The organism is Streptomyces pseudovenezuelae, assembly GCF_029892565.1.
Classification (GTDB): domain Bacteria; phylum Actinomycetota; class Actinomycetes; order Streptomycetales; family Streptomycetaceae; genus Streptomyces; species Streptomyces pseudovenezuelae_A.
The window spans coordinates 1-41,074 of record NZ_JARXVH010000037.1; the positions used below are offsets into that span (position 1 = coordinate 1).

General features: G+C 68.4%; 26 protein-coding genes and 2 pseudogenes. 8 read left to right on the forward strand and 20 right to left on the reverse strand.

What is annotated here, in order from left to right:
• The coding region (locus M2283_RS49315) for a non-ribosomal peptide synthetase (protein WP_280883180.1) at positions 1 to 6,760 on the reverse strand (6,760 nt) is incomplete at its 3' end.
• Between M2283_RS49315 and M2283_RS49320 the strand changes: the two genes are divergently transcribed.
• On the forward strand, positions 6,642 to 6,887 hold the full coding sequence (locus M2283_RS49320) for a hypothetical protein (protein WP_280883205.1): 246 nt from the start codon (positions 6,642 to 6,644) through the stop codon (positions 6,885 to 6,887). The genes M2283_RS49315 and M2283_RS49320 overlap by 119 nt on opposite strands.
• 241 nt (positions 6,888 to 7,128) lie before the next feature.
• On the opposite strand, the gene M2283_RS49325 is transcribed toward M2283_RS49320, so the two are convergent.
• From M2283_RS49325 to M2283_RS49380, 12 genes are all read right to left on the reverse strand, one after another.
• Positions 7,129 to 9,282, reverse strand: coding sequence for an ABC transporter ATP-binding protein (locus M2283_RS49325; RefSeq protein ID WP_280883203.1), 2,154 nt, complete (start codon positions 9,280 to 9,282; stop codon positions 7,129 to 7,131).
• A gap of 48 nt (positions 9,283 to 9,330) precedes the next feature.
• Positions 9,331 to 9,552 carry an MbtH family protein gene (locus M2283_RS49330; protein WP_280883181.1) on the reverse strand — a complete coding sequence of 74 codons (222 nt, stop codon included), beginning with the start codon at positions 9,550 to 9,552 and terminating at the stop codon, positions 9,331 to 9,333.
• Positions 9,553 to 9,716: 164 nt separating this feature from the next.
• On the reverse strand, positions 9,717 to 11,015 hold the full coding sequence (locus M2283_RS49335) for a sensor histidine kinase (RefSeq protein ID WP_280883182.1): 1,299 nt from the start codon (positions 11,013 to 11,015) through the stop codon (positions 9,717 to 9,719).
• 1 nt (position 11,016) lies between these two features.
• The gene (locus tag M2283_RS49340) at positions 11,017 to 11,670 is read right to left on the reverse strand and encodes a response regulator transcription factor (RefSeq protein ID WP_280883183.1); all 654 of its coding nucleotides are present in this window, start codon (positions 11,668 to 11,670) and stop codon (positions 11,017 to 11,019) included.
• Positions 11,671 to 11,775: 105 nt separating this feature from the next.
• Positions 11,776 to 12,579 carry an alpha/beta fold hydrolase gene (locus tag M2283_RS49345; RefSeq protein ID WP_280883184.1) on the reverse strand — a complete coding sequence of 268 codons (804 nt, stop codon included), beginning with the start codon at positions 12,577 to 12,579 and terminating at the stop codon, positions 11,776 to 11,778.
• 13 nt (positions 12,580 to 12,592) lie between these two features.
• Entirely contained in the window at positions 12,593 to 12,775 is a 183-nt protein-coding gene (locus tag M2283_RS49350; RefSeq protein ID WP_280883185.1) for a hypothetical protein, read from the reverse strand.
• A complete protein-coding gene (dpgC, locus tag M2283_RS49355; RefSeq protein ID WP_280883186.1) occupies positions 12,772 to 14,058 on the reverse strand; it encodes a (3,5-dihydroxyphenyl)acetyl-CoA 1,2-dioxygenase DpgC in 1,287 nt (428 codons plus the stop codon). Before dpgC ends, M2283_RS49350 begins: the two co-directional genes overlap by 4 nt.
• Positions 14,055 to 14,717 carry an enoyl-CoA-hydratase DpgB gene (gene dpgB / locus M2283_RS49360; RefSeq protein WP_280883204.1) on the reverse strand — a complete coding sequence of 221 codons (663 nt, stop codon included), beginning with the start codon at positions 14,715 to 14,717 and terminating at the stop codon, positions 14,055 to 14,057. The genes dpgC and dpgB overlap by 4 nt, the downstream gene beginning before the upstream one ends.
• A gap of 14 nt (positions 14,718 to 14,731) precedes the next feature.
• Positions 14,732 to 15,850, reverse strand: a complete 1,119-nt coding sequence (dpgA, locus tag M2283_RS49365; protein ID WP_280883187.1) for a 3,5-dihydroxyphenylacetyl-CoA synthase DpgA — start codon at positions 15,848 to 15,850, stop codon at positions 14,732 to 14,734.
• Between the two features lie 55 nt (positions 15,851 to 15,905).
• Positions 15,906 to 18,092: an aminotransferase class I/II-fold pyridoxal phosphate-dependent enzyme gene (locus M2283_RS49370; protein ID WP_280883188.1), complete on the reverse strand. Its 2,187-nt coding sequence runs from the start codon at positions 18,090 to 18,092 to the stop codon at positions 15,906 to 15,908.
• A 320-nt stretch (positions 18,093 to 18,412) separates the two neighbouring features.
• Positions 18,413 to 19,405 (reverse strand): ParB/RepB/Spo0J family partition protein, encoded by a 993-nt coding sequence (locus tag M2283_RS49375; RefSeq protein ID WP_280883189.1) that lies wholly within the window; start codon positions 19,403 to 19,405, stop codon positions 18,413 to 18,415.
• A 627-nt stretch (positions 19,406 to 20,032) separates the two neighbouring features.
• Positions 20,033 to 20,683, reverse strand: a complete 651-nt coding sequence (locus M2283_RS49380) for an LmbU family transcriptional regulator (protein WP_280883190.1) — start codon at positions 20,681 to 20,683, stop codon at positions 20,033 to 20,035.
• Between the two features lie 188 nt (positions 20,684 to 20,871).
• Here M2283_RS49380 and M2283_RS49385 point away from each other — a divergent pair, with 188 nt between their 5' ends.
• Complete coding sequence (locus M2283_RS49385; RefSeq protein WP_280883191.1) at positions 20,872 to 21,153, forward strand: hypothetical protein; 282 nt, start codon at positions 20,872 to 20,874, stop codon at positions 21,151 to 21,153.
• Positions 21,154 to 21,226: 73 nt separating this feature from the next.
• On the opposite strand, the gene M2283_RS49390 is transcribed toward M2283_RS49385, so the two are convergent.
• Positions 21,227 to 23,455: a peroxidase family protein gene (locus M2283_RS49390; RefSeq protein ID WP_280883192.1), complete on the reverse strand. Its 2,229-nt coding sequence runs from the start codon at positions 23,453 to 23,455 to the stop codon at positions 21,227 to 21,229.
• 1,749 nt (positions 23,456 to 25,204) lie between these two features.
• Positions 25,205 to 25,657, reverse strand: a complete 453-nt coding sequence (locus M2283_RS49395; protein WP_280883193.1) for a MarR family winged helix-turn-helix transcriptional regulator — start codon at positions 25,655 to 25,657, stop codon at positions 25,205 to 25,207.
• Positions 25,658 to 25,720: 63 nt separating this feature from the next.
• On the opposite strand from M2283_RS49395, the gene M2283_RS49400 reads away from it, so the two are divergent.
• Together M2283_RS49400 and M2283_RS49405 are read left to right on the forward strand one after the other, a co-directional pair.
• On the forward strand, positions 25,721 to 26,089 hold the full coding sequence (locus tag M2283_RS49400; protein ID WP_280883194.1) for a VOC family protein: 369 nt from the start codon (positions 25,721 to 25,723) through the stop codon (positions 26,087 to 26,089).
• 60 nt (positions 26,090 to 26,149) lie between these two features.
• Positions 26,150 to 26,832, forward strand: a pseudogene (locus tag M2283_RS49405) (transposase); the annotation flags it as partial.
• A gap of 35 nt (positions 26,833 to 26,867) precedes the next feature.
• On the opposite strand, the gene M2283_RS49410 reads toward M2283_RS49405, so the two are convergent.
• Positions 26,868 to 27,701 (reverse strand): PIG-L family deacetylase, encoded by an 834-nt coding sequence (locus M2283_RS49410; protein ID WP_280883195.1) that lies wholly within the window; start codon positions 27,699 to 27,701, stop codon positions 26,868 to 26,870.
• 1,281 nt (positions 27,702 to 28,982) lie between these two features.
• On the opposite strand from M2283_RS49410, the gene M2283_RS49420 reads away from it, so the two are divergent.
• Positions 28,983 to 30,926, forward strand: a complete 1,944-nt coding sequence (locus M2283_RS49420; protein WP_280883196.1) for an RICIN domain-containing protein — start codon at positions 28,983 to 28,985, stop codon at positions 30,924 to 30,926.
• Between the two features lie 122 nt (positions 30,927 to 31,048).
• Here the strand turns inward: M2283_RS49420 and M2283_RS49425 are convergent, their stop codons facing one another.
• From M2283_RS49425 to M2283_RS49435, 3 genes are all read right to left on the reverse strand, one after another.
• Positions 31,049 to 31,771 carry a FadR/GntR family transcriptional regulator gene (locus M2283_RS49425; RefSeq protein ID WP_280883197.1) on the reverse strand — a complete coding sequence of 241 codons (723 nt, stop codon included), beginning with the start codon at positions 31,769 to 31,771 and terminating at the stop codon, positions 31,049 to 31,051.
• A 579-nt stretch (positions 31,772 to 32,350) separates the two neighbouring features.
• On the reverse strand, positions 32,351 to 34,102 hold the full coding sequence (locus tag M2283_RS49430) for a glycoside hydrolase family 6 protein (protein WP_280883198.1): 1,752 nt from the start codon (positions 34,100 to 34,102) through the stop codon (positions 32,351 to 32,353).
• A 252-nt stretch (positions 34,103 to 34,354) separates the two neighbouring features.
• Positions 34,355 to 34,546, reverse strand: coding sequence for a hypothetical protein (locus tag M2283_RS49435; protein ID WP_280883199.1), 192 nt, complete (start codon positions 34,544 to 34,546; stop codon positions 34,355 to 34,357).
• A gap of 361 nt (positions 34,547 to 34,907) precedes the next feature.
• Here M2283_RS49435 and M2283_RS49440 point away from each other — a divergent pair, with 361 nt between their 5' ends.
• The 3 genes from M2283_RS49440 to M2283_RS49450 all read left to right on the forward strand — a co-directional run bounded on the left by M2283_RS49440 (position 34,908) and on the right by M2283_RS49450 (position 40,563).
• On the forward strand, positions 34,908 to 37,826 hold the full coding sequence (locus tag M2283_RS49440) for a glycoside hydrolase family 48 protein (RefSeq protein WP_280883200.1): 2,919 nt from the start codon (positions 34,908 to 34,910) through the stop codon (positions 37,824 to 37,826).
• 344 nt (positions 37,827 to 38,170) lie between these two features.
• Positions 38,171 to 39,193 carry a LacI family DNA-binding transcriptional regulator gene (locus M2283_RS49445; protein WP_280883201.1) on the forward strand — a complete coding sequence of 341 codons (1,023 nt, stop codon included), beginning with the start codon at positions 38,171 to 38,173 and terminating at the stop codon, positions 39,191 to 39,193.
• A 227-nt stretch (positions 39,194 to 39,420) separates the two neighbouring features.
• A complete protein-coding gene (locus M2283_RS49450; RefSeq protein WP_280883202.1) occupies positions 39,421 to 40,563 on the forward strand; it encodes a GH12 family glycosyl hydrolase domain-containing protein in 1,143 nt (380 codons plus the stop codon).
• 374 nt (positions 40,564 to 40,937) lie between these two features.
• Here M2283_RS49450 and M2283_RS49455 read toward each other — a convergent pair.
• Positions 40,938 to 41,018: pseudogene (locus M2283_RS49455) on the reverse strand (IS5/IS1182 family transposase); the annotation flags it as partial.
• Positions 41,019 to 41,074 lie beyond the last annotated feature (56 nt).

Sequence of the window (41,074 nt, forward strand, 5' to 3'; positions counted from 1 at the left end):
CCCGCACCGGATCCAACACCCCACCCAGAACCCGATCAGCCCCCTCCAACAACCCCCTCCACACCTCAAGCTCACCCAACCGCTCACCACTGCCGCCCTGCGCCGCCAACTCCCGCGCCCAATGCCGGAACGACGTCACCACCGGCCCCAACCCAGCAACCCGACCCGCAGACAACTCCCCATACGCAGAGGCCAAATCACCCAACAACACCCGCCACGACACCCCATCAACCACCAAGTGGTTGGCCACCAACAGCAACTGCCCCTCAGCATCCGGCCCACCATCGAACCAGACCGCGTCGAGCATCACACCGGCCCACGGGTCCAACCGCCGCACCGCCTCCCCCGCATACACGCCCACCAACGCATCCAGTTCACCCTCGTCAAGACCAGACGCATCCACCCGCCGCACCCAAACCCGCTCCGGCACCTCCCCGGGCACCACCAACCGCATCCCCTCCGCGCCCACCTCCAGCCGCGCCCGCAACACCTCATGCCGCTCCACCAACGCCCGCACCGCAGACCCCAACACCACACCATCCACACCAACCGGCGTCCTTACACGGTTGAACTGGACGACCTCGCCCAACCGGTCGAGCCCCACCCTCTCCATCAGTTCTCGCATCACCGGTGTCAGAGGCACGTCACCCACACCGGGCTCCCCGCCCGCAATCACGCCCTCGCCCAGCACGTCTGCCACGCCCGCCAGCCCAGCCGGCGTCCGCTTCTCGAACACCAGCCGGGACGAGATGGCCAAGCCTGCGCTCCGGGCCCCCGACACCAGAAGCATCGACAGGATCGAGTCGCCACCCAGGACGAAGAAGTCGTCGTCGGCGCCGATCCCTTCGTGGCCCAGGACGTCCGCGAAGAGGCCGCAGAGCACTGTCTCGATCGGGTTCGACGGCACGCGACCCGACCCACCTCCTGCCTCAGGAACCGGCAAGGCGGACTGATCGACCTTCCCGTTCGGAGTCAGCGGCAACTCGTCCAGCACCACAACCGCGGACGGCACCGTGTATTGGGGCAGCCGCTGGGCAGTGAACTCCCGGATCACCGACGGTTCGCTGCGGGACACCACGTATGCGATGAGCCGGTCCTCACGGACCACGACGGTGGCCTGAGTGACATCCGGGTGGGCAGCGATGACGGACTCCACCTCACCCAGTTCGATCCGGAAACCGCGGACCTTCACCTGCTCGTCGGCACGGCCGACGAAGTGCAACACCCCATCACCCGTCCACCGCACCAGGTCACCGGTCCGGTACATCCGCTGCCCCGGCAAAAGCGGGCAGGCCACAAACCGCTCCGCCGTCAGATCAGCGCGGCCCAGGTAGCCGCGGGCCAGGCCAGGTCCCGCTAGATAGACCTCACCCACCATGTCCGGGGCCACCGGGCGCAGGAAGCCGTCCAGCACGAACACCCGGCAGTTGGGCAGCGGCCGGCCGATCGCCGGCGGTGCACTCTCTGGTGTGATGCTCTGCGCGATCTCCACCGCCGTGGCCATCACCGTCGCCTCGGTCGGACCGTAGGTGTTCCACACGCCTGTACTGGCCCGCCAGCGGGCCGCCAGGTCGGCGCTCAGCCGCTCCGCACCCAGCACCCAATTCCGCACACCAGGCACCGACTCCGGATCCAACACACCCAACAGCGACGGCACCACACTCGCCACACTCACCCCGCTGCTACGGATCATCTCCGCCAACGCCAGCGGATCCGTACGCTCCTCACTGGTCGCGATCGCCAACGTGCCACCACCGGCCAGGGTCACCGCCACATCCAGCACCGACGCGTCGAAGCTGAACGACGCGAACTGCAACGTCACTTCGCCCGGCCCAGCACCAAGAATCGGACCCATCGCAGCCACCAGATTGGACAGACCGCGATGCGCGACCGCCACGCCCTTCGGCCGACCCGTCGACCCCGACGTATAGATCACATACGCCAGACGATCCGGATCCAACACCACAGCCAGCGGCTCCACCGATTCCGCGGCGATCAACTCATCCGCATCGGACAGCCAGTCCTCGTCGATCACCGGTGCGGCTTCACTGGAAGTGACCATGAAGGCGAGCCGGTCAGCGGGGTACTCCGGGTCCAACGGCACATACGCCGCCCCGGCCTTCCACACCCCCAGCATCGCCACGACCATGTCGACACCCCGCGCGAGCTTCAACCCCACCCGCGACTCCACACCCACACCGCGCTTCCGCAAGAACCGCGCCAGCCGATTCGACCGCTCGTCCAGTCCCGCGTACGACAACTCCACAGCACCGCACCGCACCGCCGCACTCTCCGGCGCCCGCACCACCCACTCCGCAACCAGCTCCGCCACCGTCGCCGAGCCGACCGGACGCCCCGTGTCATTCCACTCCTCGACCACCAACGCCCGCTCATCGACGTCGAGGAGGGTCAGCGCGCCAACACGTTTCTCCGGGTCGGCCGCCATCTGCTCCAGTACGCGGACCAGCCGCCCTGCGAGCGCCTCGGCCCCGGCCGTGTCGTAGAGGTCCAGTCGGTGGTCGATCCGAAGTTCCAGACCATCGATCGGGTTGACCCCCAGCGTCAGGGCGTAGTGGGTCGACTCACGTACGCCGGAACCGACGAGGCGCAGAGGGGCGGGCGGGCCGCTCTCGCCCGCACGGTAGTTCTCGAACGCCAGCAGGGTGTCAAAGCCCGCCCCGGGTCCCACCAACCGCTGGATCTCGCTCAGCCCAAGATGCTGATGATCCAACAACCCCGACTGCTCCGCCTGCACCGCAGCCAACAACCCAGCCACCGACCAGGCACCGTTCAACCGCACCCGCACCGGAACCGTATTGATGAACAGCCCCAGCATCCCCTCCATACCCGCCAACTCCGCCGGCCGCCCCGCCACCGTCGCCCCGAACACCACATCACCCCGACCCGACAACCCACCCACCACCACAGCCCACGCCACCTGCACCACCGTGTTCACCGTCACACCCAACCCACGAGCGAGCTCACGCAGCGCCGCGTCCAGCTCGGCGCCCGGGCGGAAGACGAACTGGGCTGTCGCTGCCGGCTCGAGATCACCGGACGCGGGAGCAACCAGGGTCGGCTCCTCGACACCGGCCAGGGCCCGCGTCCATGCCTCCCGGGCCGCGGGACGGTCCTGACGGTCGAGCCAGGAGTAGTACTCATGGAATGGGAGCGTCGGAGCAAGGTTGTCGGCAGCTCCACCAGCCGCGTAGGCAGTCCAGACCTCACGCAGGAGGATGGGCAGAGACCAGCCGTCCAGCACCAGGTGATGCAGAGTCACCACCAAACGCCATTGGTCCTCACCCACCCTCACCAACAACACCCGCAGCAGCGGAGGACGCACCAGATCAAACCTCCGCGCCCGCTCCTCAACCGCGATCCGCTCGGACCCCGCCCACGCCACCTCCTCCGACGTCCCCGACAAGTCCACCTCACGCCACGGCAGTTCCGCCCCTTCGGCGATCACCTGCACCGGCTGCTCGACACCCGACGGCTGCCAAAACCCAGCCCGCAGACCCGCATGCCGATCCACCACCACCTGCCACGAAGCCCGCAACACTCCGGCATCCACCGGCCCCCGCAGGTCCAGGACCAACTGCTCCACATACACATCGGTGCCGTGCTGATCAAACAGCGAGTGGAAGAGCAGGCCCTCCTGCAACGGCGAGACCGGCAACACCTCCACCAGCCCCGCAACACCCGCTTCTACCTCGTCGACCTGAGCCTGATCCAACGCCACCAACGGAAAGTCCGACGGCGTGAAACCCCCACCAGACCCCTCCACATGCGCAACCAGACCCGCCAGCATCCCCGCCCAGCCCTCAACCAGCGATCGCGCCGACTCCTCCCTCAACAACGCCTCCGGCCACGACACCGACAACACCAACTCCGGACCCTCAGCCAGATCCCTGACCAGGCCCTCCACCTCAAGGGCGTGCATCACCGGTGCGCGGTCTGCGATGCCTTCGCCCAGACCGTCGCCGATGAGCTGCCATGCGTCGTCACGACTACTGAAACGCCCCAGGTAGTTGAAGCCGATCTCCGGCACCGGCAACCCCGCCAGCACCCCCGCCGACTCCCCGTTCAGATACCGCAACACCCCAAAACCAAGACCATCCCCCGGCACACCCCGCACCTGCTCCTTAACCCGCTTCACCAACTCCCCCGCAGCACCACCACCCGACCGCACCACCCCACCCTCAACACCACCAGCATCCACCCGCACCGGACGCACACCCGTAAACCAACCCACCGTCCGCGACAAATCACCACCCACACCCAACTCCACCCGCCCATGACCCTCCACATCCACCACAAACCCCAACCCACCACCACCCACCCACTCCGACACCGCACCCACCAACCCCGCCAACAACACATCCTCAACACCCGCATGAAACGCCGCCGGCACACCACCCAACAACCCAACCGACACACCCACCGACAACCGCACCGACACCCGACGCACACTCTCGCCGAGCCACTGAGCGCGGTCCGACGCCCCCTCAGGAAGCACCGGCTGCACGTCCCGGAGAAGCTCCCTCCACTCCGCAAGTTCACTCAGCCGCTCAGCACTGCCGCCCTGCGCCGCCAACTCCCGTGCCCAATGCCGGAACGACGTCACCACCGGCCCCAACCCAGCAACCCGACCCGCCGACAACTCCCCATACGCAGAGGCCAGATCCGCCAGCAGAACCCGCCACGACACCCCATCAACCACCAGGTGGTTGGCCACCATGAGGAGGCGCCCGGTGTTCCCGGGGCCCCCGTCGAACCAGACCGCGTCGAGCATCACACCGGCCCGCGGATCCAGCCGCCCCACCGCCTCCCCCGCATGCACACCCACCAACGCATCCAGTTCACCCTCGTCAAGACCAGACGCATCCACCCGCCGCACCCAAACCCGCTGCGGCACCTCCTCGGGCACCACCAACCGCATCCCCTCCGCGCCCACCTCCAGCCGCGCCCGCAACACCTCATGCCGCTCCACCAACGCCCGCACCGCAGACCCCAACACCACACCATCCACACCAACCGGCGTCCTGACGAGTGCCGACTGGAATACCTCGGCGACGTCCTGCGGTTCGACCCGGTCGAGCAGTTCTCGCATGACGGGGGTCAGCGGTATCCCGCCGGTGGCGTCGGCCGCACCGTCCGCGGCCGGGGCGGCGGCGAGCGGGCGGGCCAGGGCGGCCAGGCGGGCCGGGGTCCGGTGCTCGAAGACCTCGCGGGTGGTGATGACATGGCCGGCCCGGCGGGCTCCGGAGACGACCGTCATCGACAGGATCGAGTCGCCGCCCAGGACGAAGAAGTCGTCGTCGGCGCCGATCCCTTCGTGGCCCAGGACGTCCGCGAAGAGGCCGCAGAGCAGTTCCTCGACTGGCGTGGACGGTGCGCGGCCCGCCTGGCGCATCGGCTCCGGGGCAGGTAGGGCGGCCTTGTCCACCTTGCCGTTCACCGTCAGCGGCAGGGCGCCCAGAACGGTGACCGTCGCCGGGACCATGTAGGCGGGGAGCCGGTCGGCGACGAACGAGCGCAGGTCCGCCGGAGCGGGCGCGCCGTCGGCGGCCGCGTACGCCGCGAGCCGACCCTCTCTTACCAGGACGGCCGTCTGAGCGACCGCCGGGTGGGCGGCGAGGACGGACTCGACCTCACCGAGCTCGATCCGGAAACCGCGGATCTTGACCTGTTCGTCGGCACGGCCTGCGAAGTGCAACAGCCCGCCGTCCGTCCAACGGGCCAGGTCACCCGTCCGGTACATCCGCTGCCCCGGCAGGAACGGGCAGGCCACGAACCGCTCCGCCGTCAGATCCGCACGGCCCAAATAACCGCGGGCCAGACCGGGACCGGCCAGATACACCTCGCCCACCGCACCGACCGGCGCCGGACGCAGCGATTCGTCCAGGACGAAGACGTGCGTGCCGTCGAGGGGCCGGCCGATCGGTGGGGGTGCGTCCTGCGCGGTGGCTCCGTCGGGGATCTCCACCGCTGTGGCCATCACCGTCGCCTCGGTGGGGCCGTAGGTGTTCCACAAGCTTGTGCGGGCTCGCCAGCGGGCCGCGAGGTCGGCGTTGAGGCGTTCCGCGCCCAGCAGCCAGTTCCGCACCCCGGGCACTGTCTGCGGATCGAGTGTCGACAGCAGGGAGGGGACGACGCTGGCGACGGTGACGCCGGTGTCGCGGATCATCCGGGCCAGGGTCGCGGGGTCCGAGCGTTCTCCGCTTGCCGCGATGGCGAGGGTGCCGCCCGCGGCCAGTGTGACGGCCAGGTCGAGCACCGACGCGTCGAAGCTGAACGACGCGAACTGCAGGGTCGTTTCGCCCGGCCCGGCGCCAAGGATCGGCGTCATCGCGTCCACCAGGTCCACCACGCCGCGATGCGCGACCGCCACGCCCTTCGGCCGGCCGGTCGAGCCCGATGTGTGGATCACGTATGCCAGTTGGTCCGGGTCCAGCGGAACGTCTAGGGGGGTGTCCGGCTCGGCCGCGATCGCCGCGTCGGCCGCCGTCAGCCAGTCGTCGTCGATGACCGGTGCGGCGCCGCTGGTGGTGATCATGTGGCGCAGGCGGTCCGCCGGGTATTCGGGGTCCAGGGGCACGTACGCGGCCCCGGACCGCCATACGCCCAGCACGGCCACCACCATGTCGACGCCGCGTGCGAGCCCGAGTCCGACCCTCGACTCCGTGCCCGTCCCCGACCGGCGCAGATACCGCGCCAGTCGGTTCGCCCGTGCGTCCAGCTCCGCGTACGACAGCTCCACGGCTCCGCACCGCACCGCCACGGCCTGCGGTGACCGGGCCGCCCAGGTCGCGACGCGTGTGGGCACGGACTGCCAGGCCGCCGGGGTGGACGGTCGGCCGGATCGGGGCGCGGAGGCGCTCGGGTGATCCGCGTGGTCCGGGCGAAGCGAGTGAGAGTCAGACATAGCAGGCGTCTCCACTGGCTGAATCGGGAAGCTTCCACGGCAGCGGCGGGCAGCACGCCGCGGTGCCTCGCGCCGGGGCGTGCTCAGGGCGCAGTGCTCGGCCCCGGCGGTCGGTCGCGCGGGGCGGAGCACTGCGTCGTGAGAGCGTGCGGGTCGAAGTCTCGTGGGCCGGGTTCCGTCCGGCTCACGAGGGTCCTGCAAGGCTAGGGCTCGCGGCGGTCACGCCGGGACGGGCCTCCGTTCGGGCCGCCGCGGAAGCGGGGGCCTCCGCCGGGGCCCTGCCCCGGTACCGGTCCCGGGCCTCCGGGCATCGGTCCAGGTCCGGGGCCCATGCCCGGCATCGGTCCCGGCCCCATGCCGGGTACGGGGTGTGGTCCCGGTCCCATGCCTGGCATCGGGCCGCCGACGTGCACCGGACCGCCCGGGCCGGCGATCTCGGCCGGCGCTGCGTGCCGGGCGGGCTCGTCCCGCTCGGGGCCGGAGCCGTTCTTGGACTGTCCGGCGAACTGCGTACGGTACAGCTCCGCGTAGAGGCCGCTCGCGGCGAGCAGTTCCTCGTGCGTGCCCTTCTCCTTGATCTTTCCCTCGTCGATGACGAGGATCTGGTCGGCGTCGCGGATGGTGGACAGCCGGTGGGCGATGACCAGGGACGTCCGGCCCTTCAGCGCGGTGCGCAGGGCGAGTTGGACGGCCGCCTCCGACTCGGAGTCGAGGTGGGCGGTGGCCTCGTCGAGCACCACGACGGGCGGGGCCTTGAGCAGTAGCCGGGCCATGGCGATCCGCTGCTTCTCACCGCCGGAGAGCCGGTATCCGCGGTCTCCGACCACCGTGTCGAAGCCGTCCGGCAGCGACTCGATGAGGTCCCAGATCTGTGCGGCCCGGCAGGCGTCGATCAGGTCCTGCTCGACGGCGTCCGGGCGTGCGTACATGAGGTTCTGGCGGATCGTCGTGTGGAAGAGGTGGGCGTCCTGGGTGACCATGCCGACGGTGTCGAGCAGGGATTCCAGGGTGACATCCCGCAAGTCCTGGCCGCCGATGCGGACGGTTCCGTCATTGGGGTCGTACAGCCGCGGGACCAGGTGGGTGATGGTCGTCTTGCCCGCTCCGGAGCGGCCGACCAGTGCGGTGAGTTTCCCGGCCGGCGCGGTGAAGCTCAGGTTGCGCAGCGTCCAGGCGTCACCCTCGCGTTCCGGCATCGGCAGGGCGATCGATTCGAGGGAGGCCAGTGACACGTCGGCCGCCTTCGGGTAGCGGAACGAGACATTGTCGAACTGGATGTCCGTGGCCGTGCCGATGGGTGCCGCGTCCGGCTTCTCCGCGATGAGCGGTTCGAGGTCCAGGACCTCGAAGAGCCGGTCGAAGCTGACCAGGGTGTTCATCACGTCCGCCTGGGCGTTGGACAGTTGGCCGATCGGTTGCATCAGGCGGGTCAGGAGGGTGGCCAGGGCCACCAGGGTGCCCAGCTGGATCGTGCCCTCGACGACCAGGTGGCCGCCCACTCCGTACACCGCGGCGGTGGCGAGCGAGCTGACCAGCATGGTGGACAGGAAGAGCAGTTTCATGTGGACGGAGGTGCGGACGCCGACGTCACGGCTACGGTCCGCCAGTCCCGAGAACTCGGCGGACTCGCGGTCGGGCCGGCCGTAGAGCTTGGCGAGCAGCGCGCCGGTGACGTTGAACCGCTCATGCATCATCGAGCCCATTTCGGCGTTGATCTGCATGTGCCGGCGCATGAGGCGCTGCATCCGCCGTCCGATGATCCTGCCGGGCAGGACGAAGAACGGGGCGAGCAGCAGGGAGATGAGCGTGATGAGCCACGACAGGTAGATCATCGTGACGAGGATGAACGTCAGTGTGAGTGCGGCGGAGACGACGGTGGAGAGCAGTGAGGTCAGTGCCGCCTGCGCTCCCATCACGTCGGTGTTCAGCCGGCTGACGAGGGCTCCGGTCTGTGCGCGGGTGAAGAACGCCAGCGGCTGGCGCTGGACATGGTCGAACACCTCGGTGCGCAGGTCGTAGATGAGGCCTTCGCTGACGCGGGCGGAGAGCCACGCTTCCGCGAATCCGAGGAGGCTGGCCACCACCGACAGTGGGGCGACCGCCAAGGCTATCCATACGACGACGGAAGTGTCGCCCTTCATGATGCCATTGTCGATGAGGTATTTGAACATCAGAGGAATGGCCACCGCAGTACCCGCGTTGAGCGTTGTGGCGGCCAAGAGAATTCCGATGCTGCGGCGGTGCCGCTTGGCGTACGGGATGATTCGTTTTGCGGTGCCGGGCCTTACGTCCTGTTTGGAAAGGGAGGGGTCAGGTCCGTCCCCCCGTACGATCACCGGTCCTGGGCCACCCATCATGGCCACAGCTACCACCTCTGTCCCGTTGTCTCGCCCGACGGCCTTCGGTCAGTTGACGGCTTGGGCTGCGTCCATCCGGTCGGCGAGGCTCTTGGGGCGCATGTCCGTCCAGTTCTCCTCGATGTACGAAATGCACGCGGCCCGGGTGTCCTCGCCGAACACGGCTTTCCAGCCGTCCGGCACTTCGGCGAATGCGGGCCAGAGAGAATGCTGATTCTCGTCGTTCACGAGAACGAGAAAGGACGCGTTTTCATCGTCGAAAGGATTCACTGTGACCACTCCCGTCAGTGGGGTTCGCCTAGTGCGTTGCCCACGATAGTCAGCCCCTTCCGGGGCGACAAGCAACGGAATTGCGGTCCGGTGTCCAACCATTCATTGTCGGCACTTGGACACATGCGGCGGCTACTTATCACGGGAGGGCGGGCGTTGTTGTCCTACGGCGAGTTGCCGGCCATTTTGGCGGGCGTGCCGACGAGTTGGTAGCGCTCGGGGAAGACGATGTCCACGACGAGTCCGCCGTCGGCGCCGGCGTGGGCGGTGAGTTCGGCCCCGTGGGCGTCGACGATGGAGCGGACGATGGACAGGCCGAGGCCATGGTGGCCGTCGTCCGCGCTGCGGTTGAGTCGCTGGAAGGGGTGGAAGAGCCGGTCGACCTCGTCGTCGGGAACGCGCTGGCCGGTGTTGGCGGCGGTGATGAAGGCGCTTCCGTCGCGGGTGCCGACCGTGAGGTCCACGTGGCCGTCCTGGACGTTGTAGGAGAGGGCGTTGTCGAGCAGGTTGGCCACCAGGCGTCCGACGAGCACCGGGTCTCCTTCGAGGGGCGCGGGCGCGATGCGGGTGTCGAGTCGCAGTCCGCGTTTGTCCGCCGCCGGGCGCAGGGCGCACACGGCCTCTTCGGCGAGGTCCGCGAGGTCCACCGGTTCCGGCCGGTCCAGGCCGCGTTCGCTGGTGGACAGGAAGAACAGCGCCTCCAGCAGGCGTCCCTGCTGTTTGCTGATGGTCAGCAGGCGTTCGAAGTTCATGCGGAAGGTGTCGACGGTGGGGTCCCGGTCGATGAGGGACTCCTCCAGCAGTGCGTGCTCCATCGTCAAGGGGGTGCGAAGTTCGTGCGCGGCGTTGGCGACGAACCGTTTGTGGGAGTCGATCGCGGTCTCCAGGCGGCCGAGGAGGCCGTCCACCGTGTCGGCGAGGTCCTTCAGTTCGTCGCTGGGGCCTTCGACGGCCAGTCGTTCGTGAACGTTGCGGGCGGTGATCCGCTGGATGGTGGTGGTCATGGAGCGCAGGGGGCGCAGTACGCGTCCGGCGACCACCCAGCCGAGCCAGATGGAGATGAGTGTGGTGATCGCCAGGGCTATCACCGCGTTGAACATGAGGTTGTCGATCATCTCCTGGTGGGTGTGGAGTGCCTGTTCGCGCAGGGCCTGGGCCTGCTCGTCGACGGCGCCGGGCCTGCGGCCGAGGGTGTCGGGGCTGTCCTCGCCGATGTACCGGCTGATCTGTGGCGGCCGGTCCGAGTCCGTCGGCGCCCTAAAGCCGTCGATCAGGACGAGGCCGCTGGTGGTGGTGCCCGCCACCAGCAGGTAGGTGATGGTGAGAAGCACCACCCCGGACACGATGAACAGCGCCCCGTAGAGCAGCGTGAGGCGCATGCGTACCTTGCGCGGCTTCAGCAGCGCGGCGACCCTGGCGCGGTCGAGGAAGTCTGCGGAGAGCGGGAACGGCCGCACGGGCACCTCATATCCGGTACCCGCCGCGGGGCACCGTCTCGATCACGGGCGGGGAACCGAGTTTGGATCTCAGGCGGTTGATGGTGGTCTTCACCGTGTTGGTGAAGGGGTCCGTGGCTTCGTCCCACACGCGTTCGAGGAGTTCCTCGGTGGGGACCGCCCGCCCCTGGGCGGCCAACAGGTATTCCAGGACCGCCAGTTCCTTGGGGTTGAGCGGCAGTCGCTGGCCGTCGCGGGAGGCGAGCCGCTTCGCCGCGTCGAGCCGCAGGTCGCCGTGGACGAGTACGGGTGTCACCGCCTGTTGCGGCCGTCGGCCGAGGGCCCTGATCCGGGCGATCAGCTCCGGGTAGGCGAACGGTTTGGGGAGGTAGTCGTCGGCTCCGAGGTTGAGCCCCTCGACCCGCTCGGCCATGGTGCCAGACGCGGTGAGCATCAGCACGCGGGGCTGGACCGGCTGTTCGGCGAGGGTGCCGCACACCTCGTCGCCGTGGATGCCGGGCAGGTCCCGGTCGAGCACGACCACGTCGTAGTCGACGACCGAGGTGTTCTCCAGAGCGCGTTCCCCGTCGTGCACGACGTCGACGGCCATACCCTCGCGGCGCAGCACGCGTGCCACCGAGTCCGCCAGCACGGCATGGTCCTCGACTACCAGCACTCTCATCGTCCACCCCTTGCGCACAACTCTGCCGACCGCGACTCGCGCCCCGACAACTGGCCCTTGTGTCACGGCAGTTGTCTCCAAGGAGTCAGGTTATCGCCGCGGTGTTCAGTTCTGCGTGAAGAAGGCGGTGATGATCTCGTTGACTGCGTCGGGCCTTTCGAGGCAGCCGTAGTGGCCGCAGCCCGGTATTTCCTCGTACGTGGCGCCCGGGATGTGGTGGGCGAGTTCTCGTACCAGTGCGGGGCGGGCGACGAGGTCGTCCCGGAAGCCGATGACCTGGCAGGGCACGGTGATCCGCCGGTAGGCGGGCAGGCGGTCGCCGATCAGCTCCAGGCCGAGCTGGCCGCGGACCGTGGCGGGCGCGACGGGTGACAGTTCGAGGACCGACAGCCAGTCCTGGAGTCCTTCCTCGTCGTTGAGGGTGTCCGGGGAGAGGTTCTGCAGGGCTTGGACGTAGGCCGCGTAGCGCGGGGGAAGGGTGATCCCGCTGTCCGCGAGGGCGAGGTCGGCGGCGGACATGGCGGTGATCAGCGCGTCCGCCCGTCCGCAGGAGGCGATGAGCACCGCCTGGCGCACCAGCTCGGGCCGGGCCAGGAGCAGCTCCTGCACGATGATCCCGCCCAGGGAGAAGCCGACGACCCGGCACGGGCCGGCGTCCAGGTGGGCGATGAGCGCGGCGATGTCGGCGGCCATGTCGCCGAGGGTGAATCCCTCTTCGCACAGGTCGGTCGGCGGTATGCCACGGTTGTCGACGGTGATGACCCGGTAGCCGGCGGCCTTCAGGGCGGGCACCTGGTGGGCGCGCCAGATCCGGCCGGGGGCCGCGGTCCCGGTGACCATGACGACGGGCTCGCCGGAGCCGTGGTCGTCGTAGCCGAGGTTGATTCCGTTGACGTGTACCACCGGCATCGGGCGGTCCCCCTCAACTTCCGGTCCGGGCGGGCTCGCGGCGCTCCGCGAGCGGCATGTCGACCGGGGCGAGGGCCGCCTGTTCGATCGCCCGGACACAGAGCGGGGTACTGTCCATCACGTTGAGCGCCTCGGGCCGGTCTGCTGAGACGTGGCCCCGTGGCTCGTACCGCACCCGGGTGCCGGCCGGGCTCATGCCGTGTGCCCCGCGAACCGGCCGACCTTGGTGATGACGTCCTCGCCGTACAGGCGCAGGGCCTGTTGGAGGGCGAACTCCGCGATGTACCGGCGGAATTCCTCCGGTGGTTCCTCCGCCGCGTTCAGCATGTGCCGGTTGGCGACGACGGCGGGGCTCTTCAGCCGTTGCGCGCCGCGTTCGACGGCCGCGTCGAGTTCGCCGGGTTCTACGACCTCGTCGATCAGGTGCCGTGCGTCCGGTTCGGCCGCCCACAGGCGGCGGCCGCCGAGGATGACCTGACGGGAGATCCGCGGGCCGGTGTGCCGGCCGAGGCGGAAGTTGCCGGCGCCGGGCACGATGCCCTCGCGGGCGGCCGGCAGCGTCAGGTAGGCGTCCGAGGCGGCCACCACGAGGTCGCAGGCGAGCAGCAGTTGCATGCCGCCGCCGATGGCGAAGGTGTCGACCGCCGCGATCCACGGTTTCTCGACCGTGGGGGACTGCCAGGAGCGGTCGTGGTCGACGAGGAGTCCGGCGATCATCTTGCGGATGTAGCCCGTCTCGCGGCGGAGCAGGAACCCGGTGAGGGAGATGTCGCCGGCGTGCAGGCGCTTGAGGTTGATGCCGGCGCTGAACACCCGTTTCCCGCGGTAGCGGGGGTGGGTCATCTCGCCGCCGCGCAGCACGGCCACGTGGACTCCGGGGTCGAGGAGGGCGAGGTCGACGGCGGTCTCCATGTCGTCGACCTGCTGTTCGTCCTCGGCGTTCAGACAGTCGTCCCGGCACATGGTCAGGTACGCGGTGCCGTCCCGCCGTTCGAGGAGTACCGAGTGGGTGCGCAGGACACCGGTGCGGGTGAACTCCGGCAGGAGGTTCCTGGCCCGGTCGGTGGGCCGGAGCATCGCGTCGAGCAGGTGCGGCCCAGCGTGCGGTGACCTGAGCACCGCACGCAGGAAGACGCCCTGGTCGATCTCCCAGCCCTCCTTGTCGGCCTGGCGCCGGCCGCGGTCGGCGGCCATGTGTTCGGGGCTCGGCACCAGACCGGGGAACTGTGCCGCCACGGCGTCGAGCAGTTCCTCGATGCGCAGGCCCGCGGTGTCCTCGGTGAGCCGCCGGTACACGGAGTCGATGTACCGGTCGAGGTACGACGTCCTCAGAGCGCGGGAGGTGTTCTTCGCGGCGGCGATCTCGGCTCGCTGCTCGTCGGTGCGTGCGGCGGGCTCCGGTAGCGTCGCGACGAGTTTGTCGACGCGGGTGGCCGCCTCCTCCACCTGCGGCCAGAGGTCCGGAGCGTGGGCCGTCACGAGGCCGCCTCCTCCGCGGTGGTCCGCAGGGCCCGGTCACAGGCGGCCAGGTGCGGGCCGAGTGCGTCCTCGAAGGAGGTGGTGGCGGCGTCGAACAGCAGCTGCCGACGGATTGCCAGCTCCTTGCCGGCCAGGCCGCTGGTGAGCCCGGCCACGGCGGCGACAGTCACGGCGGGGTCGTCGACCATTTCGTCGGCGAGTCCGAGGCGCACCGCCTCGGGGCCTTCGACGGGCAGCCCGAACAGCACCGCCCTGCGGACGCCGGCAGGGCCGGCGAGCTGCGCCAGCCGGTAGCCGGCCATCCCGGGCCAGGTACCGGTCTTGTCCCGGGCCACGAGCAGCCGGGTGCCGGGGGTCACCGCGCGGACGTCGGCGGCGAGGAACACGTCGAGTGCCGTTCCGCCGCAGTCGCCGTCGGCCACCGCGACGGTGGCCAGGGGGAGCCGTTCCAGGCGGCGCAGCGCCCGCTCCCACTTGCTGACCAGCATCACGTCGAGTCCGCCGGTCCAGTCGCCCTGCGGGGTACCCGTCGCGTGGACGGTGAGGGGGCCGTGGGCGGCCCGGTCCTCGGCCCGGTCGCAGATCTCCTGGACGGCTCCGACGGTCGCCGCCGACAGCGGCTCGCTCCCGTCGACCGTCAGCGCCAGCGCCTCGCTCATCGTGCTCACCGGCCTCACCACTGGACCAGCGCCGTCTCGAGCGTGGAGCCGGGCCCCATGGTCATCAGCACGCCGTACTCCCCTGGTTCGGTGATGTCCTCGTCGAGCAGTCGCTCGTAGGAGAAGAGGAACGATCCGCTGGACACGTTTCCGTAGTCGCGCAGCACCCCGGTGGTGTGCCGGACGTCGTGCCGGGTCAGCCCGAGGTTGACGCCGACCGCGTCGATCACCTTCTTGCCGCCCGAGTGCACCAGCCAGTGCGCGATGTCGCTGCGGCGCAGGCCCGTGCCCTCAAGGAGCCGGTCCACGACGATCTCGGCGTGGGCGCCCACGACGTACGGGATCTGCGGGTCGAGGAAGAAGCTGAACCTGCCGAGGTCGCGGTCCCAGTCGTAGCGCATGGCGTCGACGGCCTCGGGGATGATGCAGCTGGCGAACTTGAGCAGCCGCGGTCCCTCGGAGGCGACCGTGCCGGGGTGCGCGCCCGCGAGCAGCGCGACGGCTCCGGCGCCGTCGCCGAACAGGCTGTTCACCACGGCGGTGCGCATCGAGGAGTCCATCGCGTACGCGGCTGAGCAGGCTTCCGTGCACAGGACGACGGCGAGTTCGCCGGGGTGTGCCGCGGCCCATCCCGTGACGACGTTCAGGGCGTTGAGCCCGGCGTTGCATCCCATGCCGACGATGTCGGAGCGGCTGCAGTGCCGGTCGATGCCGAGCTCCCGGATGAGCAGGGCGCTGAGGCCCGGGGTGAGGAAGCCGGTCGAGGTGACGCAGCAGAGGTGGCGCAGGTCGGAGAGGTCGGCGCCGGCCCGCTTCAGGCAGGCGCGCAGTGCCTCGGCGCCCATCTCGACGGCCAGCGACCGGTGCTTGTCGAGCAGGTCGCCCTGGGGTTCGGGGTTCCGCGCGCCGGCCTCGTCCGGCACGGGCAGGACCAAGTGGCGCCGCTCGATGGCGCTGTTGAGGAAGACCGAACGGACCCGGGGATCGCTGATCCCGAAGGCGTCGAGCACCTCTTGCTGGGAGTACGAGGTCGGCGTCACCGCCGTACCCACTCCCACGATCCGCGGGCTGGTGAGTCCTCCCGAGAGGAGGCCCGGCTCCGCGGCGACGGGCCGTTCGACAGTCGTGGTCATCGGTAAGTCCACCCCCACCTGCGCGGATTGCTGCGCAGCGTCCGTAAAACGCGATTCATTTTTCTGACCTTTCATGTGCGGCGCATTCCGCCTCTATGAAGCGGGTGAGCCGTGCGATTCCCTCCTGGATCTCCGCAGGCGTCAGATAACTGATGGAAAGTCGGATTCCGTTCCGGCCTCCGCCCAGGGGATGGAAGTGCTCCATCGGCGTCCAGATGACGCCGAATTCCTGGGCCGAGCGGCTCAGTGCGGCCTCGTCCGCCCGGAAGGGCACCTGCACGCTGAGGAAGAATCCGCCGGCGGGTTCGTTCCACCGCACTCCGAGCTCCGCCCGGCGGTCGGCGGGGAGGCAGCTGTCCAGGCGCTGGAGAACGGACCGCATCGCCTCGCCGTAGTACGCGGCGGCCTCGGAGTTCATCTCCGAGACGCGGCCACGCGCGGCCAGCAGCGCGCCCGCCACCGTGGCTTGGCTCAGGGACGGGGTGTTCACCGTGATCATGCTCTTGATCTTGGCGAGTTCGGCGGCGAGCAGGGTGCTGCCGCCCACGCCGTCGGCCACCGGCTGGTCGGCGACGACGTAGCCCACCCGGGCGCCGGGGAAGACGGTCTTGGAGAAGGAGCCCAGGTGCACGACCGTGCGGGCGCGGTCGAGGGCCTTCAGTGTCGGGAGCCGCGGGCCTGGGCTCACCATGCGGTAGGGGCTGTCCTCCAGGATCAGCAGTCCGTGGCGCGCGGCGGTCCGCAGCAGGTCCGTACGGGTGCGCAGGTCCAGGGTGTTGCCGGAGGGGTTGGCGTGGTCGGGCAGGACGTAGAGGACGCGGGGGCGTTTACCGCGGGCCCGCAGTTCCCGGATCGCCGCCTCCACGTCGGCGCACGCCAGCCCGTCCTCCCGCTCCTCCACCGGGTGCACCTCGATGTCCAGCAGCCGCGCCGCTCCGATGATCCCCACGTAGCAGGGGCTGGAGACCAGCAGCACGTCGTCGGGGCCGCCGATAAGCGCCCGCAGGGCCAGCAGCATGGCCTCCTGGGCGCCGAGGGTGACGACCAGCGATTCGGCGGGGACGTCGATGCCCTCGTCCGCCATCAGCGATTCGGCGATGATCTCGCGGATCATGCCGGCGGTTGGCCCGTACTGGTAGAGCGCCGTCCGGATTTCCTGGGGCGTGCGCCCCTGGTCGGCGAGATGGTCGAGGTAGCGGCGGGCGTGGGTGAAGATCTGCTCGGTGTCGAAGAACCCGTCGTACGGCCGGCCCGGAGCGAAGGAGATGGCGTCCGGATAGCGGAAGGTGATCTCGTTCAGGAAGTTCATCGTGTCCAGGACGGGGTCGGAAAGAGCGCTGTGCAAATCCGTCCGGCGCAGCTCCTCCGGCATGGTGGGCGCCGGTGCCGGCTCCGCGGGCGCGGCTCCCACGCGGATCACCTCGCGTCCGAGGTCCGTCACCGAGCCGGCGCCGGTGAACTCCATGGCCCGGGCGAACTCCCGGACCAGTCCCTGCAGGTCCGACAGGTCGGGCACGCTGTCTGTGCTCCTGTCCGCGGCCTCGTCGCCGCCGACCGCGTCCGTGGGCACACCGTCCCGCGCGGTCGGCCGGAGCACCACCGCGTCGGCGCCCGAGGCCAGCGCCACCAGGATGTCGGCACCACGGCGGATGCCGCCGCTGAGCAGGACGAGTCCCCCTCCGGCCACGGCGTCCGCGATCGCGGGCAGTTCCCGAAGGGCGGAGGTCACGACACCGTCGGCGCCCGCCTCGATCGCGCGCAGCGCGTCCTGTGCGGTGTCCGTCCCGGCGATCAGCAGCGGGAGCGAGGTCTCCGCGCGCAGCAGGGGGAGTGCCGACCAGTCGACGGGGGGCCGCGGGCCGGGGTCCGGCGCGAGCCGGAGGGTGAGTGCGCCGAAACCGGCGTCCTGCGCTCGTCCGGCAAGTTCGTGTGCCGCTCGCCGGTCCGGTACGGCGGTGATGTCCAGCCACAGCGGTACGTCGCCGCCGACGGGATCCGCGGACCACGGTGCGGTGGTCACTACGGCGGGGAGCCCTGCCGCGGCACTCGCGCGGACCGCTGCCCGTTCCCGTTCGGGGCGGACTCGGTCGGGGTGCGGGCCGACGACGACCGGCGCGCTCCACATACGTCCGAAGACCTTCACCCCGGTTTCGGGCGCCCCCGCGAGCCCGTACCGACCCTGGACGAGACCGGTGCGGTCGAACAATGCGCGGTTGACGGCGGCCGCGGCCCGTTCGGTCACGGCAGGGGAACTATCGGAGCGGGCATCTTCTCGGATGTGCTGCGCTGCCATGGATTCCCTCCGAAAGCCGTCGGCCCGATCTCTGCGGCTGAATTCGCGGCCTAAGCATCACATGACCCCGGGGATTCAACAAAGTCGTCCAACTGCGCGTATCACACGCTTGGACACGAGAAATAAGCGAGTGGAGTCGAGAGGGAATGGGGATGGCGAAAGAATACAAGAATGCATGGGCATTCGGCCGGGCCCTCCCGTGATATTCCACGAGAGGGCCCGGCCGGTGTCCAACCGTCGAATGCGGGCACTTGGACAGCTGCGCAGTCCTACCCGTATTCCACCGTCTGGTGCTCTATCCGCGCGGCGATCTCTCCCCACACTCCCGCGAATTCGTGGGCGAGATCGGCGACGATGGAGGTGCAGTGCGGCGGGACGCTGTCGATGATCGCCTGCCATTCGGCGCCGGTCAGGGTATGGATGTTCAACAGCCGCAGCAGCGTGCGGCCGGTTTCGCTGAACCGTAAAGCGGGATCGGATTTCAGGCGGTCCACGGCCGCGACGCGCGCCGCGATCCGCGCCGTGCTGATCGCCTGCTCGGCGGCGGCGATCCGGTCCCGGCTGGTCTCCTCGGCCGGCGTCCTCGGCCGCGGACGAGCCCGGACACGCGGCTTGGGCAGCGGGTCCTCACCCTGATGGATCCGGTTCCGCACGTCCCGGGCCGTCTCCGGCGATATCCGTGCGGCGCGGGCGATCTGCCGCAGGGACAGCCCGGGATTCTCCCTGATGAGTTTCCCGGCCAGTTCGCGCCCCACCGCGCTGTTGACGGGACGGACCCGTCCGTCCTGTCCGATCCGGCTGCCCTCTAACAGAGTGTCCCCCGCCGCCTGTCGGCGGATCTCGGAGACCGTGCCGGGCGAGAGGCCCGTGGCCGAGGCGATCATGCGGTCCGACCACTGTGGGTGCGTCGTGATGATCCGGCTCGCCGCCCTCTTCCGGTCCGCCATGGACAGCGGGAGCCCGTGCGTGATGTTCGACTCCACCGAGAGCACGAAGGCGTCGGACTCAGTGCCGTCGAAGTACGTCACGGCGATCTTGTCGTCGCCGCGGAGTTGCGCCGCTCGCAGCCGGTGCACACCGTCGATCACTCGCATGGTCTGCCGGTGCACCAACACCGGTGGAAGCGGAGCCCATACTTCCACCAGTGCCTGTATGTGGTCCTGATCCTCTCCGGTACTTCGCGGTGACCCTTCCACGACCAAGGAATCGATGTCGACGTCGACGATCACCCCTTGTTCGAATTGCGCCTGGCCCAGCTGCACCACAAACTCCCCCCGAGGCTCTACCTGCGCATAAGTTCGCATTCCGCGACGAACGACAGATTTCTCGGTCATGACCCGCCTGACGAGATCAGCCACCTGTCGAGAATTCCGCGGACAGGGGCCAGGCGGCTTGCCAAGGAAGGTCCGGTTACGGGCGACGACGCCTCACCCGCAACTTTGGCCCCTTGACACACTTCGGCCGACGGAACATCCGGTCGGCGCATGCTAGTAGATCTACGAATTGTGCCCATGCTTGAACTCATTCGACTTCCCCCGTAATGCCACCACACGAGCCGCACCACAGGAACTGCGGTGCTGTTGGCCGACGGCGGCCTGACACCGCACGCCGAGTTGGACACTAGAACAGCAGACGCCCTACGCCTCGTCCAGAGTCCGTCGTCCCAGTAGGTGGCCCGCACGGTGTCACGGGTACCGGACCCAGCCTGTCGTAGGCAGGGGAACCGCAGGTCCGACGGGCACTACGGCATTCCGTCAGGCCTGCTCAACGGCGGCGGGAATATGATGAAAAGCCGGAGACGCGCCACCGGAATGGCGCGGACCGGTGGCCGTAAACAGTGTCCCGCCGGCGGGACACGGCCAAACGCCTGCCATTAGGGAGGCGGAGATTCAGATTCCGATATCGGCGTCTGCCAAGGGGTCGGATTGCTCCAGCTCGCCAGCCGCTTCATCGAGGCGTGACACGATCCAGTCCAGCAGGTCGAGGCCCGCGGCCTCCGCCGCCTGCTGCCACCGGACCCGGCGGTCCGAGGGAACCTGCAGACGCACCAGTGGGTGCAGCAGCGTCCGGTCGGCCTGGCGGTGAGCCCGGACCTGCCGACGCAGCTCGTTGCGGGACCAGCCGCCCCGCTCGGCACGTGTCAACCACTCGTCCTGCTCGTCGGCGGGGCTGCCCGCCACCTCGGCATGGTGCTGGAAGCTGAGCCGCGCACGCCGCCGGGAAGGCTCGAACTTGCCCGCCACCCAGGCGTAGTTGCGCAGGGTCTGGTAGTCGAGCCCGCTCTCGGTCAGGGCCCTGCGGTAGCGGTCCCGGTACTCCCTGCGGCCATAGATGAGCCAGTCACCCAGCCACCATGCCGATGAATCCGTGACCACGAACATCTGCCGGCCGAGATGGGCCCACTGCGCGAGCGGCAGTCCGGGGGAGAGCATCAGGGCGGTGCGCCGGGTCGCCGCTCGCACGTCCAGCGTGACGTGTTCCTGGTCCCCCACCACCGGTTCCGTCGGCCGCCCGCTCCTTCGTGCCGCCTCGCCTGCCATCCTCCGCACCTCACCGCCCCCTTGTCCGCACGCCCTCATCCTTCACGGCGCGACGTCTCGGCGAGGTAACAGAACGGATCGGGCGGACAGCGGGAGGAAGTGGCTCTGTGTTACGGCGGAGTTACCTGTTCCGCGCTGTACTTGGGCGCGCGGAGCAAGCGGCCCCGCGAGCAGACCGAGGAGGCCCCATGGTCACCGCGACCCGGTGTTGCGCCGAGTGCGGCACGCAGTTCGCCTGGACGAGCCGGAATCCGACCCGCAGGTTCTGCGGTCCCAAGTGCCGCACCCGGTGGTGGCGGACGGATCGCGGACGCCCGACCGAGCAGGACGCTGCGCCGGGCGAGCCCACCGACCCGTCCGCGGTCCGCCTGGGAGCCCTTCACTCCTGCCCCAACTGCGGGCAGCACCTCACGGTGATCAACCTGCTCGTCGGCTGCGAACCGTTCCCCGGGGCCGACACCATCCACTAGCACGGCACGGCCCCGGGGGCCGGCCGATGCCGTGGCTCGGCCTACCCCCGGGGCCGGTGCGTGGTGTGCCGTACTACCCGGCCGAGCACCGGGTGGTGTTCAGGGTGAAGCCGACCGGGTCGTCGTTGCCGCCCGTCGCGGTGCCGCTGAACGACACGCGCCGGGTCTGGCCGGGCCGGATGGTCCCGCCGGAGTCGGGGCTGTGGACGGTCACGTCGGTGCCGTTCTGCGACACCACGGCTCCGTCCGCCTCTACGGCCCTCTGCCCGTCGGCGTAGCGGTAGCGCAACGCCCATGCGGTGAGCGGCGTCCGTCCCGTGTTCTTGATCTCGATGGTGCCGGCGAACTCGCCGGAGGCGGAGGTGTCGCCCGCCTCGTAGTCCACCCGGCAGCCCCCGGCGGGCACTTCACCGTGGGAGTAGAACACGTTGTCGGGCAGGGCGGAACGCTCGACGTCGGTGTTGGCGGCGATGACGTCGGCCAGTCCGTGGCGGAAGCCGATGCCGTATGTCTTGGAGATCGCCTTGAGCGTGGCAGCCTGGTTGCCGTAGAAGAACCGGTCCCCGTCGCGCAGCTGCTGGAACTCCCGGGCCCACATCGCCTGTTGGAGTTCACCGAACTCCGAACCCTTCAGATGCGGTTCGGCTTGCATGCCGACGTAGGCGTCCACCCGGTCGACCGATCCGTAGATCGCCTTGAGCCGGGCGGCGAGCGGGGTGCGCCGGGTGAAGGTGGTGGCGGAGGTGTCCCCCGGCAGCGCCTGGAAGCCGACCTTGCTGCCGAAGAGGTTCCTCATGTCGACGAAGTCGACACTGTCCGGGTCGTTAATCTCGGCGCCCGGCGTCAGCTCCGCGTCCTTCGGGAAGGATTCGCCGGTCTCACCGGTGATGCCCTTGAAGGACTTCACCGGGGCGAGTCCGTAGGCCTTGCGCAGGTCGTTGTAGGACGGCATGCCATGGTCGCGGCTGCGGGCCAGGTCGGTGGCCGCCAGGTCGAAGACGCACTTGGGGTCCGCGTTCGGTGCCGAGCACAGCACGCTGCGCAGCAGGTGGTCGGTCATCTCCTCGTTCCGGTACTGCGCCTTGTCCCCCAGGGACTGCAGGACGGGGCCCAGCCCCAGATCCTTGAGCAGCTCGGGGTTGTCCCGCATGAACTCCAGGCTGACCTCGACGCTCACCGGGCCGTCCGGAGCGCCCATGACCAGGAGGCCGGCGGCCCGGAACGCCTCCAGCTGCTCCTCGGTGTAGCGGCCGGCCGGCTGGTTGAGCGAAGTGGCGCCGTGGATCATGCTGTGCGCACGGTAGCCGGTGGTCGCAAACTCGTTGGTCAGCGTGGCATCGGTCCTCGGGCTGTAGCCCCGGTAACCGGGCAGTGTGATCCCCACCGAGGGCAGGAACTCGGTGTAGGTGATGTACTGGATCTCGCTGATCACGACCCGCCGGGCGATCTGGAACTTCTCCTCCTCGGTGAGGGAGGCGGGCAGCGCATCCACGATCCGGTTGTGCTCCCTGGCGAACAGCGTCTGAACCCCGGTCACCGCGATGTTGTTGTTGACCCGTACGTCTCCTGCGACCACCGCGCTGCCGGGGTCGGCCCTCAGGCGCCCGTCGATGTCGGTAGCCGGGGCGGTCGACACATCGCCCCGCGCGTCCCGCCGCGGCAGATAGTCGTCCGGCAGCAAGAGCTTCGCGCCGTTGTTGGACAGGTCGCTGTCCACCGCTCCCTGCCGGAGCCATTCCAGCCGCGCGCTGTCACTGCCGTAGACGGCCGAGGCGTCGAGGTAGGAGCTGTCCATGTTGACCTGCTGACGCGCCTTGGCCACACCAGTGCCACGGGCGGGCGTGGACCGGGTGAACGGCAGGTAGTGCTTCCCGGAGACCAGCTCCAAGGGGTCGCTGTCGTCGCCCGCCATGTCGGCGGACTCGCCCTGCGGGTCCGTGGCCTGCTCGCCCAACCGCAGGGCGAAGGTGTGGTCGAGGAACTGGGCCCAGGTCCAGGCCCATTGACTGACCTGACGCTCGGAGAAGATGTTCGCCGGCAGCACCTGCTCGCCCTGGACCTCCTCGTCGGCGAAGACCCGGTTGCTCACGTAGCGCGGGTCCGGCCCGGCGACCGGCTTGCTGCGCCCGTCGGCGTAGTTCGCGAGCGCAAGCCGGGCGTAGGCGGTACCGGCCCGCCCCCAGTCCGGGTGCGCCCTGTTGTTGCCGCTGCCGTCCAGCGACTGTATCTCCGGGTGTGCTCCGCTGTGCCCTCCCGCCGCGCCGGACGGCGCTGCCAGGGCGGTCACCAGCGTGGCTAACACCGCGGTGACGACACCCGCTCGGGTACGCGTGAGTGAGCGTCTGGAAGCCGAGCCGTGCCACATCTCGTACCTCATGCCATGTCCCTTCTCTGTCCTGACCGGACGGATCTGTCCTTGCGGACGCATGCGTGGACGCCGCCCCACGCGTCCCTCAGGGCCGTGCGGGCATCTCTTCGCGGTGGGGTGCGCCGGCCGAGGAGCCGGGCGGGCCCGGGTACCAGCGGCTGGGGGCGTGGTGTTCGTGATGCAGGGGAGCCTGAGGGAAGTCCCTTCCGTCTCCGGCGAGATGACGGGCGCGGGGCAGCCGGCCGCACCAACGGGTACGGGCTCCGGCAGAGGTTCGGTCCGCGGGTCGTGGCACAGGCGCGAAGTCGGACAGTGACAGGTGGGGACAGAGCGGTCGCCGCGTCGCCAAGAATGCACGAAGGCACGTCCAAGTGACAGATCCGGAAGCTTGGACAGAGACCTTTCCGGTCGGGACACAGCACCCGCTGGAGCACCACCGTGCCGCCCCGCCTACCGCCGTTTCGGACGGCGAGGTTGTCGGACGTCGACTCCCTCACGGACGCGGCTGCCTGACAGGCGAGGACTCGGCGCGGAGTCACATGACCGACGAGGAACGGTCGAGAAGTGTGTGTCCTGCACTCCCGTCCGCGGGTGAAGACGCCGGCTCATCGCTTCGTCGAGCTGCGGCCTTGAGCGTGTCCTTGCCGTAGGCGGGTGCAGCGGCCGGTGAGACGGGCAGCCAGGAGATAGGCGCGCAGCGCTCCCGTCCTCGACGCGTCTTCGAAGGTGGCGGAACGGGATGGCCGAGCCACACGAACCAGCAGACACCGCACAGCTGGCGCAACAGCCCTTGCGACACCGGTGACAGAACAGCGACACAACGGCCCACAACCCACGTGGGGGCTCCCAGGTCTCACAACACGTGCGCAGCAAACGCCGGTTGACCGCCGAAACGCCAACCGACGCGTAGCCGGCACCGGCTGATCCAACAAGTCGGCGCACCCGCCGCCGTCCACGCTTCGACGGTGTTCGAAACCTTGGCGGATGTCCTCCGGCGGCACCTACGGTGAGGCGCCACCAGCGACCACGAGCCGCTGCATGCACGGTGGGGCTCGCAGTCGTCCGCGGAAACACCGGCACACCCAAGCACGACCACTCCACCCGCCACAGACCACAGCCGGGCGCTCTCCGTGCTCACCCACGCTGTTCCGCGATCACTCGCCGCCGCCTCCGCGGTCATCGTCTGCGGCAACGGACCAAGCTGTAACCACCCCAGGGTCAGGGATTAGCCGCCCACCACGCAAAGCGCCCCCTACCTCGAAATCGAGCACAGTCTCCTGACCGCTCTCTCAGGCGAAACACCAGCACACCGCATCGTCGCCAAAGCCCTCCGAGAACAACTCGACACCGCAAAAGCAGCACGCCCATCAGGCACCCCGCAGAACTGAGCAGGTACCCCACCGCGGCCAGGCGCACGACCAGCAGCTCCCGACTGAGGCGAAGTCTTATCAGTCAGTGTCCCGTTCGCCTAGTTCGATGCGGCCCTTCCGCCTCCACTCCGCGCGCTGCTGCGCGGCTCAGCAACTCGCCGCGGACCTGCTGCTCGACGACAGCAACACTTACCCGGCCCATCGCAGAAGAGGGTGTAGTCGGGGGCTGTCGGTTTTCGAGGTCACCTGCACGGTTTTTCACGCTCGGCTGCACTCCTGTCCGGGCGCGGCGAGACGTGCGCCAGGGAACGAGCTATGCACCGTCGTTGCCATCACGCAGGGAATGAACCATGCTCTGCAGGATCCGGAACGCGCCTGACTGCTCGGTCTCGGTCATGCCGGCCAGCATTCTGACCTCGACGGACCGGACCGCTACGGTCGCCTTCTCCAGGCTCCGTCGGCCGCGGGGCGTGAGCCGCGCGGGAAGAACCTTCCCGACGGACGCCTCCGCAGGCCTGGTCACGTAGCCGTCTCGTTCCAGGGCCTGGAGCAGCACGTTCATCGACTGCCGTGTCACGAACGCGCCCCGCGCGAGCTCGGAGTTCGACAAGCCCGGCCGTTGAGCCAGCAGTTCGAGGCAGGAGTAGTGCGTCACGCTCATCCCGAGTGGCCGCAGCACCTCCTCCATGGCTGCGCGCAGGACACTCGATGCCTCTTTCAGCAGGTAGCCCAGTGACCTCTCCAGGTCGACACCGTCTTGATTCATGTCAGCATTCTGACATACATTGCTCTGTGTCAGGAATCTGACACGAAGAGAAGGAGCATCATCATGCCCGCCACCGGCCCCGACTTCATCTCGCTCCAGGCGCGCGACCTCGACGCTTCGCAGGCGTTCTACGAGCAGTACCTCGGCCTCGTCCGCTCGCAGGCCGGACCTCCGCACGCCGTCGTCTTCGAGACGAAGCCGATCGCGTTCGCACTCCGCGACGTCGTTCCCGGCACCGATCTCGCATCCGCTGCCCAGCCCGGCATCGGTGCCGCGATCTGGCTCCACGCCACAGACGTCCAGGCCATCCACGATGCTCTCGTCGCCGACGGTCACACCATCGTCTCCGCACCGATCGACGGCCCCTTCGGCCGGACATTCACCTTCGCCGACCCCGACGGCTACCAGGTCACTCTCCACGACCGCGCCTGATACGCCCAACGCCACCGGACGATCACCGGTCCCGGAAGACCGCGGTTGCGCCCTAGGCTCGTGCGCGACGCTACCTTCTGCCCTGCTGACCTGACGACGTTCTGCCGGCCGGACGACCTCGGCTTGAAAACGGTCGGCCAACAACTGCGCCCCGATCACGCCGTGTTGCTCTGTCGAGTGCTCGACCCTGATGGCTGGTGCCATGCCTGCGGCTGTCTGGGGGTGCCGCGCGACGGCGTGCTGCGCCGACTGGCACACGTCCCGCTCGGCCGACGGGCAACGATCCTGCACGTCCGCATCCGCCGCTACGGCTGTTCGGGCTGCGGGCAGGTCTGGCGCCAAGACACCGGCCGCCTGCGCCGAGGGCGGAACTCTCGACGCAGGCGGTGATGTGGGCGTTGAAGAGTGTCGTCATCGACCGGATGCCGATCGCCCGGATCGCCATCGGGCCCGGGGTGTCCTGACAGACCGTCAACGACGCCGTCTCCGCGACCGGCCAGCAGTTACCGATCGCCGACCCGACCCGCTTCGACGGTGTCCAAGTCCTGGGCGTGGATGAGCACGCGTGGCGCCACACCCGCCGCGCGGACAAGTTCGTCACCGTCATCATCGACCTCACCCCGGTCCGCGACGGCACCGGACCGTCGAGACTGCTGGACATGATCGAAGGCCGATCCAAGCAGGTGCTCAAGACTTGGCTAAAGGCCCAGACACCAGCGTTCCGCGACAGGATCGAGATCGTGGTCGATGAGCTTTCCCGGCTGGTCGGGCGGGCGGATCAGCGCAGCCCGGCGAAGAGGTCGTTTTCGGGTACGGCCGTGCCGGTGGCGTCCTGGACGCGTACGAAGGTCTCCACGCCCATCAGCTCGCCGAACCTCTCCTTGCCCAGCTTGAGGAAGAAGATGTTGTCGCCCTGACTGGCGTGCGCGGCGAGCGCGTCGAACTTCTGGCCGCTGAACGCGGTGGTGTCCACCCATGTGGTGATCTCATCGTCGGGGAGGCCGATCTCGGCCATCGCGGCGGCCTCGGCGGGATCAGGCTCCGGCATGTCCGGATGAAACTCGCGCATGATCTCGCCGAACCGCCGCATCATCGAGCGGGGCATCGTGGTCCAGTACACCTTCGGTGTCAGCTCGGTCATCTCCAGCGCTGCCATCGTGATGCGGTGGGCCTGGATGTGGTCGGGGTGGCCGTAGAAGCCGTTCTCGTCGTAGGTGACGACCACATCGGGTCGGTAGTGCCGCATGAGGTCCGCGAGTCGGGCCGCGCTTTCCCCCACGGGGGTCTGCCAGAAGGCTCCGGGGGCGTCGTTGCTGGGCCAGCCCATCATCCCGGAGTCGGCGTAGTCCAGCATTTCCAGATCGCTGATCTTCAGGACATCACAGCTCGCTTCGAGTTCTTGACGGCGCATCAGGGCTACGGCCGCCGGATCGTGGCCGGGATCGCCCGGCTTGACACCCCCTGGCCCGTCGCCGCAGGCGCCGTCGGTACATGTCACGAGAACCGTGCGGATGCCTTCCGCCGCATACTGCGCGAGGACCCCTCCGGTTCCGGTGGCCTCGTCGTCGGGGTGGGCGTGTACCGCCATGAGCGTCAAGGGCCGGTCAGCCATGAAACAGTCCTCCTGCAGAAATACGTCGTGGTCCGTGAGAGCGGCGGGCGTACCGCGACCCGGGACCCGGATCCTGGTGGGGTGGACGACCTTGTGGTCTCCCTGTTCCCCGCCCGTGCGGTGCCGGTCTCACGGTCGATGCAACCATCCCGGCGGGACCGTCTGTTCCCGGTGCGGCCGTTTGGCTTGCAGACATCGCCGTTCCAAGCGAACGAGGTACAGGCGCCATCTGCATGTCTCAGTGCCACATCGGATCAGATGTCCATCCGGCACCGGTCGCGAGACTTCGACACGAAACTTGAGCCCCGCAAGGCGCCCCATGGGGACACGACGCGAAGGTCCGTCACATGCCCCGAATCGTCTGGTCCGGGGCCGTCAGCGTCGGGTAACTTATCTGGACTGGCGTACTTGCAGGCAGGGCAGGGACCTGCACGAAGACGCCAACGCTCTCGCCGGCATGAAGCATGGACGGGCCTGTCGTGGTCAGCGGGCGCCCGTCCGTGTCACGCAGTACGCAGTAGCGCTTGTGCTGAGCGAAGTCGACGACGGTTGCCCTTCCCAGCGATGAGCGGGCCCGCACGATGTCCAGTTCGTTGACTCGCCTGCCCTGGCAACTCCGCCAGCGGAGCAACTGGCCACCCTTTGCTGTGCGGGCGTAGGGGTGCTTGGGGCCTCTGCGGCTGCGGTTAGTGGGCGCCGACGTAGCGGATGGCCATGCTTCCCTCCGAACGCGTCGTTCTTCGAACGATCTATCGCATGCCGACATGATCAGGAACGGCGACCGTGAATCGTCCCGCGTCGATGCAGCTGGCCTGACCGCAACATCCCGCACACGTCAGGAGATCCGAGGGGCGGTGCCCACCTGTTTTGATGACGAGTGTTGTTGGCACCGGCTGGGTTTGATCATTTGGATGTGCCGACGTCCAATCACGACGCCCTTCGTGTCAAGTCCCACCATCCGTTCGACACGAAGGCCAGGGTAAACATGCCATGTCTGCCTGAAAATAAGCAGCACTAATGGTTTCATAGCGGCCAAATCATCGCTTGGGAACGCCCTTTCATCCCTCCAAACGGTTGACAGTCCGGTGTTACATGCCCGAACTTCATGCGTAACACCTGGTGCCCGAGACCCATGAATGACGCAGCACCTGCGTGGCTTCTCCGGATCAAAGATGTCCTCACGCACTTCGGCGGGCATGCCCCGCCTTGGTGCCCGGAGAGGGTTCGGCTCCTTCTGCAAGGTCCGACGAGCGCTGAACCTACAGAAATGGGAGTGAGAGCATGCCCCCGGAAAACCTGTCTCGCCGTACGCTGCTCGGCGCCGCCGGCACCGCTGCCGCTGCGACCGTGCTGCCCGTCGTCCCCTCCTTCTCGGGTTTGGTGTCCGAGGCAGTGGCCGCCACCCCCCAAACCAACCTCAACAACATGGTGAACATGCGATTCGGCATGTTCAACCACTTCAACATGGGCACGTTCACCAACGAGGAGTGGGCTGCCCCGAACCAGAACCCCGCCCTGTTCGCCCCCGCGGCGGTGGACTGTGCCCAGTGGGCGACGGCCGCGGCCGCGGCGAAGATGAGCTACGGCGTGCTGACGACCAAACACCACGACGGCTTCTGTCTCTGGCCGACCGCGTACAACGGCTACAACGTCGCCAACAGCTCCTACAAGCAGGACATCGTCGCCCAGTACGTCGACGCGTTCCGGGCCCAGGGCCTGAAGGTGGGCCTGTACTACTCGATCTGGGACCGCACCTACAGTGTGCAGGCGTACGACACCCGGCACGGCGTCGCCGCCGACCAGACAATCCAGCCCAGTGATCTCACCTACATGCTGAACCAGATCACCGAACTGCTCACCGACTACGGCACTATCGACATGTTCATCACCGACGGATACGCCTGGCAGATGGGCCAACAGGCCGTCTCGTACCAGCGGATACGCGAGCATGTGAAATCGCTCCAGCCAGACATCATCATGATCGACCATGGTGGGTTGTCGGTACCGTTCCTCGGCGACGCGATCTACTTCGAGGAGCCATTGGGTATCACCTCGCCGGCCGGAAACACCTACGCCTCCATGCAAGGGCAGACGATCAGCAACGGATGGTTCTGGCATCCGTCCACACCGAACGAAGACCTGATGAGCAAGGCGTCAATCCTGTCCCACCTGGCGGAACTGGAACCGAACTACACCTCGTTCATCCTCAATTGCCCGCCCAACCGCGATGGCAAGCTGGATACCAACGTCGTCACGCGGCTCGCCGAGGTCGGTGCAGTATGGAGCCCCGACAGCTCCAGGGAGCCCTTGCCAACGCAGATGCCACGCGCCGAGCATCCTGTGACACCCGTCAGCGCCTACGCCACCGGGTTCCATGCCGGCGAGGGCCCGATGAACGCGATCGACGGGCTGAGCGACAAAGGCTTCGAGACCTGTTGGTCGACGTGGGGACTGTCCCCGTCCCTGCCTCACTCGATCACGATCGACCTAGGTGGGGTGTGGAGCAACATCTCGACCCTGGAGTATCTACCCAAACAGTGGAACCGCACCAACTCAACCGACGGCGACATCACGTCGTACACCATTTCCACCAGTGTCGACGGCACGACCTTCGCCCAGGTCGCCACCGGTTCCTGGACCAGCGACCGTGTCACCAAAGTGGCCGAGTGGAATGCCAGGCACGTTGGTTTCGTGCGGATTCAGGCCACCTCCGGCACCGGCGGATACGTCAACATGGGCGGCATCCGGATCGGCGGCAGAACTGCCAAGCCAGCTCTCTTGTCACGCGTCCTGCCGGGCAACGCAACCGCCTATCGCCTGGTCAACCGCAACAGCGGCCGGGTAGCCGACGTGAGCGGGAACGGAACTTCCAACGGCACCGGCATCCTCCAGTGGCCCTGGCTGAACCAGGCCAACCAGAATTGGACGTTCACCTGCACCGACGACGGCTACTACAAGATCAAGAGTCTCGGCAGCGGCAAAGTCATGGAAGTGGTTGGCCTCTCACGTGCAGACGGCGGCAAGGTAGGCATCTGGTCGGACGAGAACGCCTTCCAACAGCACTGGGCGGTGACGCCCACGGGTGACGGCTACTACTACCTCACCAACCGGCTCAGCGGGCTGTCTCTCAATGTCCACGGCGCCTCCACCGCGGACGGCGCCGACGTCGAGCAGGAGACGTACAACCGGGCATCCCAACAGGAGTGGCAGATCATCGCCGTGTGATGCCTCGATTCAGATCACGCCCTGGCAAGTGGACGTGCGGTGCATCCGCTGAAAACTGCGTCCTGGGTGGATCACAAGGCGACTTTGACCGCCTGTTGAAGGGCGCTGGCGGCGCCGCGCTCTCACCTCTGCAGTGTCGTCCCGGAGAGTAGGGCCTCGCCTGAACCCAGGTATTCCCTCAGCCAGCGTTCGGTGTTGCTCACGTGCAGGAGTGCTGCGGCCTGGCTGAGGGCGGCGTCGCGGGTGGACAGTGCGTCAAAAATCGCCTCGTGCTCTGCGAGGGTGCGGCCGGCGGCCTGAGTGTCGACCAGACCGTGCCAGATGCGGGCGCGCAGCGTGCGGCCGGAGATGGCCTCCAGGACAGTGAGCAGCGTTTCGTTGCCCGTGGCTGAGACGACGGCGTGGTGGAAGGCCGCGTCGTGCGCGTTGAGCCGTTCGACGTCGTCGCGGGCCTCGCGCATGGCCTCCAGATGCCTCTCGACTTCGGCGAGTTGCTCATCGGAGATCCGGGTGGCCGCGAGCGCGCACGCAACCGGTTCGAGAAGCCGGCGTACCTCCATGAGGTCCTGCAGCACGCCGGAGTCGTTCTGCATCAACTCCACCGCACCGCCGAGCCCTTCCAGGAGCAGGCTCGGCTGCAGGCTGGTCACATACGTGCCGTCACCCCGCCGGACCTCCAGGACTCGAGCCACGGCCAAAGCCTTGACCGCTTCACGAGCGAGGTTGCGGGACAGGCCCAGCTGTGCGGCCAGATCCGGCTCAGGAGGGAGCCGAGAGCCTGGCGGAAGGGCACCGCTCCGGATCAGCTCACGGATCTGTTCGATGGCCCTGTCGGTCAAAGACAACGCGAACTCCTTCCGTGACCGTCTCAGCCGGCACGTCCGACCTGATCAGGCTCTGGTTCCAAGTATGAAGATCACCCTGGAGACCTTCCGGGACGTGCTGACGACGAAGTTCGAGGTCCTTGCCACCTGCTCGGGATTCCGCATACCCAGGGTGACGTTGATGATAGTCGCGTGCGCGGAACGGCTAGGGCCGCGGTCGGAAGGGCGCTGGAGCTCCGCGAAGTCCAGATCCTCAACCGGCCTCGGCCCGTTCGATCATCCGCGACCCACATGCACGCCGGGACCTCCTCACCGATACCGGACGCAGCCGGCTCAAGCAGGTACGACGCCGCCTGTCCCCCGCCGACAGACACCTTCACGGTCCTGCCGGCCGCACTCTCCTCCCTCATCTTCGAGAAACAGCGGTGGAGGCCGGACCAGAACTACCCGCACTGCACCCACGCCGCCCACCTGATGGACTGGTAAAGCCGGCATTGTCCCGCCTCAAGAGACGGGACGCTGCCCCAACGAGCTGCCCCGGATCCATTCCTCGCCCTGCCGAGCGGTGACCGACCCGGGCGGACACACCGCGTCAGCAGGTCATGAAAGCGGCGGGTACGCGTTCTGGACCAACTGCTGGAACTGCGCGGAGAACCAGTGTCCGGCCAGCGGCGAGTTCGGCAACGCACCCGTGGCGTTGTTGCCGTTGCGCGCGTTGCCACCGTAGGTCGGGTCGCACATCCGGTCGAAGCCCTTGCCCTCGTCGTTGGGGACGGCCGCGCTGTTGCCGTCAGACTCCCCCGGCGGCTTGACCCACACGTAGGCGTCGATACCGGCGGCCGGAGCCGCGGTCGGCCGTTCCCCGATGCCCGCGCCGCTCTGGTTGCACCAGTTGCCGGCGTGGATGCGCCGGTCGATGCGGCTGCTGTTGACGTAGTCGTCCACGGTGGTCTGCGCTCCGGGTCCGGTGGGCCGGGCGGCGCCGCCCCAGCCGTTGCGGGAGGTGTCGATCAGCATGCCGAGTCCGGAGTCGAATCCGGCCGCGACGAGCTTGTCGCGCAGCGCCTGGGCGAAGGACTGCTCGTCCACGTACTGGTTCCAGTCCACCCACTTCGACTGGCGTACGGTCTGACCGTTCACCGTGTCGGTGACCTTGAGGTACGGCTCCTTGGTGGGGCTGTAGTTCGCGGTGTTGACGATGAAGCCGGCCACGTCGCTCACGCTCGCGCCGTTCGTCGTCGCGACCTTGCGGAACTCCTGCACCGCGGGATCGAGGTTGCTGTCCCAGCCGAGCCAGCCGTGGTGGGCGGCGTCGATGTAGTTGTAGACGTTCGGGATGGCGCCCAGCTTGTCCAGGGCGTAGCCCACGCCCTTCTCGTAGTTGCCGTTGGACTTCATGGTCACGCAGGCGTCGGTGGTGGTGGGAGTGCCGCCGGCGTTAGTGACCAGGTTGGGCAGCGAGTCGGGTTCGATGACGGTGGCGATCCGCAGGCCCGCGTACTTGGCCTCGGACAGGATCGACGCGATGGGGTCGATGTACTGGGACTTGTACTTGTCGAGGTCGTTCGGCCCCAGTTCGCCGTTGGAGGCGAGGGCGGCGCAGTCGCGGCCGGGCAGGTCGTAGATGACGAGCTGGACGACGAGATCGCCGGAGCCCTTCTGCCTCAGGGCCTCGTCGAGGTGGGCGCGCAGGCCCATGCCACCGCTCACACCGTTGATGGCGGCGATGCGGTCCAGCCAGACGGCGGTGGGCTGGTCGGCGATGCGGCTGCCGCCCGGTTCGGCGGCGGCCTTGGCGGACCATTCGGGGTTCACATACACCTTGGCGCCCGTGTAGGGGTTGTTGGCGCGGCTGCCGGTGTCGCCGCCTCCGTCGCCACCGCCCGTGCCGCCACCCGTATCTCCGCCGGTGCCACCACCGGTGCCGCCGCCGTTGTCGACGTTGCAGGCGACGCCGTCGAGCGTGAACGTGGCGGGCACGCTGTTGGTGCCGCTGTAGGAGCCGTTGAAGCCGAAGCTGACCGAACCCCCGCTCGCGAGAGCGCCGTTGTAGCTCTCATTGGCGGCGGTGACGTCGGCACCGTTCTGGCTGACCTTCGTGTTCCAGGCGTTCGTGACCTTCTGGTTGCCGGCGTACAGCCACTTCACCGACCAACTCGACTTGGCGGCGGCGTTGTTGGTGATGGTCACGGCGGCGGTGAAGCCGGTGTCCCATTGGCTCTGCACCTTGTAGTCGACGGTGCAGGGGGTGGCCGAGGTGGCAGCGCCGGCCTGGCCGACGAGGAGCGCCGTCCCTGTCGTCCCGGCGACCAGCGCCAGGGCGGCGAGCAGCGATGTCCTGGTGTGACTCATGAGTGCGGGTTTCCTTCTCTCGATGGGGAGTTGCGGACGGAGGCCGTCCGGACGGCCGCGCGAGCCGACGTCTGGGCCACACCTGGGGCACGCGTGGCGTTCCGGTGGTCGGTGCGCAGGTACGTCCGGCAGCTACTCGAAGGCGCGGCCGTCCTGCCGGCGCTTCAAGGCCTCGGTCGTGCTGGGGGGCGCCCGATCAGGCGCGGGGTCGCTCGGTGGTGTTCGTGAGCACCGACCGCCGGCACCGAACCCCTACGGTGCGAGCGCGGACTTCATGCCGCGGGTCTTGGTGCGGGTGACCGAGAGCTCGGCGATGTCGCTGCGGTTCGTGCTGCCGTTCCAGGGGTTGCTGACCGGCGGGGAGCGGGAGTCGCGCGGAGCAGGCGTGGCCTGACTCGGCGTTCGCGCACCGGTCGACGGTGCTACCAGGAAGTTCGTACCCACGGCGCAGGCAACCGTGGCTCCCGGGGCCGAGAGCACCGGGCAGCACAGGGCCTGAGAGAGCGTCGCTGACTAAAAGTACTGAATGCGGGGGGTGTCGCATGAGCGAGTCCTTACAGCTTGGCGCGCCGCTACGGACGCGTCGCCTGATGGAACCGCTCCCACTGGTGGGGAGGAAGTTAGCGTCAACTGGCGGGGTTTCATAGGGTCCTTACGAAACTTTTCGCCGGATCGGCTCAGTTCGAACTTTGAACGCCCCAGCATCTTGACCGCGCCCGCCTTCATCCCCACGATGGGAGCGCTCCCACTGGATTCAGGCCTTGGCACCTCTCCGTGAGTCGCGTGACGCAAGGAGGAACAGCACATGGATCCCGGACGCAAACGCAGAGCCGTACGGCGGTTTTGGACCGCCGTCGCCGCCGCGTTCGCCCTGCCTCTGTCCATGCTCGCCACCGGCACGACCACCGCGAACGCGGCGACCGTGCAGTGCAGCGTCGACTACAAGACCAACGACTGGGGTTCCGGCTTCACCGCCGACCTCACCCTCACCAACCGCGGCACCGCCGCCATCGACGGCTGGACACTGACCTACGGCTACACGGGCAACCAGCAGCTCGCGAACGGGTGGAACGGCACCTGGTCGCAGAGCGGTCAGACCGTCACCGTCAAGAACGCCTCGTACAACGGCACCATCGCCCCGGGCGCCGCCGTCTCGGCGGGAGCGCAGTTCAGCTACAGCGGCACCAACACCGCACCGACCGACTTCGCGGTCAACGGCACCAGTTGCGTCGGCGCCCATCAGCCGCCGATCACCGTGCTGACCAGCCCGGCCGCCGGCGCGGTCTACTCGCGCGGTGACGCCGTGCTGCTCGCGGCGACGGCGGCGGCCGCGGACGGCGCGACGATCGGCAGGGTGGAGTTCTACGACGACACCACACTGCTGGGCACCGACACGAGCGCGCCCTACACGTACTCCGCCTCCGGTTTGACCGTGGGCAGTCATTCTCTGCTGGCGAAGGCGTACGACAGTCTGGGCGCGTCCGCGGAATCCACGCCGGTCGGCATCACCGTCGCCGCGGGTCCCGCCGTGGTCGCCTCGACCACCCAACTCGCCGTCCAGCAGGGCAAGACGGGCACGTACGAGGTGAAGCTCTCGACCCAGCCCTCGGCCAACGTGATCGTGGCGACCGCCCGGACCGGCGGCAACTCGGGCCTGTCGGTCACCGGCGGGGCCTCGCTCACCTTCACCCCGTCGAACTGGAACACCTCGCAGAAGGCGACCGTCACGGCGGACTCCTCAGGCACGGGTGCGGCGACCTTCGAGTCGACGGCCGCAGGGCACGGCAAGGCGACGGTGACGGTCACCCAGATCGCGGCGACGGGCACGTACAACGCCCGCTTCCTGGATCTGTACGGCAAGATCACCAATCCGGCGAACGGCTACTTCTCCCCCGAGGGCATCCCCTACCACTCGGTCGAGACGCTGATCGTCGAGGCCCCGGACCAGGGCCATGAGACCACGTCGGAGGCCTACAGCTATCTGCTCTGGCTCCAGGCCATGTACGGGAAGATCACCGGCGACTGGACCAAGTTCAACGGCGCCTGGGACATCATGGAGAAGTACATGATCCCCACGCACGCCGACCAGCCGACCAACTCCTTCTACAGCGCGTCCAAACCGGCGACCTACGGGCCCGAGGAAGACACGCCGGACCAGTATCCGACCGCGCTCGACCCGTCCGTGCCCGTCGGCTCGGACCCGCTGGCCGGTGAACTGAAGTCGGCCTACAACACCGACGACATCTACGGCATGCACTGGATCCAGGACGTCGACAACACCTACGGGTTCGGCAACACCCCGGGCGGCAAGTGCGAGGCCGGCCCGGCGGAGACCGGACCGTCGTACCTCAACACCTTCCAGCGCGGCCCGCAGGAATCGGTGTGGGAGACGGTGCCGCATCCGACGTGCGACGCCTTCAAGTACGGCGGCAAGAACGGCTACCTGGACCTGTTCACCGGGGACAAGTCGTACGCCAAGCAGTGGAAGTACACCACCGCCCCGGACGCCGACGCACGCGCGGTGCAGGCCGCCTACTGGGCGGACCTGTGGGCGAAGCAGCAGGGCAAGGGCTCGGCCGTGTCGGGCACGGTCGCCAAGGCGGCCAAGATGGGCGACTACCTGCGCTACGCCATGTACGACAAGTACTTCAAGAAAATCGGCAACTGCGCCGGACCGGCCACCTGCCCGGCCGGCACCGGCAAGGACGCCTCGCACTACCTGCTCTCCTGGTACTACGCCTGGGGCGGCTCCACCGACACCAGTGGCGGTTGGGCCTGGCGCATCGGCTCCAGTTACGCCCACAGCGGCTACCAGAACCCGCTGGCCGCGTACGCGCTCAGCGCCGACGCCGACCTCAAGCCCAAGTCGTCGACCGGCGCGGCCGACTGGGGCAAGTCGCTCCAGCGGCAACTGGAGTTCTACCGCTGGCTCCAGTCGGACGAGGGCGCCATCGCCGGCGGCTCGACCAACAGCTGGGCGGGCCGCTACGCGACCCCGCCGGCCGGCAAGTCGACCTTCTACGGCATGTACTACGACCAGCAGCCCGTCTACCACGACCCGCCGTCCAACCAGTGGTTCGGCTTCCAGGCGTGGTCGATGGAGCGAGTCGCCGAGTACTACCAGCAGACCGGGGACCCGCAGGCCAAGACGGTCCTCGACAAGTGGGTCAAATGGGCGCTGTCGAAGACGACCGTCAACCCGGACGGCACCTACCAGATTCCCTCCACCCTCCAGTGGTCGGGCCAGCCCGACACCTGGAACACGTCAAGTCCCGGCGCCAACAGCGGACTTCACGTCACCGTCGCCGACTACACCAACGACGTCGGCGTGGCAGCCGCGTACGCCAAGACCCTGACGTACTACGGCGCCAAGTCCGGTGACGCGAAGGCGAAGTCGACGGCGAAGGCGCTGCTGGACGGGATGTGGGGCAACTACCAGGACAGCCTCGGTATCGCTGTTCCGGAGACCCGCACCGACTACAGCAGGTTCAACGACCCGGTCTACGTGCCGAGCGGCTGGAGCGGCACGATGCCGAACGGCGAAGCGATCAACTCGTCCTCGACGTTCGCCTCGATCCGGGCCTTCTACAAGAACGACCCGGCCTGGTCGAAGGTCGAGGCCTATCTCAAGGGCGGCGCCGCGCCCGTCTTCACCTACCACCGGTTCTGGGCCCAGGCGGACATCGCCCTGGCCATGGGCTCGTACGCGGAGTTGCTTGAGTAGCCCCCCGCCGGCGCTCCGCGTACCGGACCCCGTCGCCTGGTGACGGGGTCACCCGGCCGGGCGGCCTCCCACCCGCGTAGGGGGCCGCCCGGCCATCCCGGGACCAGTTCGGGCCGCCCGCTGAACGACCGACATTCCCCTGTGCAAACGCAGATCACCACGGCCGTGGAAGCTAGTTCCGTTCATGACCGCCAGCGGATAACGCCCATACCTCCCCACTCACGGACGGGAGCGCTCCCAATCCTTGGGGGCAGGGCAACCCGCCTGTAACTATGCCACTGGTGAATTCGTGTGCTCATCCCCCTCCGGCCGGTAAGATCGGTGATCTCTTGGGGGAGGTGGTCATGGGCAGGCGACGCCCGGGGACACCGACGCTGGAGGAGGTGGCTGCCCATGCGCGGGTGGGACGGGGCACGGTCTCCCGCGTCATCAACAACGCAGCGGGCGTGAAGGACTCCACGCGCCGGGCCGTACAGCAGGCCATCGAGGAACTGGGCTACGTGCCCAATCTCGCGGCCCGTTCCCTGGCCGGACGGCGGGCCGACGCCGTCGCCCTGGTCATGACGGAGCCGGACTGGCGGCAGTTCGCGGAGCCCTTCTTCTCCGAGATCGTCAGCTCGCTCGGGAACGCGCTGACAGACACCGGAATGCAACTGCTGCTGACCCTGGTCCGATCGGACACCGAACGGCAGCGCTTCCTCGAATACGCGCGGGGCGGCCGGGTCGACGGCGTCCTGCTGATGTCCGTGCACGCCGGCGACCCCCTGCCGGACATGCTCGCCGACGCCCGGCTGCCGACCGTGCTGCTGGGGCGCCGTTCCGGAGAGGAGTACGTCAGCTACGTCGACGCGGACAACATCGGCGGCGCCCGCAGCGCCGTCTCCCACCTTGCCCAACGGGGCCGCAGAGTCATCGCCACCATCACCGGGCCGCTCGACCTGTACGCCGCCCAGTGCCGGCTGCGCGGCTACGAAGAGGCCCTGAAACTCGCGGGCCTGAAGGGCGAGCCGACCCTTGTCGCCGAAAGCGACTTCACGACGGACAGCGGGCGCCGCGCCATGGCCGAGCTCCTCGAACGGCATCCGGACATCGACGGCGTCCTCGCCGCGTCGGACACCACGGCCGCGGGGGCTCTGGAGGCCCTGCGCGCGGCCGGACGCCGGGTACCCGAGGACGTCGCCGTGATCGGCTTCGACGACTTTCCGCTGGCCCAGCAGACCGAACCACGCCTGACGACGGTACGTCAGCCGATCGAGGAGATCGGGCGCGCCATGATCCGGCTGCTCCTGGAGGAGATGGAGGAGGGCGCCGTGGCCTGGCGTCACGTCATCCTCCGTACGGAGCTCGTGGTCCGCGACTCGACCTGACCTTCGTCCGCACATCCGCCGGAGTGCGCACCAAGGTTGACGCACCGCGTCTCGCCCCCGTGTCCGACCTGCGCCTCCGAAATCGGTTCAACGGGTTCACGCCCACAGTCTTGTCATGGACCTGGACCATCCCTACAGTCCTGCCGAGCAAGGTTTGGGAGCGCTCCCATTCACATGGTTGCGGGAACACTCCCCCACTACCCCCCATCCCTCTGAAGAGGATCCGCATGCGTCCTTCACCGCACCATGCCCGCAGCGCGCGTGGCCTGCTCGGCGCGCTGCTCACCTCGCTCGTCTCGCTCGCCGCGCTTCTGACCACGGCGTCGGTGGCACAGGCAGACACCACGATCTGCCAGCCCTTCGGCACGACGACCATCCAGGGCCGCTACGTGGTCCAGAACAACCGCTGGGGCACCAGTGCCGCCCAGTGCATCACCGCGACGGACTCGGGGTTCAGGATCACCCAGGCCGACGGCTCCGTCCCCACGAACGGCGCTCCGAAGTCGTACCCGTCCGTCTACAACGGCTGCCACTACACCAACTGCTCGCCCGGCACCAACTTTCCCGCCCAGCTCAGCACCGTCTCCACCGCGCCCTCGAGCATCTCCTACAGCTATGTGAACGACGCGGTGTACGACGCCGCGTACGACATCTGGCTCGACCCCACGCCACGCACCGACGGCGTCAACAGGACCGAGATCATGATCTGGTTCAACAAGGTGGGATCCATCCAGCCCATCGGTTCCCCGGTCGGCAACGCCACGGTGGGCGGGCGCGACTGGCAGGTGTGGTCGGGCAACAACGGCTCGAACGACGTGCTGTCGTTCGTCGCACCGTCGGCGGTCAGCAGCTGGTCCTTCGACGTCATGGACTTCGCCCGGCAGGCCGTCTCGCGCGGACTCGCGCAGAACAACTGGTATCTGACGAGTGTTCAGGCCGGCTTCGAGCCCTGGCAGAACGGCGCCGGTCTCGCAGTGACCTCGTTCTCCTCCGCCGTGAACACCGGGTCGTCCGGCGGCAACCCGGGCGACCCGGGCAACCCCGGTGGCTCCACGGCCTGCAAGGTGGCGTACGCGACGAACGTCTGGCAAGGCGGCTTCACCGCAGACGTCGCCATCACCAACACCGGCTCCTCCCCCGTCAGCGGCTGGCAGCTCGCGTTCGCCCTCCCCTCCGGGCAGCGGATCACCAATGCCTGGAACGCGAACCTGTCCTCGTCGTCAGGAGCCGTCACGGCGAGCAACGTGGGCCACAACGGCCAGATCGCGGCCGGCGGCCAGGTGACCTTCGGGTTCCAGGGCACCGCCGACGGAACCTTCGCCAAGCCCTCCGGCTTCAACCTGAACGGGACGGCCTGCACCGCCGTGTGACACACGTTCAACCTCCGGGGCCCGCCTGTCCGCCACACCGACCGGCGGGCCCCGGCGGCCCGATGGGAACGGCACGCCGGCCCAGCTCGGACACACGCGTGACATACCTCGATCTGTGGAGCTGGGAGAGCTGAGGCATGGTCATCGCCAGCATCGGATTCTCCACCGATGCGGTGCTCCGTCCCGCCGTACGGGGGCTCGTCTACGCCCGTGCCGACATGGGCGGCGGCGCCTACCGCTGGGACAACATCGCGGCCCGCTGGATCCCGCTGCCGGTCTGGATCTCTGCGAGGCCTAGAACGCGCTCAGCTGCGGCGCGGCGGCCGACGGTACCGCAACCCCCTCGATCCACCACGTCGCCACCTTGCGAGGCCGCCCTCCCGTGTGACGACAAGCAGGGTGACCCACTCGACCAGGGCGTGGGGCAGGTCGAGTGCGGCAGGATGGGGAACCAACGCAACTCCTGTGCCAATGCCGCGAAGTTAGAGAGGAAGCTGCCCACGTCAAGTGG

Coding starts and splice junctions, on each gene's coding strand:
- M2283_RS49340 (WP_280883183.1), bottom strand. CDS start 11,670: ATGAGAGTGCTGGTAGTCGAGGACCATGCCGTGCTGGCGGACTCGGTG.
- M2283_RS49440 (WP_280883200.1), top strand. CDS start 34,908: ATGGATCCCGGACGCAAACGCAGAGCCGTACGGCGGTTTTGGACCGCC.
- M2283_RS49385 (WP_280883191.1), top strand. CDS start 20,872: ATGGTCACCGCGACCCGGTGTTGCGCCGAGTGCGGCACGCAGTTCGCC.
- M2283_RS49345 (WP_280883184.1), bottom strand. CDS start 12,579: ATGCCGGTGGTACACGTCAACGGAATCAACCTCGGCTACGACGACCAC.
- M2283_RS49420 (WP_280883196.1), top strand. CDS start 28,983: ATGCCCCCGGAAAACCTGTCTCGCCGTACGCTGCTCGGCGCCGCCGGC.
- M2283_RS49430 (WP_280883198.1), bottom strand. CDS start 34,102: ATGAGTCACACCAGGACATCGCTGCTCGCCGCCCTGGCGCTGGTCGCC.
- M2283_RS49400 (WP_280883194.1), top strand. CDS start 25,721: ATGCCCGCCACCGGCCCCGACTTCATCTCGCTCCAGGCGCGCGACCTC.
- M2283_RS49395 (WP_280883193.1), bottom strand. CDS start 25,657: ATGAATCAAGACGGTGTCGACCTGGAGAGGTCACTGGGCTACCTGCTG.
- M2283_RS49380 (WP_280883190.1), bottom strand. CDS start 20,683: ATGGCAGGCGAGGCGGCACGAAGGAGCGGGCGGCCGACGGAACCGGTG.
- M2283_RS49350 (WP_280883185.1), bottom strand. CDS start 12,775: ATGAGCCCGGCCGGCACCCGGGTGCGGTACGAGCCACGGGGCCACGTC.
- dpgB (WP_280883204.1), bottom strand. CDS start 14,717: ATGAGCGAGGCGCTGGCGCTGACGGTCGACGGGAGCGAGCCGCTGTCG.
- M2283_RS49450 (WP_280883202.1), top strand. CDS start 39,421: ATGCGTCCTTCACCGCACCATGCCCGCAGCGCGCGTGGCCTGCTCGGC.
- M2283_RS49320 (WP_280883205.1), top strand. CDS start 6,642: ATGTCGACGCCGCGTGCGAGCCCGAGTCCGACCCTCGACTCCGTGCCC.
- M2283_RS49445 (WP_280883201.1), top strand. CDS start 38,171: ATGGGCAGGCGACGCCCGGGGACACCGACGCTGGAGGAGGTGGCTGCC.
- dpgA (WP_280883187.1), bottom strand. CDS start 15,850: ATGACCACGACTGTCGAACGGCCCGTCGCCGCGGAGCCGGGCCTCCTC.
- M2283_RS49325 (WP_280883203.1), bottom strand. CDS start 9,282: ATGATGGGTGGCCCAGGACCGGTGATCGTACGGGGGGACGGACCTGAC.
- M2283_RS49410 (WP_280883195.1), bottom strand. CDS start 27,701: ATGGCTGACCGGCCCTTGACGCTCATGGCGGTACACGCCCACCCCGAC.